Genomic DNA, 53624 nt, shown 5'->3' with positions numbered 1-53624 from the left:
TGTACCATGCGGTACCGTGGTCTTATGCGGTATTAGCAGCCATTTCTAACTGTTATCCCCCTGTATGAGGCAGGTTACCCACGCGTTACTCACCCGTCCGCCGCTCAGTCACAACACTCTTCAATCCGAAGAAATCAAAGTAAAGTGCTTCGCTCGACTTGCATGTGTTAAGCACGCCGCCAGCGTTCATCCTGAGCCAGGATCAAACTCTCGTTAAAAGTGTTTGTATCCAGTCAAGAATCGCTACTAGCTATTCTATCCTTTTTACTGTCTATCACCAAGATCAATCTCAGTGATGGGTGCATCATAAATGATGCTTGTTCTTAAAAATTTTCTCTATAAGAAATTTTCAAGGGTTTGTTGTCTATTGTTTAATTATCAAGGTCCTTTTGTCGTTCTCTGCTGTCGGTTATTGTCGTCAGCAGCAACTTTTATAGATTATCATATCGTTTGCTGTTTGTCAAGAACTTTTTTCATTTTCTTTTCCGCCGGGTCCCGGTCAATACCGTTCCCTCAAGCGACAGCTCTGATATATTATCACATTAACTCGAAATTTGTCAACAGTTTTTTCTATTTATTTTTTTTAATATGATTTATGTCAAAAAAGTATTTTCTTAGACATTATATTTTACGCTTTACAGTCATGCTAATACAAACAAGGTCACAGAGAAAATCATTTTCCCAACTGTGACCTTGTTCTTTCAGTATGTAGAAAAAAATAACCAACTGCGCCTAAGCCATTGATGCCTCAAATATTTCCCGTATGGATTCTGAAAGCATTTTATCAAACTCTTCCTGCGTCTGATGAAAACTCAGTCCCTGTGTCAATGCCCTCGAAAAACTCGCAATAACACCAGGATTCTTCGCAAGCAGCGCGTTCGCCTCTGATCTGGAATATCCTCCTGACAAGGCGACCACTCTTACTACTTTCGGATCCTCCAAAAGTTCTGAATAATATCCATTCTTTGTAGGAAGCGTCAGTTTGAACACCAGCCGCATATCAGCCGGCACCTTATCCAGATGCCGCAGCAGCTCCCTCTTTAGTATTTTCTCCGCCTTCTCTTTTTCAGGGCTGTGAATATCCACCTCCGGCTCCAGAATCGGAACAAGTCCACTCCTTGCTATTTGTATGCCGATACCAAACTGCTGATCTACAATCTCCCGGATTCCCTCTTCATTCGCAAGTTTTATCACAGAACGCATCTTTGTCCCAAAAATATGACGTTCCTTCGCCCGATCCAGAAGATGATTCAAATCTGGAATTGGTTTCATTACCTGCACGCCTTCCGCCTCGGGCGCAAGACCTTTGTCGACCTTTAGAATTGGAAGGATTCCTTTTTCCTCCAGAAGATAGTCTGCTGTAAACTTCCCCTCCATTTTCCTGTCCATTGTATTTTCAAATAAAATAGCTGCAAGTATGTGTTCAGATGTAAAGGCCGTGCTTGTAATAATTCTTGTCCGCATTTCATGTACCAATTCGAACATCTCATCGTCATTGTGATACTGCGACTCCTCAATTCCATATAACTTTAAAGCTTTCGGCGTACTGCCTCCACTTTGATCAAGCGCCGCAATGAATCCATTTCCTCCACGCATCCTATTCAGTTGTACTTCGTTCATGCAACATACCTCCTATCTGCCGAACCCCACGTCTGAAACATCTTTGCTTTTCTTTATTTTATCACTTTTTTACATAATTCACACTAAAAAAACTTATATTTCTGACAATATAATCTTGAATATCAACTTGCAATATCTTGTCAATCCAGATACTATAAAGTCAGATATATTCTACTATGAAGGAGGTATTATTTTGGAGTTCATACACAACAACAATCAAATTGCCGTATACACACCAGATTATCTTGTGGTCGCAGAAGTCACCTTCCCTGATCTTGATGAAAACACAGTGAATGTCAACCATACATTTGTCGACGACGTCCTGCGTGGGCAGGGAATCGCCGGGAAACTGATGGAAGAGCTTGTACAGAACCTGCGTCAGAGTGGAAAAAAAGCAGTACTGACCTGTACCTATGCTATAAAATGGTTTGAAAGCCATCCCGAGTACGCTGATGTTTTAGCGAAATAGCTCAAAGAGGTCAGGCACTTTTCCTCTCCATTTTCAGAACATTCTTAAAAGAGATGTCTGCCGCAGCAAACATCTCTTTCTCTATTCTTGTTGATTAATCTTTTTATTTTAAATGAAAAGCATCCTTTATCTCCTCGATCTGCTCTTCACTGATTGGTACCATATCGCCGAGATTTTTCGCGAATACCAGTGCTTTTGCACTATATTCGGCAACCTCCAGTCTGTCGAAAGCATTAAGCAGACTATCCCCCGTCACCGCGATGCAGTCGTTCTTTACCATAACAATTGGCGTGCTCTGGTCAAATATCTGAGCCGACTTCATCGGGTCCTGATAAAATTCAGAATATCCGACTTTTGGTATATCTCTCATCAATATATAGCTCTCAGGTATTGACTTGGAATCCAGGTCTTCCTCCGTAACTGCATACGACATGATGTATGGCGGATGAGCTATGATGATTGAATGAATCTCCGGGTGCTGCCTGTAGATTTCATCATGAATCTTAATAGAGCGGCTCGGAATCTTTCCTGCCTCACGCATATCCCTCTTAATGCAGACAATATCCTCAACATCCACATATTTTCTATCAATGTTATAGGGTGAGATCAGGAAACGTTCTTCGTCCAGTCTCACGGAAAAGGAACCCTGGATTGAATTTACAAGTCCCTGGTCATATGCGCGGTGGATAATATTGCACATATCTCTGCGGGCCGCTTTTTCTGCACTTGTAATCGTATTTCTTACAAATTCATCCATGCTAAGATGATTCTTTGTATACTTCAACTGAATCTCCTCTTCCTTCAAATATCTAGGTGTGCCGATGATTGCAGCATTGATCTGGAGTCTCGCACAGAAATCCAGGTTCTCAAATGCGTTAAATGCATTGAAGAGGCTGTCACTGCCGACAACAACACCATGATTTTCCAGAACTGCAATATCACAACCTTCTGCAAATTCTTTCGCTATTTTATTCCCCAGATCCTGGCTTCCCGGCAGTCCATATTCGGCTATGGCAATCTTTCCACAGCCGACAAAAGAATTCGGACTCAGCAGTGTATTCGGAATTTTTCTCACTATACTGAATGCTACCAATGCCGGTGGATGCGCATGAAGTACAGCCTTAATATCGCTCCTTGTCTTATAGATCTGTAAGTGGAATGGATATTCGCTGGACGGCTTATGATTTCCGACAATCGTACCATCCTTTTTAATACATACCATATCGCTGCGTGTAAGGTTCCCTTTGTCTACACTTCCCGGAGTGATCCATACATCACCGTTATCATCTAGTATGGAAAGATTTCCTCCTGATGTCGTTGTCATACCGTAGTGATAAATACGGTTCATCATCATGACGAGCTGATCTGCAGGATGAAGTAAATTTATATTCATATGTTTTGTATACCTCCTTATCGGTGTTTTATGTTGTTTTATGTTTGTTTCTATTTGTATAATAGTTGTTTTATGTGTGAATGTCAACATTTTTATGTGGTTTTTATTTGTTTTATGAGATTTATTAAAATCTTCGTTAAAAAATCAGATATCTTCCACAATATGCCGGGACCTATTTTGCATGATTACAGTCCTCTTTTGCTGGGGCCTTATTCTCCCAGTACTCTCCGTCTGAATACTTTCACTGAAATGAGATACACTACCGTAAATACCACCAGCACCGACACCGCACTATAGATATTCACACGGAACAGATCTTCCTTCATAACATTCCCCAGTGCTTTAATTGCAAACCATGAAGTCACTGCCATGAGAACGAAAGGACAATAATAGGTGAATCTGATTTCCTGTTTGATGGATTTTCCCAGTACATCCTTACCAATTCCAAGCTTCATCAATACTTGATACCGTTCTTTATCTTCATAAGAGTCATTTCCCAGTTTGATAAAGATAATACTGCTGCCTGCCAGAATCAGAGTCACGAACATGAATACGCATAGAGAATACATAACGCGGATCCAGGCTTCGGCCTTGCTTTCGGGACTTACGCAGCTTATTCCCACCTGATAATTTCCACTTTCGTCCTGCTCTGCCAGACTTTTCAGATAAGGCATGGAAGCATTCAGATTTGAAGGATCTTTCAGCTTATAATTATACAAATGAAATGTGAGTCCAAGTGGCTCCAGCTTCTTGTAAACTTCATCGTTTACCACATAGATGCTCATGGCCTCCTGCATGTTTCCAAGAAATGGGGTATCATCGTCGGCCATGACCGTAAATTGATCCTCCCCGATCTGAATCTTTTTATTTTCGTCATGCCCCACAAAACTCATCAGTATGACATGAGACAGCTCAATTACTTCATCCTGTTTCAATTCTGCATATTCAAAAGGTAGACCTGACTGATTGGCAGTATTTTTCACCTCTGAATAAGGAAGGATTGCATAACTCTGGTTGACAAATTTTGTATGGAAATAACTTGGGTCCAGCATCAGATAGGAAACCTTAGCACTATATTCTACCTTGTTCGTCTGTTCGATTCCCTCTTTGATTTCTGCAGGGTCCAGCTCATGCTGTGCTACTACCTGAATCGTAAATGTATCTTTAAAATGTACCATTTTATCATAGCGCTGCTTCATGGCGATGGACATTCCCAGCACCGTGACCGCACAGATCATTAGAATCGTTACCATGGCATATGTGCGGTAGTTGCGCTGGATTCTGTAGGACAGACTGTTTAACCACAGGGTACGCTGCTTTTGATAGAGAAAATGTTTCTTCCCGGTCAGTCTTCGCACAAAGTATGGAATCGCTCCCCCGAACAGAAGATAAGTTCCCACAATGACCAGAATCACCGCCATCAGAGCATATCCTAATGTATCGATTTCACCTGTTTGGACTGCACATACGTATCCTGCTGCCAAAACCCCAATCCCTGCAATCACCTTCAACAGAGTCAGCCATCCCTTTTCCGGCTTCATTTCTTCCTGCTTGGCACCGGAAAGCATATTCAGAACACTGCTCCTTAATATGGAAACGTACCCTTTTATGATCATGATCCCGAAGATCACCAGAAACAGTACTGATGTGGTCAGCACTGGTTTCCAAGTAAAGGAAAAACGGATATCCGCCTGAATATCTGAAAGCTTCAGAAGCAGCATCTGGAACAACTTCGAAAAGCCCGCTCCTGCAGCCAGCCCGGCAATCAGTGAAAACAGACCGATAAATGCTGCCTCCAGAGCATACATTTTGCCGATCCGCGCGTTGTCCAGTCCCATAAAGGTATAGATTCCAATTTCCTTTTTCCTCTGATTTAAGAACACATTTGTCGCATACCAGATAAAAAAGAACAAAAACACACCAAACACTACCGAAGCCGCCATTACCACCATATCGATATAATCCTTGTTCATACTTTGGAGCACATCCATCGAATCCGAATAAATGATATTTTGAAAGTTAAAAAAGATAAAGATGGAGAATGAGAGGGCCAGGATCAAGGCTCCATACTCATGAACGCTTCTTTTAAAATTAGAAAAAGAAAGTCTGATCAGTGTCATTCTCTGTCACCTCCCATGGAAGAGAGAAGATTCATGATCTCTTCATAGAATTCCTTCCTGCTGCCCTTGTTATACACCCGGCATTGAATCTGTCCGTCTGCAAGCATATAGACCTGCTTCGCATAACTGGCCGTATAAGCATCGTGAGTCACCATCAGGATCGTCGCACGGCCGGAGTCATTTGCTGACTTGAGACTCAACAGCAGATCCCTGCTCGACTTGGAATCCAGGGCCCCGGTAGGCTCATCTGCGAATATGATCTTCGGCTGTGTTATGAGCGCTCTGGCACTGGCGCCTCTCTGCTTCTGCCCTCCTGAAAGCTGATAGGGGTGCTTCGAAAGATGCTCTGTGAGTCCGAAAAGTTCTGCCATATTTTGCACACGCTTCTTCACATCACTGCTTTTTACTCCATTCAACGAGAGCGGAAGCGCAATATTATCTTCCAGACTCATATTATCAAGCAGATTATATTCCTGGAAAATGAATCCAATCTTATCCCGCCGGATGACTGACAAGCGCTTATTATTTACCTTCGTCACATCCTCCCCATCCAAAAAAATCTGCCCTCTGGTAGGTTTGTCAAGTGTAGAGAGCATGTTTAACAGTGTCGACTTTCCCGCTCCGCTCGGTCCCATAATTGCAATAAAATCATGTTCCTCGATATCCAGATTAATCCCTTTCAGAACCTGCGTTTCATACTCTTTTTTCCCATAACTCTTCACAAGATTTCTGATTTCAACTATTTTCTTCATTCATACTGCCTCCTTCATTTACTGCTGCCCTTTTCAATCAGGCCCATTAGCGGCTTTGGCTTCCTACTTTACAAAGCCTCATGATCCGCCGCTTTTACTGGTACAATAAAAGTGTAGCAAAAACGTCCTCAGAAATCCTTTCATTCGCGTAACAGTCCTCTTGCATTTCTAACACTTCTGCAACATTGCCTGCATCTATGGGTTCAGGTAGGACGCATTATCCCTAAAATAAAGTTCAAACCTTGTCCACGCTCCGGGCATTGAGTAGACCTCTATCTCAATTCCAAGTCTTTTCGCCGTCTCTCTGACGAAATAAAGCCCCATCCCAGTAGAACGATAATCTCCCGCCCGCATGTTGCTCCCGATGTATCCCCGCTCAAACAAATATGGAATCTCCCCTGGTTCAATTCCGATTCCATAATCCTGAACCTTGAGAACACTGAATCCGTCAGCAATCCTTTCTGCTGTAAACTCAAGCTTTGGCATCTCATCGCAATATTTCACGGCATTTCCAATCAGTTGATCTAAGATATAGACGAGCCACTTTTTATCACTGTATACAAAAAGCTCCACGCCTTCCTTCACAATCTGGAAATGTTCCTGTATCAGAAAGTAAGACTGATTGCGCAATGCCTGATTCACACATGCTTCCAGGCTCACCCGTTCGAACTTGATATCGTTTTCCATGTTTTTCAGCTTGTTTCCCATCATCATCGTATTCAGAAGAATCTGGATTCTTTCCATACAGTCCTGCATCTCCTTCTGGAGCCTTTGATCCTGATTCCTCTCATTCATCAACATCAAGGCTGATAGTGGAATCTTAACCTCATGGGACCATCTGGTAATATAATCCGTCATAATATCCGCTTCTTCTTTCAGAAAACGATTTTCCTGCCGATATTCTGTCTCAATCTGCTCTAAAACATCCGCTGCTTGTTTTCCCAAAAGCTGCTCCATTCGCTCCTTTTGGGACCTGACCTCTACATTCAGAAGAGTGGGAATTCTTTTCCACCTTCGATAATCCCAAGCCATATGCAAAACTACCACTGCCAGAAGAAGGAGATCCAGATAGATCAGATCCTGTGGAAACACACTGCTGGCACACAAGATTCCCAGATACAGGTTCACAAAACAAAGAAGAAGCACGATGACTAAAATGTGCTTTCCACGCTCTTTCCAATATTGTCTCATTCGATATAATACCCCATTCCCTTTTTCGTCACGATTACATCCTGTCCGCCTGTTATTCCATCGAGCTTTGCGCGCAGTCTGGAGACCAGCACAGTCAATGAGGCGTCCGTCACAAACTCATCCGTATTCCAAAGCTGCTGCATCAGCTTTTCACGGCTTACAATACATCCTCGCTTTGCCAGAAGCGTTGACATGATCTTACTTTCTGATCTCGTCAGCTCCACCGATTTCCCTTGACATACAAACATACCGTTTTCATAGTACATACCGTCTTTCAGATACTCTCGGTCATTGGCCTTATATTCGTAAGCTCTGCGAAGCATTGCCCGGATTTTCAACAGAAGCAGCTCTGGATCGAACGGTTTTTCCACATAATCATCCCCTCCGGCTGCCATTGCCATCACTTTATCCGCATTCTGTTCACGGCTGGAAAGAAATAGAACAGGCACGTTCGATACCTTACGTATCTGCTCACACCAATAAAATCCATCAAAATAAGGAAGATTGATATCCATCAACACAAAATCCGGCTGATATAAAGCGAACTCCTCCCTAATCTCCTGAAACTGTTTGGCACAGAAGGCCTCAAATCCCCACCGCCTGCATAAAAGAACCAGCTCATTTGCCAAAGTCTGGTCATCCTCCACAATCAAAATCCGCATCCTTGTCACCTCTATTTCATATACTCAAAGCAGAACGTCACAGTCCGCTTTATTACTTTCTTAAGGCCTCATAGAAGCATCACCGCTTTTCAAGTTTTGGCCCCTGACTTTATTGTAACATACCTTTCAGAAAAACAGAGTTACATTGCAAAATTGTAAGAATGGAAATCACAGGAATTGTCTCAAAAAGAAATGTTTGAAAAAAAGTTTACAGAGAGTATTGCCTTCCGCGCGTAGGCACGATATAATACCCCAGGAAAAACACATCAGAAAGGCTGGGCTTTTGATAGAGGAGGAAGATATATGGCAGATCATGTAATTCATATTTATGGCGGTTCTGGTTCCGGAACTACAACTTTGGCAAAATACATCAGTGAAAAGGCCGGGTATTTCCTTATGGATACAGATCATTATTACTGGCTGCCTGCAGATATCCCGTATACCCTAAAGAGAAGTATTCCAGAAAGACTTGAACTAATGAAAAAGGATATCGTGGAACATGATAAGGTGGTAATCTCTGGCTCACTTGTCGGCTGGGGAGATGAATTAATTCCTTTCTTTACCCTTGCCATAAGGCTTGTAACAGATACGGATGTACGAATTGCAAGGCTAAGGAAAAGAGAAAGAGAACACTTTGGTTCACGGATTGATCCCAGCGGAGATATGTATAAAAATTATCTTGAATTCATTGAATGGGCCTCTGCCTATGATACTGGAGGTGTAGAAATGAGAAGTAAGGCCATGCACGACGAATGGCAGAAACTTCTTAAATGTAGACAGATTACATTGGACGGAAACAATAGTAAGGAATATAATTTTAATGTCATAATAAAAGAATCTATAAGAATATAAAAAACCAGCCTGAATCAGACTGGTTTTCTCAGCTTTAATAAAGAACTTTTACCCTATTTTCTGAAAAACATTCCAGATATTCCGTCTCCAGCTTTCCGTCTGTGATAACAATATCCGGCATAGAAAGTTCCCCGATACTTATAAATGTAGGTTTTCCGAACTTGGACGTATCTGCAACAATGATTAGTTCTTGTGTAATATTCTTGATTCGGTCATATACCCTTAATTCCGCATCATTGCTCACTGTGAATCCACCTTTGAAATCTATACCGCTGACACCCATAAATGCCTTGGATATAAAAATATTTTCCAGAGAGCGCAGCAGCATATCTCCGGCTAAGAACATATGCTGATGAATCAGGCTTCCGCCAGTAACCACCACCTTGGATTTAGGATTCTGTGCCAGTACGGCAGCTACGCACAGATTGTTGGTCAGAACATTCAGATTGTCCTTTGCCACTAACTCCTTAGCCACAAAGTAGCAGGTGCTCCCCTGCCCAATGAATATCCATTCACCCTCCTGTACCAGTCCCGCTGCCAGCTTCCCGATACGCTCCTTATGTTCATCGTATTTAAGGTACTCTCCAAAGAGCATTTCCTGAATCTGATTCTGACCCTTATCTGATATTTCTTTTTTTGGAACTAATGAGGCTCCCCCATGGGTTCTGTACAACACGCCCTTGTTTTCTAACTGCTCCAAATCTATTCGGATGGTAACTTCCGATACTCCCAATGCCTTACTTAAGGCTTTTACTGATATCTTCTTTTCATCCTGAAGCATTTCTGTTATCTTATTCTGTCTCTCTGCTTTTATCATGAAACATGCCCTGCTATTCTATTTCTATTTTTATTATAATTTCTATGAGCAACAAGCCGGACAGGCATATCTGCATGTCCGTCTGGCTTGCGTTTATTATAGCACAGACTCCTAATAATGGGAAGACTTGCCATTATTTTGCCCCTTAGCTACTGTCTGTGTATCGTTCAACCAGAATAATGGTTTATGTATTCTCCTTACCATACTGATACAAATACCGATTCCGCTCGGAGCTGATGAAGGGTTCGGGGATTGGGCAAAACCTGTCCGGCCTGGAAACGGACAGATAAATCTGACACACTTTTTCTATAATCTCGGCAGTCAGTACCGCTTCTTCTATGTCCCGCCCACAGGACACCGGACCGTGGTTTTTCAAAAGTACGCCATTTTTATTACCGATAGCTGCTGCAGCTGCTTCACCAAGTCTTGCATGTTCCTTTGCAGGAACATAGACTTGTGTGACCGGAATACTACCGCCAAGAAGCTGGGACATCTCCTCCACAAGGCAGGGGACTGCCTCTATTTCCATGGCAGATGCAGCCATCGCGTATGGTGTATGTGCATGTACGATTGCATAGATGTCCTCACGATTCTGATAAATTTGCCTGTGAACCTCCTTTTCCGAGCTGGGGGGATGAATCCCCTCCGTTACTTTTCCATCAATGTCTATGATTGTCAGGTCTTCCGGCTTCATGATATTATAACAAATTCTGCTGGGAGTTATGATGATAACATCTCCACATCGAATACTGACATTTCCCCACGTACCAGGGAAATATCCCGCCTTTTGCAGCTTTAGACAGGTTTCAATAATTTTATTCCGTTCTTTTTCATATGTCATACAATCTCGACCTACCTTTCTTTGATCAGCTCTGCCCTGGTTTTCCAGGTCGGCATCACCCCCTGGCAAGTCTGCCGATATAATTCATAATACTTCTGATACTTATTATGGTTCTCCTGATTGGGGATATAGATTTTATCCGGTTCTACCGTCTTTTCCACGGCCTTTTCGTAGCTTTGATAAATGCCCTGCACTACCATATTGTGTATTATGACTCCTTTTGCCCCCAATTCATCCCCTTTTACAGTGATTATTTTTGTTCCCAGAACATCAGCAAACATCTGACACCATACGGCACTATTGGCACCACCTCCACAGACCGTCACCTGTGCGATTGTCTGCGGCATATGCCTGTAGCAGTCCAGCATGGCAAATGCGACGCCTTCATAGGTAGCTCTTACGATGTCCGCAAGGGTATGACGAACGCTGATTCCCGTATAGGATGCTCTTGCCTTTGCATCCGTGAAAGGCGCCCGTTCTCCACCTGCCAGCAGATACGGATGGTACATTAAGCCTCTTGATCCAATGGGAACCTCACTGATTAATTCTTCCATATAACTGTAGACATCCTGATTCCGGGCGGCCGCATCTTCCTTCACCTGCCTGCCCAGCGTATTGAGCATCCATTCCAGATTCGGTGTCCCCGCCAGGGATGCCATGAGGCGCAGCCAACGCCCCCTCGCAGCATGTGTTACCGTCATCCCTGCCCTGATATTGTCTTTTAAGGGTTCACCAATGACCATTTCATGAAGTGCCGCAGTACCGATAATCGAACAGCAGTGTCCCTCTTCTATCACACCACTTCCCAGTGCACAGGCACTGACATCCATCGGACCTGAGGTGATTAGCACATCAACAGGCATCCTAAGTTCTTCCGCCAGTCCTTTTTGTATAGGAAATGCATTTTCTTTTCCCTCTTTAATAGGGGGATACTTCTCCATATACTTTTCAATCCCACAGAGCCTAAATGCCTCAGGCAAATATTCCCCTGTCTTTTGGTCAATACAGATCAAAGACTGGTCTGTAGCATCTGTCGTTACCTGTCCGGTAAACTGATAAAAAAGATAATCTTTTAAATGTAGAAAATATTTACTCTTTGCTACACTTTCTGGTTCATATTTTTCCATCCAGCGCACAATCCCGTTTTGATTTCCAGTAAAAATCCGGGTTCCCGTCAGATCAAACAAACGGTCACAGGTTCCATCTAAAACCCACTGATCTACGAATTCAGCGGCTCTCCCATCACAGAAGCAGCAGCCGTTGCGCACAGGTTTTATTTCTTCATCCACCATCCAAAGTCCATCTCCCTGAGCGGTGATCCCGATGCCTGTCACCTTCTTGTCAGGAAAACGAACGGCAACTTCCCGGACACATTCCTTACATTTCTCCCATATCTCCCCCATATCTTCTTCGTACTGATCCTCTTCCGGAAAAATCCCCTGAAGCGCCCTTGCTGCTTTTCCTATCTCATTTCCTTCCGAGTCAAATAATACAGCCTTGATACTTGTTGTTCCTGAATCAATGCCAATAAAATATTGTTCCATTATGATTCCCCCTTCCCAGCCTGCTGTAAACGTTCTGGATTTCCTTTGCGGATTTTTTTCCTGCCGCGTATGATAGTAACTAAAGATGGTAATGCAATTGCGGCTACAATGACGATTCCGTTGACCGCCTCCTGCCAGTATACGTTTACCCCAAATAATACAATGACATTGGAAATTACACTGATGATCGCTGCGCCTAAAAGTGCTCCCAGCGGGCTTCCCACACCTCCTGTAAGAAGAATTCCTCCAATAACACAGGCAGCGATAGAATTCATCGGCCAGTTATTGCCGATTGATGCCTGGGCAGAACCAAGGCGCGCCACATATAGAATTCCGGCAAGTGCTGATATGAATCCTACGATTGCAAATAGCATAATTCGAATAAACTCCACTCGGATTCCCATGATCCGGCTTGCCTCCCGGCTGTTTCCAATTGCATAAATGTAACGCCCTGTCTTAGTTTTCTTCACAAGGAACAAAATGACAGCCAATATTACCAGCATAAAGAGAAAAGGCATGGGAATTCCGGCTATATTGCCTTTTCCCAGAAAACTGACGGACGGGGATATATCTGTAATTGCTTTTCCCTTTGTTAATACCAGTGTAATGCCGCCGTAAAGAGACTGCATTCCGATTGTTGCAACCATGGAATTTAAACGCAGCTTTGCCACTAACAGCCCGTTCATGATTCCAAGAATTGTCCCGGCCAAAAGCCCGATCAAAAATGCAAGAAAAGGATTGCACTTAAGTACAGACATCAATAATCCGCTGAGCACTCCTGACAAAGTTGCGATCTTCCCTACAGAAAGATCCAGTTCCCCGATCAGTAACAAAAGCGACTGTGCAACTGCAATCATTCCAATGAATGCCAAGTCTCTCATGACCGACTGCAGATTGAATAAAGTCAGAAAATGCGGCGAAAAAATAGTGGCTGTGACCATCAGCAAAATCAAGACACCTGCAGTTAACGTAATATTATTTTTCAGTAATTTATTCATTCACTTCTTCCCCCTCTGTCTTAGAATCCAAGCCTAAAATGGAACTCAAAACGGCTTCTTTATCTGTGCCGGCCCAAAATTCTCCGGTCACACGTCCCTGATGCATACAGATAATACGGTTCGCACATTTTTTTATCTCATCCAGTTCACTGGATATCAGGATGATACCAATGCCCTGCTGTGCCAGCTTTTTCATCAGACGGTAGATTTCCGTTTTCGTACCAATATCAATTCCTTTTGTCGGTTCATCAAATATCAAAATCCTGGGCTTCGCACTCATGGAGCGTCCGATAATTGCCTTTTGCTGGTTGCCTCCACTTAAAAACTTAATTTCCTTTTCAATATCAGGTGTTTTTATGTCATAATCATCTATCACCTTGTCTGCCAGATTTTGTTCCTTCGTTTTTGAAAGACCGAACTTTCCACCGAGTTCTTTCAGGGCACTGACTGAAATGTTCTCCCTGACACTTAAATTCGCCAGAATCCCCTGTGCTCTGCGCTCCTCAGGAATATATAAAAGTCCTTTCCTAACAGAATAACTGGTGTCTCCCAGTTTCCAGGGACTGCCATAGTACGTGACACTTCCTTCATAAACAGGAAGATATCCTAAGATTCCCTGCATTACTTCACTGCGCCCGGCTCCTACCAAGCCGGCAAATCCTAATATCTCCCCTTTCCTGAGACAAAAGCTTACGTTCTGGAACATATCACCTGTCAGGTCCTTTACATCCAGAACCACTTCTTCACCCACATGATCGGGTGAGTATGATTCTGCTTCGTCCATTGATTTACCTGTCATCTGCTTTACGACCCAGGGAATATCCACCTGATTCAAGGGTGCGTGCGAAACTTTTTTCCCATTGCAGAAAACTGTAATCACATCTCCTATCTCAAATATCTCATCCAGTTTGTGTGAAATAAAGATAATTGCTTTGTTCTGATTTCTAAGTGTGTGAATAATATCGAAAAGTTTTTCTGTATCCTTCGTGGTCAGGCTTGTGGTGGGTTCATCCAGCATCAGAACATCACAGCCTTCCAACGCGGTAGCCCGGGCAATCTGTAAAAGCTGTTGCTTAGAAACAGGTATGTCCCTTACAAGAGATTCCGGCGATACTCCTATGTCCAGCTTTTCAAGAAGCGGACGTGCCCTTTCTTCCACCTTTGACTTATGTACAAGACCATGCGTTCCAGACCTTTCATATGGGATAAACAGATTCTCCGCTACGCTCATATCCATGAACAAATCAATTTCCTGCGGTACATACGCAATTTTCTGGAATAACTTTTTATTTTTTAATGCCGATTCTCCTCCGATGAATACCTCACCTTCCTCTGGTGTGTACACACCTGTCAGGCACTTGATCAATGTACTTTTCCCGGCTCCGTTCTCGCCCATGATACAATGGACTTCTCCCTGACGAAAAGTGACATCTACAGAATCCAACGCTTTTACACCTGGAAAAACTTTCGTAATATGCTTTGCTTCTAATATATCCATGTGTCCACCTTCCCCGCTTAGAATGCTGCTTACGATTCGGGCGGCATAACCCCCGTCATGCCGCCCTATAGCAGTATACTTTATTTCTTCGTTCCGTCTCCTACAATTTGAATCCATTCGTCTACGTTTTCTTTGTCAATGTATAGAATTCCAGTATCTACAAATTCCGGGATGTCCTGTCCCATCGTCATCTGCCACAGCATCAATATTGCCATAGAGCCTTGCATCTGAGGCATTGTAGAATAAGAACAAACCATTGTCCCATTTTTGATGTACTGCAAAATCTGTGCAAGATTTTCTGCTCCTACAAAAGTAATGTCTCCTTTTTTGCCCGCTTCCTCGATAGCTGCTGAGATGCCGATTGGTGCTGCCCCGTCCACACATAAATACCCATCCAGATCCGGGTTCGCTGCGATAACTGCTGCTGCCTGCTGTTGTGCCGTCTGAACATCATCACTGGATGCTCCACCATCTATAATTTCGATTCCAGGATATTTCTTGAGCACTTCCATATGGCCTTCATATCTTTCAATATGGGTCGGTGCAGTGGTAACACCGTGCATTACTGCTACCTTACCTTTTTCTCCCAGCAGTTCTACCAGCTTTTCTGCCTCCAGCATGGCCTGCTGTTTAAAATTATTACCTACTGAAGACAGCCCGGAACCTTCCACTACTGCATCGAATAGCATGACCGGAATGCCCATGGATTGTATCTCTTCAATAACGGTCTTGCTGCCCTCATAATCAATAGGATCGATTGCGATACCATCTGGTTTTGTAGCTGCAGCCTGCTCTAAAATCGTATTCTGTTCCGTGACATCAGCAGTAGACGGAGCACGGTAATCCGCATTTACCTTTACCCCCAATTGCTCACTCAGAACATCGGCCTGAGATACGGCACCTTGATTCACTGCATCAAACCATTCATGCACACATTTCGGAATAATGACATAGTTTAATTCTTTTTTTGAGGTGTCCTTTGTCTGGGTCTCACTTTGCTTCGCAGTCTTGTCAGACTCTGTGTTCTCTGTAGAGCAGGCCACAAGTCCAAATACCATTGCCGCTGTTAACAAAATAGCCGTTAATTTCTTTTTCATAAGAAATCCTCCTTTTTCTTTTGAATTGAAAGTTATATCCTTTCACTTCGCTTTTGTTTCCATAAATGTATCACATATATTTTCGTTTGTCAAGTATAATGGTTTCATATTATTTTATTTTAAAATAATATATATTTCGTTTCGAAACTTTTTTTTATGAATACTATAATGCTGAATCTCTTCATTCAAACCAAAATAACATACACTCACAAAAAATGAACGTTATCCAAATCTGATTATCCTGCTTATCCTCCCTTGAAGATAATTTTAAACTGTATAATAAAAACAGGACACATACCCTTTTATGGGCATATGTCCTGCTTCAATTATTGGAATTATTATTTAGTTGTATTCTTTTTTCATGAACCACTACACAAACAGATTCACATTGGATTCCTCTGCGTCGCCCAGATAGGAGGCCACCCCGGCAAATTCTACACCGTCGATCAGTTCCTCTTTTGTAATTCCCATGATGTCCATAGACATCGTACATGCCACCAGCCTGATGCCGCTTTTCCTGGCATACTGCATCAGAGATTCCAGGGAATCTACATTCTTATCTTTCATCACTTTCTTCATCATAGCAGTTCCCATTCCTGCCATATTCATCTTGGACAGTTTCAGCTTCCTGCTGCCCTTCGGCATCATCGCACCGAACATTTTTTCCATGAATGGCTTCTTGACAGATGGTCCGTCTGATTTTCGAAGAGCGTTCAAGCCCCAGAAAGTGAAGAACATCGTGACCGGACGCCCCATGGCTGCTGCACCATTGGCGATAATGAACGAAGCCAGCACTTTATCCAGGTCACCACTGAATACAATGATAGTCTTCCCTTGTGGAAGTTCCGTAGACATTTGGTTTCCCTGTGTGCCACAGACTTGTGTCCCCTTTTGGTTCATCTCTCCCACACCGCAGCATGATACATTTTCTGCATCATTCCTAACACCTCCTGCTGTGCAGCAGTCTGAACCTTTTCGGATATAAACGATATTCTCCTTGTCAACACGTTCTGTCCGTACTAATGTATTTCCCGTCCTACGGCACCAGGAGCCAATATCCGCGGCAAATCCCATATCCGTAGCACATACCTTCAAAACCTCATTTTCCTTCATCTCTGAGATAGCTTCATGAACCTTCATAATTGGTCCTGGACACTGCAGTCCGCAACAATCCAATACTCTCAGTTCTTTATCCGATATCGCTCCCTCTTTCCACATCTTTTCCTGACCGGCTTCTGACGGTTCTTCCTCTTTCTGCTTTTGAGCAGACTGTGCCCCGTCTTCCGGCTTGTCGCCGCTGTGAAATACATCCGCATCTTCCCAGTGCATAGATTTATAAAATGCGGTACCGCCTGCCAGTACTGCAACGTTCCCAAATCCATTCTGGCTCAAGATCCTTGCCGCATTATAAGAACGCACGCCGATTGCACAGTATGGGATGATCAGTTTTTCCCTGTCCAGCTCCTCCATACGTTCACGGAGCTTTCCAAGTGGAATATGGTAAGAGCCCGGGATGGAATATACCATTCGTTCCATTTCCTCTGTCACATCAAGTATGGTATATGTTTCCTTTTTCTCCGGGTCCGCAAGCATGGCCTCCAGCTCATCACATTCCATAAATCTGACCATCTGGCGCAGAATATTCTCTGCAGTAAAGCCCAGCATATTTACCGGGTCCTTAGCAGAAGAAAATGGCGGTGCATAGGCAAGTTCCAACTCCTCCAGATCATAGATCGTTCCATTCAGGCGCATAACTGTGGCTAGAGTATCGATCCGCTTATCCACGCCATCCTGCCCCACGACCTGACCGCCGAAAATCTTCCCGTCCTTGTCGAACAGCATTTTCAGAGTCAGCGGCACTGCCCCTGGATAATAACCTGCATGAGACTTCTGATTGATCAGAGCAATAAAATAATCCTGATTCTTCACCTTTCCCAATGTCTTTAGCTGCTTCTCATTGAGTCCCACACTTGCCGCATGAAGGTCAAATACCTTTGCCACAGACGTCCCCAGAGTTCCGTTATACGTCTTCTGGTCCCCTGCAAGGTGATCCGCCAAAATACGTGCCTGCTTATTGGCCGGCCCTGCAAGGGGAATCATCGTTTTCTCCTTCGTCACAAAATGATCGACTTCAATCACATCTCCCACTGCATAAACATCTGGAAGTGAGGTCCTGAAATACGCATCCACCTGGATGCCGCCCCTCTTGTTCAGCGTCGCCCCCGCCTGTGCGGCCAATTCACTGTTGGGACGCACACCAATGGAAAGAATCACCATATCTGTCTCAACAACAGCTCCACTGGTCAATTCCAGTCTGGTCTTTCCTTCTGCCTGATGAAATTCCTTTACACCATCTCCAAGAATAAGTTCAATTCCATTCATCCGCAGATTTTCATGGAGAAGATTGGCCATATCTGCATCTAATGGTGCCATGACCTGATTCTGCATCTCGATCACTGCCACATCAAGCCCCTGCTCATGAAGATTCTCTGCCATCTCAAGTCCGATAAAACCGCCCCCGATTACAGCCGCGCGTCTCGGCTTTTTCTCTGTAATATAAGACTTGATCCGATCCGTATCCGGCACAGACCACAGGGTAAAAATATTTTCCCCGTCAATCCCCGGAATTGGCGGTTTCACAGGAGAAGATCCGGTCGCCAGTACAAGGTTATCATAGGATTCTCTGTAGATTTCGCCTGTTTTTAGATTTTTCACCTCAACCGCCTTTTCCTCGGGCAAAATCCTCGTCACTTCACTCATGATCCTCACATCGATATCAAACTTTGCCTTCATCGCCTCCGGCGTCTGAAGTAAGAGCGCATCCCTGCTCTTGATCACGTCTCCTATATAATATGGAAGGCCGCAGTTCGCATAGGAAATATATCCACCTCTTTCCAGCATTACAATCTGCATATTTTCATCTCGTCTGCGCAGTCTCGCAGCAGTTGTTGCACCTCCTGCAACACCTCCGATAATTACCGTCTTCTTTGCCATATGTCCCTCTCCCTTTCTGTCCAGTTTCATAGATATAGGCTGGTATCTCAGGATCATCCTGACAATTCATACCAGCCTTATATCGCAATTTCTTTATGATTATATCGTTTATGGAAGAAGAGTTCTGTAACAAAGTCACTTAGAAGCAATTAAAGTACAATATAGGGGTCCAGTCCCTCTGGCAAATCTGGGTTACATCCTTTTACAATTGCTTTTTCATAGGCTAACATCTGAATGATGCCGATAAACACAATTCCCCATGTCTCGAACCTTACACTTTCGCCTGCAAAGATGTGCAAGTCAGAACCATAAATATTGTTTTTATCGCAGGAGACCGTGATGATTTTACCGCCTTTTGCTTTTAGATCTTCCAGGAACCCTTTCTGTAGTTCCTTATTTCCCGGTTTTATCAAGACAAGATTCATGGTCTTGCAATCATTCAGAACCATTGGGCCATGTCTATAATCCAAAACATTTGAGTAACGTCCGGGTATTCTGGCGATTTCTGTAAATGCCAGCGCCCCCTCTTCCGCGATACCACATGGTATCCCATCGGAAAGTGTGACCGCATTATTCCACTCCAGCTCTGCAAGAGCAGCAAGTTTTGGCCGATATGTCTTTTTCATCAGTTCATTTTCTTCTATCGTAATCCGCAAGTTATAAACAAGATCCATATCGCCGCCATAAAAGCCCGCCATCATCAAAACTGCTGCATATAAATTGGTTACTGTTCTTGTCTGACAGACACTCTTATCATAACACCAGTCCATGGTCAATTCCAAATCACTGAACTTCGACACATCATTTTCTTTTAGCATGGAAATACTCACAACCGGACATCCATAATTATCTTTGATAAACTCCACTGCCCTCACAATCTCTGTCGTCATTCCTGAACGTGACAATGTGATAACAATACTGTCCTTGACAAATGCAGCATAGAGATCTCTATTAATCAAAAAATCCCCGCCAGCCACTGCAATTGCAGATGTATCTTCATATCTGGAGAAAGCTCTTTGAGCCGATTTTGCTAACATGTAACTAGAGCCGCATCCTAAGATAGTGAACTTCCTTTTCGGATATTCAGAAAAAAATTGTTCAATCCTTGGCTTCTCCTGCATAAAATATGTAAATGTCTCTTTCAAAGCTTCATGCTGCGCCATAATTTCATTTTCTGTATAAAACATCCTTATCCTCCCTCTAATTATTCACCCTGACCGTCTAAATTGTCTATGATATCCTCCGCCGCAGAAAATGTTTTTCCCCAATGGCTGGCAGCCAGAAGCACAGCTCCCTGTACCGGTGAAAATCGTGGCTTTTGAAATCTGATTTTTTTCCCTGCAAGCTTTTCTTGAAACGGATGTAGAATCAAATCTCCCGCATGGAATAGACCTCCTGAATAGGAAACAGAAACAGTCCCTTCAAATGCCAGCTTATCATACACTGCACTTACAATCAGTGCCAGTTCACTAGCCGCCTCTTTATACAGATTCTTTGCGGCTTCATCACCTTCCATTGCTGCTTTTAGTAATATTTTCTGTAAATCGGCAACTTTTGTTCTATTATTTCTCAATGTATTTTCAAAAATATCAATCAGATCCATGTCACTCTCTAATAGAAAATATTCTCTGATAAGAGTGAAAAGGCTGCCCTTCTCTGCCCTGCCGTCGCTCTCCTTTGAAAACAGTTCCAATGTCTTTTTGCCAAGCCAAAAACAGGAACCTTCATCTGAGAACGCATCGCTCCATCCGCCAGACCGGGCCCACTTTCCATCTTCTTTTCTTCCATATGCAATCGATCCCGTCCCTGCGACCAGATTGATCCCCGGAGATAATGCAAGAGAACCTGCCCACCCTGCGGCACTGTCATTCACGACCCAGATCGGATGGGAGCTGATCTCGTCCAAATGTTTGGTAAAGAATGCATCATTCGCCCTTGACTCTCCCCAGTTCGGAAAAGCAAGACAAATCCCCACCTCATCCTCAAGCCCCTCTGTCATACTGTGAATGATATCCTTGAGCAGCCTGATACACGCCGTCATTCCTATCTGTCTATATGAAATCGTACCACTTCTTTTTTGAGACACCAGTCCTCCTTTTTCATCTACCAAAAGGAATTCTGTCTTTGTACCGCCGCCATCTATCCCTAAAAAGTACATTTTATTCCTCCAGCTCGTTAAATGCTTCCCAGACAAAAACTAATGCTCTTACAAGATGAAATGCACACTTCCAGGGTGTTCCTTTGTCACTGTTCTTCACACGTCCATCATATTCAAGACGCTCATACCATTCTCCATACTGGACATCGTAAAAATTCTTTCTGCAATAATCACTCTGCTCTAAAAATTCCTGCAGATAGAATTCATCCCCTGAACACTGATATGCAATTGCATATGCTGCGAGTGCCTCAGCATTCGGCCACCAGACCTTTTCATCCCACAAAGAGTTAGTCTCTTTAAACCAGTCGATTGGCGTTGGAATGTTGCCAAGGGCATCTGCGTAAGATATGATCCCGCCATGCACCTTATCCTTGCCTACCCGGTTCGCCCATCTGACCAGCTCGATTCCCCGTTCTACAATCGCTTCATCAGCCAGCATTTTACCAGCCTTCATACAGAACCATGCCGATTCATGCATATGACCTGGGTTCACAAATCTACCTTTGTCCGTTTCCAGATCGATTTTATTATCTCGTGTCACAGCCTCAAAAATCACCTGATACTCATCTCGTGCAAACCAATTTTCAATCTTATCCACGCACTCCCTTAATAACCTCTGCGTTCTTTCAATCCCCAATACTTCCGCGCACGTCTCTGTTGTAGCAAGACATGTAAGATACATATCATGCCAGATAAACTTAGGACTCCATGTGTTTTCGTATATCTCTTTGAACTCAGGATTGAACATATTTTGCTCCATTACATCAAAACATGTATTCAGCAGTTCCAGTCCTACACGGTCTCTCTCTCCTTCCATCTTCAAATACTCTGCAATTCCATGAAGAATATGAAAATCAGAGAAAATAGAAACCGTCCCGCTCAATACTCTGCCTTTTCTGTCCAGCATATAATTCCAGCGGCCATTACCGGCATAGACATGCTTTACCAAAAATTCATATCCATGCCTTGCATTGAAAAGCCACTCTTCTTTTTGCTCCACCTTATTATAAAGTAGTGAATACACATACAATTGTCGTCCCTGAAACCAACCATACTTATTATCATCCGTCAGATTTCCCTCCCTGTCAAAGCAGGTCAGATATCCACCGTATTCTTTATCTATACACCTTGCATCCCAGAAAGGCATTACTTCTTCCTGTATATGTTCTTTATAACAGGATGCAATCCCGCCCTTCACTTTATGTTCCATATCATCCTCCATTTTATGACTTCCATAGCATTACGATCTGCTCCTCTGCATAATCCAGTGCAACTTTAATTCCACCAATTACAGGTGCATTCACTCCCAGCTTAGAAACTACCACCTCAGGAACAAAAGGACATATTTTTTCCAGAATACCCTTTATTTCTAAAATATTATTTTGAGTAAATGCCTCCGACATTCCTCCTAAAATCACGACTTCCGAATTCAGCATCAGGACCGTATTCGCAATCACAATCGCAATCTTGCGAATGATCTGTTTCACAATTGCTTCCGCCTTTAAGTCACCCTCGGCAGCAAGTTTCTCAAGCATGATCAGATCCAGATTCTCTTGACTGTTATATTCCTTTAGGTTCTTATCACAAATGTCCCTCTCGAACCGTCCCGGACATACAAATCCTTCTGTCAAGTCATCCTCCGGTCCGATATAATATCCAAGCTCTCCCGCTGCCATATTATTTCCTTTTAACAGATATCCGTCTACAATTGCCCTGGCAGCAAATCCATCTCCATATTTGATATATATAATATTCTGCTGGTCCTTTCCGTCCCCTTTTTCTCTTTCTCCCATTAAGGCCAGTTCAACATCATTCACGATAATTGCTTTTACTTGATATTTGTTGTAAATATATTCCTCCAGATTTACATCCTTCCAGTCATCCAGATACGCAGAAAACAAATCATTCAGATCCTTTTGTCCTGTAAGAGCCGGAACACCAATAGCTATCGCAATGATTTCCACATCATTATACTTATCCTCTATCAATCGATCGATCACATACTCTAACTGGGTAAGAATCCCCTCTGCTCCATGATCCATTGAAATATCCTTTTCTTCCCAATAGAGCACATTTCCATATAAATCAGCGATTCCACCGCGTACCTTTTTGGGCATCAGCTCTACAGAGATCACATAATAAAGATCTCCTTTGTAACTCAATTGTCTTGGTTTACGTCCCAGACTTGTGTCATCACAGCCTGTTTCATAAATAATCCCATTTTCAATAAGTGCCGCTACATTATTACTCACAGCCGGTGCACTTAAGTGTAGCCGCTTGGATATCTCCTGCCTGGAAATTCCGTCATTATTCTTAATTGTATGTAAGATAGAGAGTTTATTCCTATCCCCTATATCTGTCGGATTATAAACCTTCAATGCACATCCTCCTTTACTCCTACTCTTTTACAGAACCTGCCAGCATTCCTTCTACCAGGTACTTCTGTGCGAAGATATATATAATTACAATTGGAACTGTCGCAATAACCAGCCCGGCCATAATAACCGGTATATTTAATGTGAAACGTCCTTTAAAGAGCGTAATTCCGACCATCAATGTCCGCAGGCTTTCCTTTTGCAGAAAAACCAGAGAAATCAGCAGTTCATTCCAGACCCAGACAATGTTGACCAGCGAAGAAGTAATCAGGGCCGGAACCGACAACGGAACCATAACGAATAACAATGCCTTTTTCGAATTACACCCGTCAATCTTAGCGGCATCCAGAAGGGAGTCAGGAACCGTTTTCATAAAATTCCTCATTAAATAAATCGTCATTGGCAGCATAATACCTACATATATTAATATAACAGATATGCGGGTATTTACTAACCCCATTATTTTTATAATTCTGAATTGCGGGATGATCATTGCTACCGGAGGCACCGACATCAACGGGACAATCATTCCAAATAGTAATTCCCTGCCCCTGAACTTCATCTTGGCAAATGCATACCCAGCCAGCAGTGCAACAATTCCCGTGAAAAATGCTGCCGCTGCTGTCAATATCAAACTATTCAAAAACCATTGACCAAAAGGCTTCCCCTGAAAAGCATCTATATAATTTTGCATTGTAAATGCCTTCGGAATCCCAATCATATTATTGACATACTCTTCATGCGTCTTAAATGAGTTTACAGTCATGAAATACAACGGAAATATGATCACGATCACCAAACTGATCATTAGCACCTGTGATGTAATTCCTCTGCCTCTTTTTCGCTTCATATTCATCAATCCTCTTTTCTCATCACAACTTGATGCACTGCAATCAAAATACTTGCCAGAATCAGCAATATGACACTAATTGCCATTGCAATGTTGAAATCACCGCCTCCAAATGACTTTTTATAAATCAGATATTCTAATACAAGTGTCTTGTTCCCAGGCCCGCCTGCAGTCATGACGTAAATGAAATTGAACACCCAGCTGAGCATTTCAATCAACGTAATAATGACATAAAATTCTATGATTGTTTTTGTCTGTGGAATCGTAATATGCATGAACTTCTGAAACCAGGTAGCGCCATCCACATCGGCCGACTCATATAAGGATCGGTCAATAGACATCATCCTAGCCAAAAATAAAACAACGCCAAAACCAATCTGCTTCCAGATAATTACTACAGCCACACTGGGGAACGCAAGCTTCGGGTCTCCTAACCAATCCAGTGCCATGTTTTCCAGTCCTGCTGCTCTTAATATGGAATTAAAAACCCCGTTATATTGCAGCAAATATGAAAACACGATTCCAACTACAGGGATTGCCAATATATATGGAATAAAAATAACACTACGATAAAACCTCCAGCCTCTGATTTTATTATATAATACAGAAGCGATTGCAAGGGAGATCACCGTAAGAATCGGAACACATAAAAATAACTTCAGGTTATTCTTTATGGCAATCCACAACAATTCATCTTTCACAGCCAATTTATAATTTCTAAGACCGACGAAGACATTCTCATCCGCTATTGTTGTATAAAAGCTCTGAACGATTACATATATAATAGGTACTACGATCACAAGCAGTAAAATAATAAATGTAGGCAGAATATATACATATGGACTGATATTTTTTACTTTTCTTTTTTTCATATTTATCCATTCCTTTTAATATCAAGGGAATGAGCTAATCATTCCCCTGATATCCAGAATCACTATTCTTCTACGCTCCAGTCCAAGAAAGCTTCATGCACTTCTGGATTCTGCTCAATACATTTATCCAGTGCATCTCCCAATTCCTTCGCAGCTTTTGCAGCCGGCAGGTCCTCTGAGAACATTTTTTGAACCGTAGGAATCAGTCCATCTGACTCGAACATTGGCGCAAAGTATAATTGATAACAGAAATTGGTATCTTCTTTCTGCCATTGAAGTACATTTTTATCAATCTCACTGGTTACCCATTCTTCTTTAAAATTAAGATTTGGCATCATAACATTTGCCATCTCATACAAACACTTAATGTTATCCTCCTCTTGAAGGAATAGCAGGAAATCCGCCGCCTCTTCTTTGTGGACAGCACTTTTTGGAATGACATACACCTGGCTCGGCGTTGCAACAGAAGCTGCCAGTTTTCCGGTTCCATATACAGGTGCCTTTGCAAATCCTATCTTGTCTGCTCCCATTGATTTCTCCAAAGATACGGCATATGCCTGTGTATGTAATGTCATTGCAGCCTTTCCACTCTCTATGAGCTGTTGCCCTTGATAGAGATCCAAGGATAAAATATCATCATTGATATAACCTGCATCCTTTAATTCCACGATTTTATCCAGCCACTCTGAATACTTTTGATCTGTAAAATCCTCTTCTCCGCTCATTAAATTAATCATGTCATTTACACTATCCAGATTCTGCTGTCCTAGAAAGATCCCGATCCACGCTGGAAGATATCCATCCTTCAATCCCATCCCCAGAGGTGTGATTCCTGCATCTTTCAATTTCTTACAGCAATCCATGAATTCATCCCAAGTCGTAAATGGATTTTCTGGATCTACTCCTGCCTTTTCCATCGCAGTCTTGTCATACGCAATTCCATATGTAAATCCATATGCCGGAATTCCCCACTGTTTCCCGTTCCAGTTCGTTTCTGCAAGAGATGCCTTCGGAATGACAGACAGCTCTTCCTCGGAAATATAGTCACTCAAGGGAGCAACATTCCCTTTCCATACATCTTCCATTGCCTGCGTCCCACCCCACATGTACTGAATGTCCGGGCCTTCTCCGGCTGCCTCTGCTGTGCGGAATGCAGAGTAAAGATTATCACTTTCCTGAAGCACAGCTTCCACTTTGACATCCTTATTCTTCTCTTCATAACGTTTGACCATCTCTTCCATATAAGCCTTGTACCCAGGAGCCTCCTGTTCCCCCCAGTACCAGACCGTCAGGGTCTTTTCTCCGTCCGAAGAACTCGAATCGTTACTTTTGTTACAGCCTGTTAACAACGATACCGATAAAACTAAAGCAAACACCACAGAAAACTTTTTCATAACCTTCTCCTTTCTATATTTAACGTTGTTAATTAATATAATTAAATAATATCATAAATTATATATTTGTCAATCAAATTCGTTTCTTTTTATGATATAGAAAATTTCAAAGAAGTTTTCTACTAAAAAACGGTATGGCAAAACTTACCACACCGTTTTATAGTCAGTCATGAAATATCTGTTTCCTATATTTTTCCCAAGAACTTTACATCCCCAACTCTTCCTCATAAGATCCCCGGTCAGATATCACATCGAACACATTGACTCTCCCCATCCAGAATTGATACCTCACAAGACATGCAGGGCTTTCCTTTATCAAACGTTTCATGTTCCCTTCCTGCGGAGCATGCAGTTGAAAGCTGTGATTGCTTTGTCTTGTCACCTTTACCATCATGATTCCCTGTGTTATCGTCACGGTCCCTGGTCCGTATTCTTTTATCCTGGCTCCATAATAAGTTCCCAACCGAAACTCCCGGCCTTTATAATGAATTGCACAGATACAGCCAGGCAGGTGCAGGCCCAGTACGGGTACATCCGCCGCAGATACCATAATACTATTTTTTTCCTCTATCCCAAAGACGCACTGGCTCCAGATATAAGTATCCGGAAAAGAACTTCCCCAATCCGTCTCTATATATCCCCGTCCGCCCGTAAAATTAATGTTTTCCTCTCGGATATTTTTACCGCTGACTTTAAGACTCCCACTTAGATCATGTGACATACTGATGATTCCATGATGACACTGCAGAAAAGGAATCCATCGGAAAAATCCCATGATGTCGCCCTTGATCTTGTGGAACTTCGTGTACCGGATGCGGCCTTGTACTGATATTTCCGCACTTTCTATCTGAACTTTCATTCCCTTTTCCGAAAAAACATTTTCGCCAATCTTCACGCAGAATTGTCTTCTGTTGATCCTGCACAGTTCGATCGGATATGTGAAATACCATGCCCCCTCATCTGTCACAACTTGAATGGAAGCGGACCAACTGCCTTTTTGGTCTGCATGTACCGCAGGAATGAAGGCAATCGTTTTCCCCTCATTCTGATGTTTTAAATACCAGCCTTCAAAATAAGGATACTTTTTTCCAATTCCATGAAAATATTGCTGCTGCATCTACTTGCCCTCCTTCTTGCGGCATAAAATGTCTTCCTGCGCCGGTTCATCCAGATGACGCCCCCGATAGTCGAAGCGCGAACCATGGCAGGGACAGTCCCAGCTTTTCTCATGTGCATTCCATTCCAATTGACATCCCAAATGCGGACAGTGCGCCGATACCGCGTAAGTCTCGCCCGTCTCAGATTTATAGACCCCGTATTTGTGCCCTTCATGCTCCACCACTGCGCCCTCACCTGCATGGACCTGTTCCAGTTTTTCCTGGGGAATCCACACGGCGCGTTTCAAAAGTCCTGCAGCAGCATGTCCGCTATCTTTGATAAAATTCCCAGCAGATGCCTGTACATTATATCGAAGCGGTGAAAAAACCTCTGCATAAGGATTTTCCCTTTTACAGATCAAGTCCGTTAAAATCATGGCAGACACCATGGAACTGGTCATTCCCCATTTTCCAAATCCAGTTGCTACATACCAATTCGGACGGGAATGGCTGAATTGCCCAATGTAAGGAATATGATCCAGTGTCATGCAGTCCTGTGCGGACCATCTCGCGGTCTCTACACAATCCGGCCAATAGGATTCCGCCATGTGCGCCAGATATTCATATGGATCTCCCGTCGGTGCTTTTCCGGTACGGTGCCCTCCGCCCCCGACCAGTAATACCTCTCCTGCGCTTCGGTAAGATAATGCATCCGAATCGATACCGTAATACATGCCTTCCATCATATCCGCATGTTTTACTGACACGACATAGCTGCGTTCCTGATGCATCCGCATAAAATAATATCCCGGAACATTTAAGAAGGGATAATGGCAGGCAAAAATAATCTGCTTTGCATGTACCTCCCCCTGATCCGTGATTACCACATTTTCTTTTACATCCTTCACTTTTGTGTTCTCGTAAATTTGCAGTCCTGCAGCCATTTTATATAAAAACTTTAATGGATGGAATCTGCCCTGGTCCTTGAACTTCAAAGCCAGCTTCACGGGACACGGAAGTTCTGTCTTTTCTGTCAACTCAGCCGGAATCCCCAGCCTTTTTACCGCTTCATACTCCTCTCTGATTTTTCTCGTATGTCTGGCAGTGTATAAATAAGCAGGACAGTCCTTCCAGTCACAATCTATCTGGTATTTGTCCACCAAGATTTTATATCTGCGAATAGCCTCCTGATTCGCCGCCGCATATTGTCCTGCCTTCTCTTTCCCTACGCTCTCAATCAGCTTTCCATAAATCAGCCCATGTTGGGAGGTCACCTTTGCAGTTGTATTTTTCGTCTGACCGCTCCCAATGCGGGCGGCTTCCAGAATCACACAGTTTCTTCCCGCCTGCTCCAGGAAATGGGCTGTCAGAACACCTGCAAGCCCTCCGCCGATAATAGCAGTATCTGTCGTAATCGTTCCCTTCAACGTCTCCCTTCGTTCGGTAGACGTTGACAAACTCCAAATCGATTTATTCACCATATATGTTCACCTCATAAATAGGATTGACCGAGTTGGGAAACTTATACATAAAGCAGAGGGGTCAGAACCTTTTGCGCTCCGTTTTCAGAATAATCTGAACACGGATAACAAAAGGGTCTGACCCCATTTAACGTTATGCCATCATACTATTTAATACCATTCCAACCACAATAATCCCGATACCTGCTAATGCCATTCCATCCGGCATACCATCCTTCAAGATCAACACGCCCATCACCACGGTAAATATAACTTCTCCCGACTGGGTAGCTTCTACGACCGCCAGCTTTTTCGGATCATGCCGCATCAAATCTGTGGCGGCAAAGAATAGAACTGTAGCCACAACTCCCGCCAGCAAAGCAATAAGAAAAGACTGGAAACATTGGGAAGCTGTCGGCAGCCCCGCCTGTCTATAAGACCACACCGCACAGATTCCCCAGAACGGCATGGAACACAGTGTCATTCCAAATACACGCTGCACCGTGGTCAAGCCATCCCCTTCTGTCACCTGCATCATCTTCCGGTTTCCCAAAGGGTAGGAAAAGGCGGCGATTCCCATGGTGAGAATGAGCATCGGCCAGTCTGCCTGCACTCCCATTCGTATCTTAGATACCTGCATGACGAGAATTCCCGCTACGATCACGCAGGAACAAAGTAAATTTTTCACAGGAATCCTTTTTCCGAACAATGGTGTCAGAAGAACTCCCGCCACAATTGTGAACTGCCAGACCGCCGCAGTAAACCAACTTTCCCCGTAAATCGCAGCAGCGGAAAGCGGGGCATAGAAGAGTCCAAATCCAACCGTGCTCCACACAAACCACTTCACGGGTTTCTTTGAAATACTCTGAAATACCTTTCGAAATCCATTGCCCTTTATCAACAGCAGAGCCATCAAGGGTAAGGTAAATAAATATCTCAGAACTGCTGTCCATAAATAGTAACCGCCTTCTAAATTCATGCTTCTTATCAGAATAAAGTTAAATGCAAAAAAGAAGGCTCCTGTAATTCCAAATAAAATTGCTTTTGCAAAATCTTTCATATCTCTAATCATCCTTATAGATATCTATTCCAGGTTCAACAATTATAATTCAGTGAAGGTCCCCCTCTCTTCTACTCTTAATTTCAGAATATACCGAATATGAAGGGGTAAAGGGTCAGACCCCTTTGCGGTAATCCGACAGCATCAATCCCACCTGGAGGGAAAAGCAGTCGTTCGGATTTTCAAAATCGATGTTTAAAATCTCTTCGCACTTTTTGATTCTGTACTTAATGGTATTCCTATGAAGGAACATCATCTCAGCGGTTTTACTTACACTGCACCGACAGTCCAAATAGGTGCTCAATGTCTTCTTGAGTTCCTCGGTCATCTCATCCTTGGGATATGCCAGTTCTTTTAGTGTATAGAGGCACAACTCCTGAATCTGGTTGCCAGATACAGATTTAAGAAGTTCCATGATGTTCTTGGGACGATAATAGGAAATATATCCCTCTGTTTTCTCTTCCGAGCCGCCCTGAAATATCTCAAGCGCTTCCATATAGGAGCGGCTGATTTCCTCCGGGCGCTCGGTGCTATTGCCAAATGAGAACCGAAGCAGAATCCCGAATCCCTTTTCAATCCTTTGGTAGATGTCTTTTAACACTTTTTCGATATCCTTTAATTCTTCCTGCATAATCATGACATACCGCCATCTGTCTGTTTCAGGAAGGAACATAATTTTATTCCCGTACTTTTTGCGAAGTTTTTCCTCAATCCATTGAAAAATTAGAAGATACCTCTCCTCTCTTTTCGTAAAATCTCCGATTTGGAAATTTTTCTGATCCGTCACTGGAATCTGCGCCACGATTACACGATAATAGCTGCCTGCTCGAAAACCATATCGTTCGCCCAGGGTAAGCATCTGACGCCTGGTCCAGGTCTCCTTCTCAAATCTATTTAAAAGAATCTGGAGAAATTCTTCTTTAAACCGCGCCTTATTACAAATCAAATACAAGTTCTTATAGAAATAGATTCCAAAGATCAGCAGGACTTCTTCAATCATCAGGGAGGACAACTCTGCTGGGACTTTCTCCGTATGCAGAACACATAAATAGTATGTATTACAGCTGATGCCGCGGATTGGGAAAATGCAGATCTTATCCGTGCGGCACTGTTCATCCATATAGTAAGGCTCATCCGGCTGCCCGGAAAACACTTCCTCCATCCGGGCAAAGGTCTCTCTGGAAAGCTTCCGGTCCTCCGGGCCGCATTTATATCCATACTCGTAGATTTCTCCGAACAAATCTAAAATCACCACCGGCTTGTCCAGAAGCATCCCAAGATTGTTCAGCATATTCTTCATGGGTGCCCCTGACAGAAGCAGGGTGGAAAACTTCTTCTGAATATTCAGGGCGTTTAAGAGATTATCATTTTCGTTGTTCCAAATATGGGACAGCATACCATGATACACTTCTCCCAGCGTGCACTCCAGAGGAATCCGAAGCAGGGGGAACTTAAGCTTATCGGCAAGAGCAATCACCTCGGGTGCCAGCTCGTCTAGGAAACGCCCCAGCTTTATGGCAAGACCAATGCAAGATATATCATTAAGGCTCTGAATAAACTTTAAGAATTCCTCCGGGCGGTCCTTAAAAGCCATACCCGTGGTAAGAAGCAGAGAATTCCCCGGAAGGTATGCTGCCACATCCGGGGTTTCTGTAGATTCGACCGTGAGAACTGTGCGTTCCAGGTCACCTTCTCTATTAATCAATGTCAGTCTGGAAAATTCTGGTTTCATAAGCAATTCTTTCAGTGTCATGACACATTCCCCCTTTTTGTCCATCATACAGATTCGGGGAAATAAAGTCAATCATTAGTATGGCTTACATTATCCGTGTATGACTGTGCCTGTCTTCCCAAGCAATCCGTCTTTTGCTTTATTCAAAAGTGTAATGAGCGCGTGCCTTCCCTGACCAGAGGCCGCGAACTGAAGTGCTGCCTCTACTTTCGGCAGCATGGAGCCTGGCGCGAACTGTCCCTGCCTGATATACTCATGTGCCTCCTCGATTGTCATCTCCGAGAGCCATTTCTGATTCTTCTTACCAAAATTAATTGCTACCTTCTCTACCGCTGTCAGGATTACCAGATAGTCTGCCTCGAGCTCCTTTGCCAACAAGGCACTTGCAAAATCTTTGTCAATGACAGCGCTTGCGCCTTCGATCCTGCCGTCGTTCTCAATGACTGGAATTCCTCCTCCGCCACAAGCGATCACGACTTCCCCTGCATCCAGCAGTGCACGGATTGTTCCCAGCTCCACGATTTCCACCGGCTTTGGTGAGGCAACTACCACACGGTAGCCTCTTCCGGCATCCTCCATAATCTTCTGATTCTTCCGCTCTTCCAGCATCGCCTCATCCTTAGTAAGAAATCTTCCAATCGGCTTGCTCGGATTTTTAAATGCCTCATCCTCGGGGTCTACCTTTACCTGGGTCACAAGAGAAGTCACATTTTTACAGATATGTCTTCTTCCCAATTCTGCCCGTATGGAGCTCTGCAGTTCATATCCGATATACCCCTGGCTCATCCCCACACAGGATGGCATCGGGACCGTTGAATACATTGGATAGTTGCTCTCCAGATCCGACATTGCCGTATGAATCATGCCGACCTGCGGTCCGTTCCCGTGGGTTACGACCACCTGAAACCCTTCCTCCACCAGATCCGCTATGATATGTGCCGTCCTCTCCACGGCCTTGGTCTGTTCCTCATAATTATAGCCAAGTGCATTGCCGCCCAGGGCAATAATCACCTTTTCCTTTTTCATAAAAATCATTCCCTTCTGTTAATGCGGCCTCATGTAAACGACCTTCTCTATGCAGTCTTATGTATTCTATCTGTTTAATATCTCCCGGTCCAACTCCCCTGCCTTCTTCGCAATGAGCATAGCCGCAAGCGCATCGATATCTACATTTAAAACGGTTCGGAACATTCCGGAAAACCAGTCGATTCCAGACAGCAGTGCAATGCTTTCCATCGGAAGTCCCAGCCCTGGTACGATAATGGTCAAGGCCATGATTCCTCCGCCGGGTACAACCACCGTTCCCAGACAGGCCAGTGAGGAAAGCGCCACCACCTTCACCAGCATATGCAGATCCAGTTGAATTCCATAAATTTGACTGATGGTCAGGCAGGCAAGTGCCAGGAACATAGACAGCCCGTTGCTGTTCAAAGTCATGCCCAGCGGATTCACCAGGCCGGATATCCTTTTACTGACCCCCAGCTTCTCCTCGCTGTCCTTCATCTTTACCGGAAGAGAGACTGCGGAGGAGGTCGTGGTAAACGCCACCAATGTCATCTTGGAAAGTTTCCTTGTCAGCTTCAGGACATTTGTCTTGCAGTAAACGGATGTAAACACAATGCACATGGTCAGATGAAGCAGCGCTCCCAGCCCAAACGCACCCAGGAACTTTGCCAGAGGCAGTAAGATAGATGCCCCCGCTGTCCCCGTGGTATAAGCCATCAGCGCACCGATGCCAAGGGGAGCCGCCTTCATCACGATCTGAATCATTTTCAGGACCACAGCGTTAAATTCCTTTACAATTCCCATAATGCTGGAAGTCCCCTGCTTCTCACGTACGATTCCCAACGCGATTCCAAACAGAATCGCGAATACAATGACCTGAATCATCTCCGCCTTTGCCATGGAGGAGATGATATTCTCAGGGAAGAACTCCAGGATGATTTCGGAAACACTGCTTTCGGCTGCCTTTGTCCCACTTCCTGAGATTTTGACCGTAAGCCCCGCACCGGGCGTCAACAGCTTGCCAAGTAGAATTCCAACTGCCGCCGCCAGTACCGTACTGATGGAGAACCAGAACAGAATTCCTGCCCCCAGCTTACCTAACTCCTGAGGCTTGAGATTCCCCACTGCCTCGATCACGGCTCCCATGATAAGCACCACTACGGACATCTGAATCAGCCGAAGGAAAATATCTCCCAGAAGCCTGATCTCCCTGATCTTCTCTCCGAAAAGAAGTCCGGCTCCCGCTCCTAACACCACAGCAATCATAATCTGTTTTGTCATCGATAATTTTATTTTTTTCATAGCTGCCTCCATTTATCCTCCGCATACTGGATTCCTGTCCAAAGCCCTGCTGCTATATCACGACCAGAGGTGTGTCCGAACAGAAGAATTCTCTTAAGGCTCTCTGCCATCTGATTTACCTGCCTCTCCTTCCACGCATTCGCAAACTCAAGGAACGATTTGCTAAACAGATGCTGCAGTGCACAAAAGTACTGGTTGACGCTGACATCCGTCGTATACCTCGAATCTGCCAGTTTCACCAATTCTGCCTTAAAGCTGTCTCCCAGGAAGGAAAACATCTCGTCCGCGAACAGGATTCCCAGAAGGAAATCATCCCCCGAAGGCGTCAGCCCTGGTCCATACCCCACCCACTTTTTCAGGATATGGCAGATTACCTCTTTATCCCTGCTTCGAAAACAGTTTCTGATAACCTCTATGTTCCCGCATTTTCCTGATACGATCTGTCCTATGGTGTCCCCAAATCCGGTTTTCTCGTCTTTTATAAATCCAAAAATTCTATCCAAACTCATCTGTGGCCTCATCCGGTGGTCTTTCTGATACCGACTGGAAAATACTTGTGCACCGCTAAAATCAATCACCAACCCAGATGATACTAACCGCTGTCTCTCCTGATCCATACAGAACGATGTCTCTCCCTGTGAAACCACATCCCGGATCTTTTTTACATCCTCTTTCTTGAGAAGAATCCCATACGGAAGCAGTTCATCGTGCTTGTTGCCAATAAAGCAAAGCCGTCCCTCTGCCGCCAGATTAAATCCATGCTCAAAACAGCTATGTACAGGATAATCCTCTTCCTTCGACATATTCAGAAATTCTGACGAAACCTGCTTTGCTTTCACTTCCATATGGGATCCTCCCTCTTAAAACTGAACTTTATTATTCATATCCAAGCTTCTTTGCATAAGCCAGAACTGCCTTTTCAAAGCATTCTACAGGTGGATGCACAGTTCCTGCCCCAATCTGTCCGACTCCAGCCTCTTTGTGCGCAATTCCCGTATTGATCACAGGTGTGATTCCTTTCTCCACTACTTTTCTTGCATCGATTCCAAGACAGATGCCCTGGAAATTCCATGTCGGGATCGCAAAGTTCGGATTTCGGTCCAATACGATCTCCATCATCTCATTGCTTGTATTCAACGCGTCCTCATATCCGCCTGCTCCAACAAAACGTGTAACTGCCGGGGCTGCGATCATTGCCATTCCGCCGACTCCAAAGGTCTCTGTGATCGCACTGTCTCCCATATCCGGGCTTGCGTCCTCCTGATCATAGCCTGTAAAATACAGCCCCTGCGGGGTATTGACAGGTGCGGTAAACCATTCGTCACCCATTCCGCTGATGCGGATACCGAAATTTTCTCCATTTCTGCACATTGCGGTAACTACGGTTCCCTCCTGAATGGTACGCGCACCGTCCATCACAGCCTTTGCAGTCGCCATCATAATGTTCAGGAAGAACTGGTCCGTATCAGATAGGAACTTGATCACGTCATAACGTTCCTTTTCATCCATCTCAAGCCTTGTGATTACTGGTGCCAGTTCCTTTAAGAACACCAAGGAAGCTGCAATATTTCTCTGATGGAACTCATCTCCCATTGCAATTGCCTTCGCGATCAGCGGTGAGAGACTGATTCCGTCTTCAAACGTACGGATTGCCTTTCCAAGTACCGGACCTAAGACATCCCTCATCCAGTTCAGCCGGTCTACGACTTCCTGGGAGTATGCCCCGAAACGAAGTACCTTGCCGATTCCTTCATTCATGGTACAGTAAGCACGGTTGCCATCAGTGATATTCTCTACCACAAATACCGGCATATTTGCGGATGTGATACCGCCCATCGGTCCTACTGCATTGACATGGTGGCACGGAATAAATGTGATTTCTCCTGCCTCCAGCATTTCTCTTGCCTCCGCCTCGCTTGATGCCCATTTTTCAAACAGGACAGCGCCTACACAAGATCCCTGCATCGGGCTGGTCATATTCTCCCATCTGATTGGCGGTCCTGCATGGAGCAGTACCTTTCTGCCCTCGAACTCTTTGATTACGCTCTTAGCTGGAACCACATCCAGAAGAACTGGAGAAGCTGCCACGATTTTGGCGATTACGGCCTCATTGGCCTCTGCGATTTGATCCGTATACTGGCTTCTCAAGTAACCCAATACCTTAATCAGTTCCATGTTGCCCCCTGCTGGCGGTGCCCAGTCAAACTGCACGACCTCACAGTCAAATTTTTTTAACACTTCACTAAAGCTCTTCAGTCCAATATTGATAATGCTCGGCTTCTCGGAAATCAGCCTTTTGACAGTCTCAGATACCTCATATTCTTTTGCTTTCGTCTGACCCAGTGGGACAATCTCTTTTTCCGCTTCCTCATACTCACAGCCAATCAGAGCCAGTGCGGTCTGAACTGCCTGCTTGTTGCTCTCACATACAAGGACTCCCGCATCTTCCATCAGCTTTTTCTGGTAATCATATCCTTGATAGTCTTTCCCCGTTCCACATACCGTTGTCACGAAATACACTCTGCGCTTTTCCTTCTCTGCCTTTTCCTTTAATTCCTGGATACAGGGAAGCAGTGCCTTCGCCATATCCTCGTGGGAACCATATCCAAGTACGATGTCGAATAAAATCACTGCAGTGGAAGGATCATCCACGGCATCTCTCATACATTCGCAGCGTTTTGCCGGATCAATCATCGGATGCGGTTTCCCCTGTGTATAGACATCGTCTCCTAAGTCCACTACAATATGCCCATCCACATTCAACATGAAACCTTCCTTTTTGCCGAGCCCCACACCCATGGAAAGGGTGTCACGAATCATCATGGCTGCCTCTCCCGCCAACGTTCCACCGGAGTAATATGCCTTAATCGTCTTCATCTCTTCCTTTTTATATGCCCCTTCCACTGCGGGGACAAAGGTATCCTTTATGACCTTTTCACCGCGGACCAGCTTCACTGCGATTCGTGCTGCCTCATCCAGTGTATAGGCATGGTAAAAATTCTCTTCATGAATCTCCGGCTTTTCTCCTAAGAACAGCGTGACTACCGGTTTCTTATAATTGCGCAGACGTTCTACAATTACATCTCTGACTTCCTTTGCAGGAGGCTTGGAGATGACGATCACGACCTCTGTGCTCTTCTCATCCTCCATCGCATTGATGGCATCCAGCATGGTGATTCCACCGACTGCCTGAGACAGGTCCCTTCCGCCAGTACCGATGGCATTGGTCACCCCTTCACCCAAACGGTCAATGATGGTAGTCAGTTCCTGAATTCCGGTGCCGGATGCACCGACGATGCCAATCCGCCCCGGAGCTACATGGTTGGTAAATGCAACTGGTACGCTCTGGATGATTCCAGTCCCACAGTCTGGCCCCATCACCAGAAGTCCCTTTTCATGTGCCTTCTTTTTCAAGGCCATCTCATCTTCTATCGTTACATTATCACTAAACATGAACACATTCAATCCCTCATCCAATGCTCTGTCGGCTTCTGCCGCTGCATACACGCCCGGGATGGAGATGACTGCAAGGTTTGCTCCTGGAAGCTTGTTTATTGCCTGCTCCCAGTTATGTACAGAGCTGTCCGCCTCCTTGCTGCCGCCTTTGGAAGCCTGGTTTTTCAAAAACTCCTCAGTTTCAGCCAAAATCTGATCTGCCAGCGCTTCCTCTTCCACATCAGCCACGATTGCCATGTCATTGGCGCCTGCTGCCAGGAGCTCCGGCGTATCCAGTCCGCTTGCCTTGAAAATATCTTTGTTGGCAGGTGTCGCCATCATGATAGAAACCTTACTCACACCTTCCATAGCTGATATTTTATTGGTCAGAAGCATCAATACTACGGAATCCTGATAGCTTCCTTTTTTGATGATTGTCTTAATCATGATGCGCCTCCTATTCTGCGAATCTGTTCTTGTGGTCGTATCTGTCGTAATGCAGATCATCACTGATCAGATACTGGTAAATATCGTCTACAATCTCAATACCGCCATTCTCCTCATAATTTGCCTTCCGAAGCAGCCCTCTCTCGCCTGGATAGTATACCTTATCGTATCCTTTGGCAGGCTTAGATTCTGACAGTTCATTCAGAACCTGCGACATATTTGCCTTGAACTGCTCCATCGGAACGAATCTGGACGGATCGATCACAATGTGAAGCTGTCCTAATTCTCTTCCTTTGGAAAGGTCATCATACATAGAGCTGACATGTTTTCCGAACGGTACGCCTGTCATCACACCAGACAGCACATCCACCAGCATCATCAGGCCGTATCCCTTTGCGCCTGCAATCGGAACGAGTGCGTTAACTTTCATGGAATCTGTGGTCGGATTGCCATCCTCATCTACTGCCCATGTATCTGGGATCGGAGCCTTTCTGGAACGTGCGTAGAGCACTTTGCCCCAAGCCTGAACCGTAGTTGCCATATCAAAGATGACTCTTCTCTCATCTGCTGTCGGTGCGCCGAATGCAATCGGGTTTGTTCCGTAATATGGCTCTGCACCGCCGAACGGGATGACCATCGGATCTGACTGGCACATGGAGATGGACACTAAATCCTCCTTGGCTGCCATTTCCACATAATATCCAAGGCTTCCGCTGTGTGACATGTTCTTCATGCCGACCACTGCAATTCCGTTTTCCTTTGCCATACGAATAGCTTCCTTCATTCCCTCAGATGCAACTACATATCCGCATCCGTTGTCACCGTCAAATAAACCGCTGCACGGTCCGGTCTGTTCGAATGTCATCTTCGGATCTGCTGTCATTCCGCCCTTTGCAATACGTTCTGTATAATATTCCACTCTCACAGCACCGTGTGAATGGATGCCTCTCTCATCTGACCAGGTCAACACCTCTGCCATGGTATCCGCATGCTCGTCTTTTAAACCTGCACGTACAAACTTCGTTTTCATCAATCCCTTTAATTCTTCTCTATTTAATTTCATCTCTTTTTCCTCCTGTCTTCCCTGATTTTTACAGTCTCACGTCTCTATTACAGTCTTTCGAATAAATGTAAGCGAAATCTTCCCCACGTCCGACTCCGTATGCAGCCTGCAGACAGTAAGCGCCCATAAACAAATAATCTCCCTTCTTTACCGGTACCCAGTCATTCTCCAGATTATAGACACCCTGGCCGGAGTAAACATAAGCGCCGTGCTCCTGGAAATGTGTCTCGATATAGCCGTGGCATGCTCCCTGTTTGAAAGCAAGGATATGGAAGTTCATGTCAAATCCAAGATCTGTTGCAGCCGGCAGGAAGTCTTTCACAAGCACATCCTCCATTCCCTCATAATAGGACCACGGTACATCGTTGATATTTCCAATCACTGTATAAGCCTCATAGCCTTCCACTCTGTCATAGAGTCTTTTGTATAAAAACGCTCTCGCATCTGTATCACCAATGTTCTCAAAGTACAGCTTCTTGCCCTCTGGACAATAGATATAACCGCCGTCTGTCACTTCTGCTTCTTTGTCTTCATTCCAGACTTTTACTTTTCCTTCAAACACATAGAAGAAAATCTCTTCCCCCGGGTTTCCAAAGCCTTTTGTATTGCCCCCGCCCGGCTCTGCCGTTACGAGGTAATCTACGAAGGATGCACCAAGCTTCGGTGAAGCCATGATTGTCACTGCACATTTTTCAAATCCCGGAATCATATTCTTGACCAGTCCATCCGGCTCCAGAATTGCATAGCTGCCTCTCTTCATTACGGACCTGGTTGTAAGGATGTCCTCTCTTGTTCCTGTCACATTGTTTAAATAACTCATAATCTTCTCCTCCTGAATCTGTTTGATTTTCTTAATTTCAATGTTTGATATCTGTTATTTTGGTACTTTGCCGTTATCTTGTTACTTTGGTGTTTCTCTATACACAGGTCGCCTGTGCCTTTTTTACTGCGAGATTTCTCGCATTAAAGCAGAAGAATAAAGCGGTTCCACACAAAAGCAGTGCTGCTCCGATATAGAATCCAAGTTCTCCTGAACCTGTCTTGTCGATAATAAATCCTGTCAGTGCCGGTGCCACGATGGAGGATGACATGCCAAAGAAGTTGAATACTCCAAGTGTTGTCGCGGTATTCCTTGGGTCAGCCTTGTCTGATACATAAGAGATCAGGACCGGGTCGACTGCCATTTTACCGAGGAAACCGTACAGTAAAAGGATCGCTGAGAGCATTGCCGCGTTCGGCATCAGCATGGACAGCGCCACAAGTGCGAAGGCCGCCAGCTCTAGTCCGATGATGATGAGTGCCTTTTTGTTGCGCTTTTTATCGGACAGCCTTGCGAAATATAATGCTCCGGGTACTGCCGTCACGGAGATCATGGACACAATCAGTCCAATGAGTCCGCCTGTAATTCCTCTTTCATCCTCCAGGAATTTCGGAAGCCAGGTCACGATCAGGTAATATGCGTAGCATGTGGTAAAGTAGAGAATATAGCATGATACCATTCCCAGGCTGAACATGGACTTTTTCCCTGGTGCTGCTGTCTGATCCGCTGACTTTTTCACTTCCGCCCGTTTGTTGTTTCTCTTTTCATGCATGTTGTCCTTGATGGCAACCGCGAACCAGATAACAAGCAGGATAATCAGTGTCGTGGATACTCCCGCCATGACCTGCCATGGCAGACGCAGTGTCTTTACAAGGAAACTGGAGCCTGTCATTCCAAGAATCATACCGACTGCTGAGCCGCTGTTTACAATCGCTGTTCCAATGCCTTTCTTTTCCGGCTTTACATGTTCCGCTGTCAGTGAAAATGCTGCTCCATAGTAGGTTCCGCAACCCACACCAGCCAGAACGCTCCCAAGATAAAGCATGGTCAGATTCTGTGCAAAACCAACACTTGCTGCTCCTGCTGCGAATACGAGGAATCCGGGAATCAGAACCCGCTTCTGTCCGAACCGGTCTACCAAGAAACCGGATGGAATCTGCAGTGCAGTATATCCGAAGAAGTAACAGCTCGCGATCAATCCCATTGCCGCGTTTGACTGTGCTCCGATGGTTCCCTGGATCTCTGTGTACACCGGTGAGAGCATGGAACGGTAGATCCAGATGACTACCCAGCCGACACAGAATGTAAACACAATAGTTTTCCAATAATTTTCAGGCAATGCTTTTGTTTTCTCTTTCATATTCCTCCTGTCCTTTCTCTTTTAATAAGCCAGTTTATATAACGTAAGCTCCAGCGCTTCGATTCCCTGCAGGATGTCTTTGAGCTTCGTGTCCTCCGCAGGGTTGTGGCTGATTCCCCGAATGCTTGGTACGAAGATCATTCCGGTCGGAATTCTCGGAGCGATGATCTGGGAGTCATGTCCTGCACCGCTATGCATAATCCGGTAATTCAATCCCTTTTCCTTACATGCTTCTTCGATTACTGCAATCATCTTATCATTCATCGGTACTGGTTTCTCATCCATCCAGCAGTCGATCTCGATCTCAACACCTTCCTCTTTCGCCTTTTCTTTCATTAGTTCTTCGACTTTCCTGGTGAAGCTGTTCAGAATCTCCCCGTCTGTATGTCTTACGTCCATTGTGAAAATAGCTTCTCCTGGAACGACATTGACTACATTTGGTTTGACATTGATCTTTCCAAAAGTCAGTACCAGCGGATCTCCCACTTCTTTTGCCGCAGCTACCGCTTCGGTTACGATCTTGGCATAGACTTGAATGACATCGTGCCTGTACTTCATGAGGGTCGTTCCTGCGTGGTTCGCTTCCCCTTTTAGAAAAATATTGTAGCGCTTCTGTCCAACGATTCCGTTGATGATTCCCACAGACTTCTGTTCCATTTCCAGGGTGTTGCCCTGCTCAATATGTAACTCTACGAACTGCTTCGTGTCTGCCAGGAGGGATGGATTTCCATCCGCGAAGTCAAATCCACATTGATGCATTGCGTCTGTAAAACGTACTCCGTCGATATCCTCGATGTTCATGACCTCTTCTTCACTGGCGATTCCGAATAAGTTCTTGCTTCCCCAGAACACTGACGGGAAACGGCTTCCCTCCTCTTCTGCGATGGAAAGGACGGCCAGATTCTTCTTGGGTCTTCCGTATGTTTCAAACAGATGCTTAATTGCGATGTATCCGCCGATGATTCCTAACTGTCCGTCAAGCTTACCGCCATTCACAACGGTATCCACATGGGAGCCTGTGGCAACTGTGCCTGCGCCGTCCTCTGTACCTGTAAGTGTGCCCTTTAGATTACCGACCGCATCAAAGCAAGTCTCCATACCGAGTTCCTCAAATTTTCCCTTCAATGCCTGCTGCGCATTCATCCAACTTTCTGTATAAAGTAATCTTGTCATTCCGCCGGTCTCATCTTTGCCAAATTCAGAAATCCAATCCAGGACATTTTTTATCTCTTCTACCGTGATACTCATGTTGTGTACGCCTCCTTTGTTTTTGTGATTTCATCATATCGAATTTGAGATAGTAATACATTGGTAGGTGTGGACAAGAAGGTTTTTATTTTTTGTCTGAATTGCACAAAGACTTTGTTTTCAGAAATATATATTATACAAACTAGATAATAGAATTTTATAATGTGTAGAATAGTCCGTTCATTTTCTATAAGATATACTATAAAATATGTATCCATTTCGGGCATAATATTGTTCAACTGTTGGATCATGTCAGCACATTAGCGGTAAGTTATAAAAGAAATCAGGAGAAAGGAGATTGTTATCATGGATACTTACAAAACGACTTCCGTCACTCTGAACCACCCCGGTGTTCCTCTGGAGGCTACAGTCTATCGAAAGGGAGAGGAATCTTTTCTATATAAAGGCGTGCTGCTGTACTTTCATGGAGGCGGACTTGTCTTCGGACACAGACATGACCTGCCGGATACACACATCTGTACTTTTTTAAACCAGGGCTATGCAGTCATCGCCTTTGATTACCGGCTGGGGCCAGCCTCCAAAATCTGCGATATCATGGAAGACGTTTGTTTCTCGGTGAACTGGTACTTAAAAAAACAGACACAGCTCTTCGGACAGATTCTTCCATACTATTTATTCGGACGGTCGGCCGGAGCCTATCTCTGCCTTCTTGCCGGAAAGAAAGAATTCGCACAGAAACCCGCAGGAATCCTCTCCTATTATGGATACACCTTCCTCGAGGACGGCTGGTACCAGTACCCGGCACCACATTATCAGAAGCTTGCCTCAGCGCTGAACGTTCTGGATACAACGTCCATGTACCATACAGCAGAAAAAGAAGTCTGTACACAGGCACCGCGAAAACAGCGCTACGCCCTCTATGCAGATGCGAGAAGGAGTGGCACATGGCTGTCCTGTTTTCATAAAGGAAGAGAAAAAGACTTTTACCTAAATTATTCCTTCCGGGGACAGACAGACTTTTCCCAGTATCCCCCTACCTTCCTCGCACACAGCCTGCGAGACTTGGATGTCCCCTATATGGAGTCCAAGCGGCTGGCTGAACTCCTGCCCAGGGCACAACTGCACACGGCTGGCGGCAGCGTACACGAATTTGATGAACAGAAAGGCTTCGCAGCAAAAGAAGTACTGGCGAAAACCTGCGCATTTCTTGAAAAGTGCAGAACGTAAGCAAAGAGGTCGGCCCCCTTTGATGTTCTTCTTTCCTTTTCATTGATTTTCAGGTAATATAATTACATACATAAAAGAAACTAATGGAGGTGACGTACTTTATGATAAAAACGATTATTTTTGATATCGGTAATGTATTGGCAGAATATAACTGGAAGGCTTACCTGGACACCTTCCCATACCCAGCAGAGACGAAGAAGCTTCTGGCCGACGTCCTGTTTTTAAGCCCTGAGTGGAATGAATTCGATAGAGGGGCGCTCTCTCATGAACAGCTGGTTGAAATGTTTGTCCAGAAAGCACCTGAATATGAGCAAGAACTTAAAGAAGTGCTAAAGGACGTAGGCGGATGCATCCACCAGTTTCCATATGCCATTTCCTGGATCAAATCATTGAAAGAGGCGGGCTTTCATGTCTATGTCCTTTCTAATTATGGGGAATATATGTATGAGCATACACAGAAAGAATTGAGTTTCTTAGAATTTACGGACGGCGGCATCCTCTCCTACCGTGAAAAGTTAATTAAGCCCGAACCGATGATCTATAAAACACTACTTGAACGTTATCAGATCCATCCTGAAGAAGCTGTATTTTTGGATGACAGCCTTCCTAATGTCGAGGCTGCAAAGGCTCTGGGGATACATGGCATTCATTTTACATCTTATGAGAAAGCAGTGGCAGAACTGGAAACCCTTGGGGTCGTAACCGGATAAAGACTATTTCTAAAGCAGGCTGCATCTATCAATCTTCTCAAAATCCGATATATAAATGTTAACTTCAATATTTTTACGGACAGCAAAGGGGTCAAGCCCCTTTGCAAATGATCCGGTCTTTTCCTTCCGACTTCCCACAATACAGCCGCCTATCAGCCCTTGATACGATATCATCCAGATTATCTACCTTTCTGCACTCTGTAACCCCAAGGGTCATCCTGACCGGAATGACCTGCCCATGGTAGTGAATTCGCTGAGCCCGGATGGACTGCATCAATTCGTCCAGATATCTGATAGCTCCATCTTTATCCACATTCTCGTACAAAAAGAGAAATTCCTCCCCGCCCCAGCGTGCAACAAAACCTTTCTTCTCCATATGGCTCTTGAACAGCCACGCCAATTCCCGTAGAACCTGATCTCCTGCCATATGCCCAAAGGTATCGTTGATCTTCTTGAAACCGTCTATGTCGCCAATTGCAACTGTAAAAATCCTGTCATGTTTCCTACACTCTTCCAACGCATTGGCCAATACCTCATTAAAACTGCGACGATTATACAATCCAGTCAGGGAATCTGTCCCGACCATCTCTGTTACTTCCTCCTGAAGAATCAGCGCAAATCTCCCCATCTCCCCCAGTTCGTCTTCACGTGCTAAGAGTTCGTCATTCAATGTCTCCCCGATCTCACCTCGTGCCGCCCTTTCCAGAAATTCCTTGGTTTGATTCAAGGCCGCAGTGACACTTCCTGCATAGTGCAGCGATTTTTTCAACATAATTGCACTGACCAGCAGCACCACCAGACATATGGTAATACTCAGACTAAATAACGTCTTCATCAAAGTACTTCTGGCTTTTCCCACAAATACCATTCCGACAATTTCCCCGTCTGGATTTTGAAGCGGTGTATAATATCCATAATAAGACTCTCCATTTACAAGTACATGGGAGGAAAAATAATCCTCCCCTTCTATAAGGACTTTCTTCTGCACTTTTTTCGCGGCCTCTGTTCCAACCGCACGGCTTCCGTCCTCATTTCTGATTGTCGTAAGTCTTCTTTTGCCTTCAAAAAAAATAGTTGCATCAATTCCTGAAATCTCATGGACCTGGTCTACAATCTTATTATCCTTACCAAAGGGGACACCTCCCTTTAATAGAACACCATCCTCTAAAGAGTATTCACCTTCCCCCATAATGTTACAATATTCTTTTAATTGATGGGAGAGATTCAAAAGACCATCCCGTGTCTCGTCGGTCATAGATTTATAGAGAGCGGAGACAGAGATAAACAAAACTACCAGGCCCACACAAAGTACAGGACCGACGACCATACGCTTCAATTGGGTCTTCAAACTTTTTTTCTGCTTGGCTCTTCTCATTTTATGTACCCTGTCTACCTTTTCTCAATCACACGTAAGTAACTTTTTTCCTACCATTATAGTAACATTTTCATTATCTTTAAGCAATCAAAAAGGATGGTAAACTTCACCATCCTTTTTCATAAAATAAATTCATTCTCAGTAATTTTAATAACTGCAATTCTCTTGCAAATCATTAACGATTCATAAAATCGGGTCTCTTCTTTAGAACTGATATTGCAGTGCCTCCTGCACCCAACATTAGTATCATCCAGACTGTCATCTGAGATTCATCACCAGTCTGCGGAGACTTTGCAGCTTTTTTTACTGACTGGACCTTTGCTGGCTTAACCACTGGTTTTATTTCTAGTGTAGGTTCTGTTTTCGGCGGTGTTCCTGGATTTGGTTTTATACCAGGTGTTGGCTTTGAATCCGGTGTCGGAACCGGCTGCTGTGCCAAAACTTTACAATTCAGAACAGACATATCTTGTGCTACAGGATCACCTTCCAGGTTCTCGGCTTCAAATGCTCCTGCTGCAAGGAATAAATTCACTTGCTCATGCGCATAGTCTTTCGGAATCTTACACTCAAATGTCAGCTCCTTTGAAGCTCCCACTTCTAATTGTGAAAGATACCCGCTTCCATCATCTAAGATTGTAAAATCCCCTTTGGAAACAATGGAACCTAATTTCAGAAAATCTTTCTCTTCCATAAAGTCCGGTGTTTTGTCTGAATATGCCGTATCTACCTGGATATTATGAAGTACGATATTGCCCGAATTTGTAAGCTTAACTGTAATCTTAAAGGGCACATCCTTCGTAACTCCCTTACTGAAATCAACATCTGACACTGCTTCTAAAGTAAGTACAGGCTCTAAAGCCACATCTGCCTCCTCCATGACCGTAAAAGCTGTCTGTGCAAAATTAGATACGGTCGGTTTCTCAGGTTCTCCATTGTCCACACTTAAGAAGGCATTCACTTCAACCGGTTTTCCCGCCATATCCTCTGCCACTTTAACAGACACAACCGCATCACTAATGTTGGTACTTGGACGAAAATCTATTACAACAGCTGATGTAATGCCTTTCATATTGCCATTCGCCCTATCTCCAAGATTCGCTGAATTCCCTTCTTCTGGAATCACAACATCACCTGCTGGTTGCCCATCTGTGCTTTTTGCTGTCACCACAAGTCTGGCTCCCGACAAATCATCCTCCGTCGTGTTGCTCATGCTGATATGGAACTTCACCGTGTCTCCTGCCTTTACCTGATTCAGATCCGTTCCCTCAAATGCAGTCATACTGATCTGCGCTTCCTCTTTCGGTTCCTCTGCCTGGACCTGCATTCCAACCATCATACTAAGTACCAATGACAGAGCCATCCATGCTCTACATTTCTTTTTCATATGCCCTCCCGAACTAAAAACGTTAAAATGCTCCTAATGTATATTTTAATATTTCTATCTGTCATATACAAGCTTCATTTCATACGCATTTCACGATTTGTTCACAATTACTATATGTGCATATAATTTCTTTATAATCTAAGCACCGGTTCTCTCATTTTTGTTCACATGTAACAATTTCTCTGCATTCTCTATCCGTTCCTTACTCGGCGGCTCCACGCCTTCGAGCGGATATTTGAGGCCGAGTTCCTTCCATTTAAAGGTTCCCAGCGTATGATACGGCAGTACTTCCACCTTCTCGACATCGTCTAATGTCTGAATAAACTCATTCAGTTTCATCAAATATTCATCGTTGTCACTTCTTCCCGGCACCAGGACATGCCTGATCCAGACAGCTTTGTGAATCTCGGAGAGATAGGACGCCAGATCCAATATATTCTGGTTCGTACATCCTGTCAAAATCTGATGCTGCTCATCATCAATATGCTTGATGTCCAGCATGACCAGATCTGTATACTTCATTAATTTCTGAAACTTTCCGAAAAACGGCTCTTCTCTCGTAAATGGATTCCCGCTTGTATCCAGTGTCGTATGGATGCCCTCTGCTTTGGCTTTTCTGAAAAACTCTGTCACAAAATCAATCTGCAGAAGGGGTTCTCCCCCACTTACTGTAATACCGCCCTTACTTCCCCAGTAAGAGCGGTATTTCTTAGCTTGTTTCAGCAGCTCGTCCGCCGTATAAGGCGTACCGGTCTGCATATTCCATGTATCCGGGTTGTGACAGAACTGGCAGCGCATCGCACAGCCGCTCATAAAGACCACATACCGGACACCGGGTCCATCTACAGAGCCAAAACTTTCCAGGGAATGAATATATCCCTTAAGTTCTTTCTGCTCTGTCATAATAACACCTCGTTGTGAAACGTTTCTTTGTTAACTTTATAATTTCTTTTTCTTAATATCTTTTATTACATACTTCCGTGGCATGTTCTGGAGATAACATCCATCTGCTGCTCACGTGTCAGGTCGATGAATTTAACAGCATATCCAGATACACGGATCGTGAAGTTTGCATACTCTTCCTTCTCTGGATGCTCCATAGCATCGATCAGTTTTTCCTTACCGAATACATTCACATTCAGGTGATGTGCTCCCTGATCAAAGTATCCGTCCAGAACGTGTGTCAGGTTGTCGATTCTCTCCTGATCATCATGTCCCAATGCTCCCGGATTGATGGTCTGTGTATTAGAAATACCATCCAGCGCTTCTTCATATGGAAGCTTCGCAACGGAGTTCAGTGATGCGAGAAGTCCATTCTGCTCTGCACCGTAGGATGGGTTTGCACCCGGTGCAAGAGGCTCTCCTGCTTTTCTTCCATCTGGAAGTGATCCTGTAGCCTTACCATATACAACGTTAGATGTAATTGTAAGGATAGAGGTCGTAGGCTCTGAATTTCTGTAAGTGTGGCATTTTTTCAGTTTGCCCATGAAGGTCTTTAACAGCCATACTGCAATCTCATCTGCTCGGTCATCATCATTTCCGTATCTTGGGAAATCTCCCTCTGTCTCATAATCTACAGCGATTCCTGTCTCGTCACGGATTACTTTTACTTTTGCATACTTGATTGCACTTAAGGAGTCTACCACGTGTGAAAATCCTGCGATACCTGTTGCAAATGTACGTCTCACATCTGTATCGATCAGAGCCATTTCTGCTGCTTCATAATAATACTTATCATGCATGTAGTGAATCATGTTCAGTGTATCTACATACAGTTTGGACAACCAGTCCATCATCTTGTCATATTTGTCCATGACTTCGTCGAAGTCAAGATACTCGGAAGTTACCGGCTTGTAAGCTGGTGCTACCTGTTCTCTTGTCTTCACATCTACACCGCCGTTGATTGCGTACAGAAGGCATTTTGCAAGGTTCGCACGAGCTCCGAAGAACTGAATTTCCTTACCTGTCTGTGTTGCAGATACACAGCAGCAGATGGAATAATCATCGCCCCATACCGGACGCATCACATCGTCGTTCTCATACTGGATGGAACTTGTTGTGATAGAGATGTGGGATGCATATTTCTTAAATGTCTCCGGCAGACGTGAGGAATATAATACGGTCAGGTTCGGTTCCGGTGACGGTCCCATGTTCTCCAGTGTGTGCAGGAAACGGTAGTCATTCTTTGTTACCATAGAACGTCCGTCCTGTCCAAGTCCGCCTACTTCCAGAGTTGCCCATACCGGGTCACCTGAGAACAGTTCGTTATAGGAAGGAACTCTCGCGAATTTCACCATTCTGAATTTCATGACCATGTGGTCGATTAATTCCTGTGCCTCATCCTCAGTCAGAATTCCTTTTTCCAGATCTCTCTGAATATAGATGTCAAGGAATGTAGAAATTCTTCCGACACTCATTGCCGCACCGTTCTGTGTCTTGATTGCAGCAAGGTATCCGAAATACAGCCACTGTACTGCTTCTTTCGCATCCTTTGCCGGCTTGGAAATGTCATATCCGTAAACTGCTGCCATCTCCTTCATTTCTTTCAGGGCCTTGAGCTGATCCGCAACTTCCTCTCTGAGACGGAAGTCTGTTCCCTTCATTCCATGTCTCTCTGTCTCATCAAAATCTACCATTTTCTTCTCAATCAGGTGGTCGATTCCGTACAGAGCAACACGACGGTAATCACCAACAATACGTCCTCTTCCGTATGTGTCCGGAAGTCCTGTGATGATCTTATTGTGACGGGCTTTCTTCATTTCCGGTGTGTAGATATCAAAAACGCCCTGGTTGTGTGTCTTATGATACTTTGTAAAAATCTCATGCAGCTTTTCGCTTGGCTGATATCCATAAGTCGTGCATGCCTGCTCTGCCATCTTGATACCGCCGTATGGCATGAAAGCTCTCTTTAACGGCTTGTCAGTCTGGAGACCTACCACCTTCTCCAGTTCCTTCATCTCTTCATCAATATATCCCGGGCCATAAGCTGTCAGACCGGAAACAACCTCTGTCTCCATATCCAGGACTCCGCCCTTGGCACGCTCTTCCTTCTGAAGCTCTTTTAATTTTCCCCAAAGTTTGTTAGTAGCTTCTGTCGGATCTGCCAGGAAACTTTCATCTCCATCATAAGGTGTATAGTTGTGCTGAATAAAATCACGTACATTAATGTCATCTTTCCAGAGTCTTCCCTGGAAGCCTTCCCACTGCTCGTACTGTGCCATATTTAAAAATCCTCCTTTAGTAAATAGGGTTATCCTTTTTTCCTCGCATAGTATAGCACTACGTCAAAAAAAAGACAAGAGTTTAAATGATAATTCATCTCATTTAAGCCCTTGTATCTAATTTTATACAATATCTAGTGGCAAAACTGGAAAACATATACTAATACAGCTTTTGTAATCCAGATGTAAGCTTGTTTTAAAGAATGTATAAATACAAAATATGATACTCGACAATCATTTGTGAAACATTCATAATGATAGAAAAACTAAGGAGTAATTACTTATGAAAAATTTAGAAACATTACTGAAAGATTACTTAAAATATTGTGAAAACATAAAAAAACTAGATTCGAAAACACTAAAAGCATATCGTATTGATCTGATGCAATTTCATGAATTCATGTTGACTGTTCCTAATTTTGCAGACAAAACAGCAATCAACGAATTTATTTCCTCCTTACACAAAAAGTACCAGCCCAAAACAACTAAACGTAAGATTGCTGCACTCAAAGCCTTTTTTCACTATTTAGTATATGAAGAGATAATCTATTCGAATCCATTTGATAAAATCAATGTAAAGTTCCGGGAACCACTCATATTACCACGTACCATTCCTGAACCTATCATTGAAGATTTTCTTTCCACTATGTATTACTATCATTCACATTCTAGAACTGAATATCAGCAAAATGCCATTCTACGGGATATTACTATAATAGAACTGTTGTTTGCTACTGGCGTCAGGATTTCTGAATTATGCACATTGAAAATTCAGCAGGTCGATCTGGCGTCATTTAAAATAACAATCTATGGGAAAGGTTCCAAGGAAAGGATGATTCAAGTCACAAATAATGATGTAAAGAAAATATTACTAGAATACTATACTGTTTTCCAAGACGATATTATAGCCACTGGCTGGTTTTTTATAAACCGGCTCCACCAGAGATTCACCGAACAGTCCGTACGGTCAATGATTGTGAAATATCTCAATCTGGCCGGAGTTGATATGCATATCACCCCTCATATGTTCCGTCATTCCTTTGCGACCTTATTACTCGAAGCTGATGTTGATATACGTTATATCCAAAAGCTGCTGGGGCATAGTTCTATTAAAACAACAGAGATCTATACCAATGTATCAATGACAAAGCAGAATAATATATTGATGACAAAACATCCTCGTAATACTATGAAATGTGGCTTTTGACTTTATTGATAGTAACAAAATTTTATTAACGACAAAATTCTGCATTTCAACGATTGAAAGAAGAGATGCAGAATTGTTCTTACCAGAGCAAAGTCGGATTCCATAGACTAAAGATAATATATAGTTATCTTTTTTTAATGGATAACATAAAGACCCTAAAGGAGAATTTTACAATGGTAGATACATGTTTAGATAGAGACAATGAATCGAACGAAATATTGGAGAGAATATATAATGCTGATTCGACTATTGTACAATTTTTGTATGCCACTACAGCAGTGGGGAAATCTACCTTAACTGATAAAATAATATCACTTATAGATACCAATGAAATTGTACCAATATGTATTCGAACTGTTCCTGAAAATAATGGAAATAAATATAATGAGTGGGAAGTGTTCAATCAACTTTTTGATGAAATCAATGCAGAATCAAAGGAAATAAATAATAGCTTTATTAATTATGAGACGTATATTTCTCACGATGAAATAATGAATGATTACATAACTAAACAATACATTGAAGATTGTATAAACAAGCCCAAATCCATATTAAAGCATACCATAAAAATGTCTATTGGAAAAATTGGTAAATTAGGACCATATGAGATGATACAATATGATAGTGGACTTAGAGGAATGCATGTCAAAAAAAACTATTTAAAGAATGTATTTTCTACACAGAGAATTCTTCTGGTAATCGATAATATACAAAATATAGATAACTCATCTTTGAAAAGTATCTTAGATGTAATTTATGCTACTAGATACAAAAAGCATTTTTTATTATTTGAATATACTATAACCAAAAATATTACAGAAGAGCAACTAATAGATTTACAAAACTATATCCGAAGAAATGATTTAAAAACTGAAAGATTAGAATTGAAACAAATTCCAAAAGAATACATTATAGATGTTGTTTCTCATGCACTAAACATTATTCCGTCTTCATATGAATATAGTAATAAAATATTAGATTTTTATGATAAACATCCAAATGGAAATATATTACAGATTATAGCCCATGCCTCAAATCTTAATATCGGGAATGAATGCGTGGCTGGTGAGGTCGATGACGAAATATTAAAAAAGTTATTACTCTTATCAGAAACAAGTCTTTTAATCCTAGGTATAATAATCCACAATAATGGAAAGCTCAAAAAAAGTATCTTGGAAAAAATCATTCCTAAAGATATTACAGAATCAGATATAAAACAATCTTTCTGCGAATTAACTAATGAAGGCTTTTTAGATAAAAAGGTGACAGATACTGTTACTATATATCACGCATCTATTATTGATTCCTGGAAAAATAGTTCTGCTCGTAAAATAATTAATTCAAATATTATTGCTTTACAAAGATATGAAAGTTATTATATGAACTTAATAAAATATAAAGGCATTGCTGTGACTGAACAAGAAGTAGCTGAAATACCATGGTTAGCCCTATTAGAAATATATAAGGTTAAATATCCGCAAAAAATCGGAACTCTTATTTCACATTTAAGAAATGGAATTTTGACTAATATTTCGCCCGATACAGCCTGGATTTTTTTAGATGCATTTATAGTAAAAACTAAAACAGAAGTAAAAGCATATAAATGTAGTTACTATGAAATTTTAGATTTATGCTATGAATTCGAGTTGTATCAAGAGGGATATGAGTGTTTAAAAATAATGGAGGATTTTTTCTCTTTAATTTCTGAACCTAGATTATTATTTTATAAAATGTTATATCTATCAGCCTTAGACTGTCACGAAGAAAATATACATATTTTTGAAACTTACTGTGATAAATTCTCTTGTGGATCACAGGAAAAATTGAATCTACTGATTATTGTTCAGGCAAGCTATAAATCTTTGAACAAAACAGAGGAATGCATCTCTATTTATAATCATATGATTATTCCGGGCCTGCGGCCCACCTAGGCCGCAGTTTAGCGCAGTTAGACCGCGCATCAGCTCATTTGATACAATCCGCGTTTCGGCACATGCCGATCGCAGATCAGCC

42 protein-coding genes and 1 rRNA gene are annotated in these 53624 nt (G+C 43.5%); 6 read left to right on the top strand and 37 right to left on the bottom strand.

Translation table 11 applies throughout. The annotated features are described in order from the left end of the window. Both HGO97_RS21355 and HGO97_RS21350 read right to left on the bottom strand, forming a co-directional pair. A 16S ribosomal RNA gene (locus tag HGO97_RS21355) occupies nt 1-218 on the bottom strand; the annotation flags it as partial. 514 nt (nt 219-732) lie between these two features. Continuing rightward, nucleotides 733-1620: a fructose bisphosphate aldolase gene (locus tag HGO97_RS21350; protein ID WP_216245059.1), complete on the bottom strand. Its 888-nt coding sequence runs from the start codon at nt 1618-1620 to the stop codon at nt 733-735. A 193-nt stretch (nt 1621-1813) separates the two neighbouring features. Between HGO97_RS21350 and HGO97_RS21345 the strand changes: the two genes are divergently transcribed. Next, nucleotides 1814-2089 (top strand): GNAT family N-acetyltransferase, encoded by a 276-nt coding sequence (locus HGO97_RS21345; RefSeq protein WP_216245057.1) that lies wholly within the window; start codon nt 1814-1816, stop codon nt 2087-2089. A 103-nt stretch (nt 2090-2192) separates the two neighbouring features. On the opposite strand, the gene HGO97_RS21340 is transcribed toward HGO97_RS21345, so the two are convergent. The 5 genes from HGO97_RS21340 to HGO97_RS21320 form a co-directional block, all read right to left on the bottom strand. After that, a complete protein-coding gene (locus HGO97_RS21340) occupies nt 2193-3482 on the bottom strand; it encodes a class II aldolase/adducin family protein (protein ID WP_216245055.1) in 1290 nt (429 codons plus the stop codon). Between the two features lie 209 nt (nt 3483-3691). Continuing rightward, nucleotides 3692-5602 (bottom strand): FtsX-like permease family protein, encoded by a 1911-nt coding sequence (locus HGO97_RS21335; RefSeq protein WP_216245053.1) that lies wholly within the window; start codon nt 5600-5602, stop codon nt 3692-3694. Next, nucleotides 5599-6354: an ABC transporter ATP-binding protein gene (locus HGO97_RS21330; protein WP_216245051.1), complete on the bottom strand. Its 756-nt coding sequence runs from the start codon at nt 6352-6354 to the stop codon at nt 5599-5601. The genes HGO97_RS21335 and HGO97_RS21330 overlap by 4 nt, the downstream gene beginning before the upstream one ends. 195 nt (nt 6355-6549) lie before the next feature. Beyond that, on the bottom strand, nt 6550-7545 hold the full coding sequence (locus tag HGO97_RS21325) for a sensor histidine kinase (RefSeq protein WP_216245049.1): 996 nt from the start codon (nt 7543-7545) through the stop codon (nt 6550-6552). Further along, on the bottom strand, nt 7542-8207 hold the full coding sequence (locus HGO97_RS21320) for a response regulator transcription factor (protein WP_216245047.1): 666 nt from the start codon (nt 8205-8207) through the stop codon (nt 7542-7544). The genes HGO97_RS21325 and HGO97_RS21320 overlap by 4 nt, the downstream gene beginning before the upstream one ends. A gap of 303 nt (nt 8208-8510) precedes the next feature. On the opposite strand from HGO97_RS21320, the gene HGO97_RS21315 reads away from it, so the two are divergent. After that, complete coding sequence (locus HGO97_RS21315; RefSeq protein ID WP_216245045.1) at nt 8511-9059, top strand: P-loop NTPase family protein; 549 nt, start codon at nt 8511-8513, stop codon at nt 9057-9059. Nucleotides 9060-9093: 34 nt separating this feature from the next. On the opposite strand, the gene HGO97_RS21310 is transcribed toward HGO97_RS21315, so the two are convergent. From HGO97_RS21310 to allC, 26 genes are all read right to left on the bottom strand, one after another. Then, nucleotides 9094-9876 (bottom strand): DeoR/GlpR family DNA-binding transcription regulator, encoded by a 783-nt coding sequence (locus HGO97_RS21310; protein WP_216245043.1) that lies wholly within the window; start codon nt 9874-9876, stop codon nt 9094-9096. 184 nt (nt 9877-10060) lie between these two features. Further along, nucleotides 10061-10717: a class II aldolase/adducin family protein gene (locus HGO97_RS21305; protein ID WP_216245042.1), complete on the bottom strand. Its 657-nt coding sequence runs from the start codon at nt 10715-10717 to the stop codon at nt 10061-10063. 11 nt (nt 10718-10728) lie between these two features. Further along, the gene (locus HGO97_RS21300) at nt 10729-12261 is read right to left on the bottom strand and encodes an FGGY-family carbohydrate kinase (protein ID WP_216245041.1); all 1533 of its coding nucleotides are present in this window, start codon (nt 12259-12261) and stop codon (nt 10729-10731) included. After that, nucleotides 12261-13259, bottom strand: a complete 999-nt coding sequence (locus HGO97_RS21295; protein WP_216245040.1) for an ABC transporter permease — start codon at nt 13257-13259, stop codon at nt 12261-12263. The genes HGO97_RS21300 and HGO97_RS21295 overlap by 1 nt, the downstream gene beginning before the upstream one ends. Beyond that, a complete protein-coding gene (locus HGO97_RS21290; RefSeq protein WP_216245039.1) occupies nt 13252-14757 on the bottom strand; it encodes a sugar ABC transporter ATP-binding protein in 1506 nt (501 codons plus the stop codon). Before HGO97_RS21290 ends, HGO97_RS21295 begins: the two co-directional genes overlap by 8 nt. A gap of 80 nt (nt 14758-14837) precedes the next feature. Further along, nucleotides 14838-15854, bottom strand: coding sequence for a substrate-binding domain-containing protein (locus HGO97_RS21285; protein WP_216245038.1), 1017 nt, complete (start codon nt 15852-15854; stop codon nt 14838-14840). 369 nt (nt 15855-16223) lie between these two features. Continuing rightward, nucleotides 16224-18848 (bottom strand): DsrE/DsrF/DrsH-like family protein, encoded by a 2625-nt coding sequence (locus HGO97_RS21280; RefSeq protein WP_216245037.1) that lies wholly within the window; start codon nt 18846-18848, stop codon nt 16224-16226. A gap of 149 nt (nt 18849-18997) precedes the next feature. Continuing rightward, nucleotides 18998-20035 (bottom strand): SIS domain-containing protein, encoded by a 1038-nt coding sequence (locus HGO97_RS21275; RefSeq protein ID WP_216245036.1) that lies wholly within the window; start codon nt 20033-20035, stop codon nt 18998-19000. A 17-nt stretch (nt 20036-20052) separates the two neighbouring features. Then, nucleotides 20053-21006, bottom strand: coding sequence for an N-acetylglucosamine kinase (locus tag HGO97_RS21270; protein ID WP_216245034.1), 954 nt, complete (start codon nt 21004-21006; stop codon nt 20053-20055). 1 nt (nt 21007) lies between these two features. After that, complete coding sequence (locus HGO97_RS21265) at nt 21008-22216, bottom strand: AGE family epimerase/isomerase (RefSeq protein ID WP_246597667.1); 1209 nt, start codon at nt 22214-22216, stop codon at nt 21008-21010. Nucleotides 22217-22229: 13 nt separating this feature from the next. Continuing rightward, complete coding sequence (locus HGO97_RS21260; RefSeq protein WP_216245031.1) at nt 22230-23384, bottom strand: ROK family transcriptional regulator; 1155 nt, start codon at nt 23382-23384, stop codon at nt 22230-22232. Between the two features lie 19 nt (nt 23385-23403). Further along, on the bottom strand, nt 23404-24231 hold the full coding sequence (locus HGO97_RS21255; protein ID WP_216245030.1) for a carbohydrate ABC transporter permease: 828 nt from the start codon (nt 24229-24231) through the stop codon (nt 23404-23406). 5 nt (nt 24232-24236) lie between these two features. Next, nucleotides 24237-25103 carry a carbohydrate ABC transporter permease gene (locus HGO97_RS21250; RefSeq protein WP_216245029.1) on the bottom strand — a complete coding sequence of 289 codons (867 nt, stop codon included), beginning with the start codon at nt 25101-25103 and terminating at the stop codon, nt 24237-24239. 62 nt (nt 25104-25165) lie between these two features. Next, on the bottom strand, nt 25166-26497 hold the full coding sequence (locus HGO97_RS21245; RefSeq protein ID WP_216245028.1) for an ABC transporter substrate-binding protein: 1332 nt from the start codon (nt 26495-26497) through the stop codon (nt 25166-25168). A 205-nt stretch (nt 26498-26702) separates the two neighbouring features. Then, nucleotides 26703-27614: a tocopherol cyclase family protein gene (locus HGO97_RS21240; protein WP_216245026.1), complete on the bottom strand. Its 912-nt coding sequence runs from the start codon at nt 27612-27614 to the stop codon at nt 26703-26705. Beyond that, complete coding sequence (locus HGO97_RS21235; RefSeq protein WP_216245024.1) at nt 27615-29075, bottom strand: FAD-dependent oxidoreductase; 1461 nt, start codon at nt 29073-29075, stop codon at nt 27615-27617. It abuts the gene before it with no gap. 133 nt (nt 29076-29208) lie between these two features. Next, the gene (locus HGO97_RS21230) at nt 29209-30114 is read right to left on the bottom strand and encodes a DMT family transporter (protein ID WP_216245022.1); all 906 of its coding nucleotides are present in this window, start codon (nt 30112-30114) and stop codon (nt 29209-29211) included. A gap of 115 nt (nt 30115-30229) precedes the next feature. Then, nucleotides 30230-31867 carry a PucR family transcriptional regulator gene (locus HGO97_RS21225; protein WP_216245020.1) on the bottom strand — a complete coding sequence of 546 codons (1638 nt, stop codon included), beginning with the start codon at nt 31865-31867 and terminating at the stop codon, nt 30230-30232. 69 nt (nt 31868-31936) lie between these two features. Beyond that, nucleotides 31937-32872, bottom strand: a complete 936-nt coding sequence (gene arcC / locus HGO97_RS21220) for a carbamate kinase (RefSeq protein ID WP_216245018.1) — start codon at nt 32870-32872, stop codon at nt 31937-31939. Between the two features lie 66 nt (nt 32873-32938). Further along, on the bottom strand, nt 32939-34153 hold the full coding sequence (locus HGO97_RS21215) for a dicarboxylate/amino acid:cation symporter (RefSeq protein ID WP_216245016.1): 1215 nt from the start codon (nt 34151-34153) through the stop codon (nt 32939-32941). Next, nucleotides 34150-34998 carry a DUF2877 domain-containing protein gene (locus HGO97_RS21210; protein WP_216245014.1) on the bottom strand — a complete coding sequence of 283 codons (849 nt, stop codon included), beginning with the start codon at nt 34996-34998 and terminating at the stop codon, nt 34150-34152. The genes HGO97_RS21215 and HGO97_RS21210 overlap by 4 nt, the downstream gene beginning before the upstream one ends. A 31-nt stretch (nt 34999-35029) precedes the next feature. After that, nucleotides 35030-38035, bottom strand: coding sequence for a bifunctional FdrA/YlbE family protein (fdrA, locus tag HGO97_RS21205; protein WP_216245011.1), 3006 nt, complete (start codon nt 38033-38035; stop codon nt 35030-35032). A 10-nt stretch (nt 38036-38045) separates the two neighbouring features. Next, nucleotides 38046-39098 carry an ureidoglycolate dehydrogenase gene (gene allD / locus HGO97_RS21200; protein WP_216245010.1) on the bottom strand — a complete coding sequence of 351 codons (1053 nt, stop codon included), beginning with the start codon at nt 39096-39098 and terminating at the stop codon, nt 38046-38048. Between the two features lie 28 nt (nt 39099-39126). After that, on the bottom strand, nt 39127-39918 hold the full coding sequence (gene allE, locus HGO97_RS21195; protein WP_216245008.1) for a (S)-ureidoglycine aminohydrolase: 792 nt from the start codon (nt 39916-39918) through the stop codon (nt 39127-39129). A gap of 97 nt (nt 39919-40015) precedes the next feature. Further along, nucleotides 40016-41278: an MFS transporter gene (locus HGO97_RS21190; RefSeq protein WP_216245006.1), complete on the bottom strand. Its 1263-nt coding sequence runs from the start codon at nt 41276-41278 to the stop codon at nt 40016-40018. A 21-nt stretch (nt 41279-41299) separates the two neighbouring features. Beyond that, entirely contained in the window at nt 41300-42526 is a 1227-nt protein-coding gene (gene allC / locus HGO97_RS21185) for an allantoate deiminase (protein WP_216245004.1), read from the bottom strand. Between the two features lie 306 nt (nt 42527-42832). On the opposite strand from allC, the gene HGO97_RS21180 reads away from it, so the two are divergent. Both HGO97_RS21180 and HGO97_RS21175 read left to right on the top strand, forming a co-directional pair. Further along, nucleotides 42833-43714 (top strand): alpha/beta hydrolase, encoded by an 882-nt coding sequence (locus HGO97_RS21180; RefSeq protein ID WP_216245002.1) that lies wholly within the window; start codon nt 42833-42835, stop codon nt 43712-43714. Between the two features lie 101 nt (nt 43715-43815). Next, complete coding sequence (locus tag HGO97_RS21175) at nt 43816-44424, top strand: HAD family hydrolase (protein ID WP_216245001.1); 609 nt, start codon at nt 43816-43818, stop codon at nt 44422-44424. Nucleotides 44425-44515: 91 nt separating this feature from the next. Here the strand turns inward: HGO97_RS21175 and HGO97_RS21170 are convergent, their stop codons facing one another. The 4 genes from HGO97_RS21170 to pflB form a co-directional block, all read right to left on the bottom strand. Beyond that, complete coding sequence (locus HGO97_RS21170) at nt 44516-45799, bottom strand: diguanylate cyclase (protein WP_216245000.1); 1284 nt, start codon at nt 45797-45799, stop codon at nt 44516-44518. Nucleotides 45800-45974: 175 nt separating this feature from the next. Beyond that, complete coding sequence (locus HGO97_RS21165) at nt 45975-47183, bottom strand: hypothetical protein (protein WP_216244999.1); 1209 nt, start codon at nt 47181-47183, stop codon at nt 45975-45977. A 138-nt stretch (nt 47184-47321) separates the two neighbouring features. Continuing rightward, a complete protein-coding gene (gene pflA / locus HGO97_RS21160) occupies nt 47322-48086 on the bottom strand; it encodes a pyruvate formate-lyase-activating protein (protein WP_216244998.1) in 765 nt (254 codons plus the stop codon). Nucleotides 48087-48151: 65 nt separating this feature from the next. Continuing rightward, nucleotides 48152-50404, bottom strand: a complete 2253-nt coding sequence (gene pflB, locus HGO97_RS21155; protein ID WP_216244997.1) for a formate C-acetyltransferase — start codon at nt 50402-50404, stop codon at nt 48152-48154. 283 nt (nt 50405-50687) lie between these two features. Here pflB and HGO97_RS21150 point away from each other — a divergent pair, with 283 nt between their 5' ends. Then, the gene (locus HGO97_RS21150; RefSeq protein WP_216244996.1) at nt 50688-51611 is read left to right on the top strand and encodes a tyrosine-type recombinase/integrase; all 924 of its coding nucleotides are present in this window, start codon (nt 50688-50690) and stop codon (nt 51609-51611) included. 173 nt (nt 51612-51784) lie between these two features. Beyond that, nucleotides 51785-53542, top strand: a complete 1758-nt coding sequence (locus HGO97_RS21145; protein ID WP_216244995.1) for a hypothetical protein — start codon at nt 51785-51787, stop codon at nt 53540-53542. Nucleotides 53543-53624: the final 82 nt, after the last annotated feature.

Origin of the sequence: Faecalicatena faecalis (genome assembly GCF_012524165.2) — a bacterium.
Classification (GTDB): Bacteria; Bacillota; Clostridia; order Lachnospirales; family Lachnospiraceae; genus Faecalicatena_A; species Faecalicatena_A faecalis.
This window is presented reverse-complemented; position numbering and strand designations above follow the sequence as displayed.

Coding starts and splice junctions, on each gene's coding strand:
- HGO97_RS21350 (WP_216245059.1), bottom strand. CDS start 1,620: ATGAACGAAGTACAACTGAATAGGATGCGTGGAGGAAATGGATTCATT.
- HGO97_RS21340 (WP_216245055.1), bottom strand. CDS start 3,482: ATGAATATAAATTTACTTCATCCTGCAGATCAGCTCGTCATGATGATG.
- HGO97_RS21335 (WP_216245053.1), bottom strand. CDS start 5,602: ATGACACTGATCAGACTTTCTTTTTCTAATTTTAAAAGAAGCGTTCAT.
- HGO97_RS21330 (WP_216245051.1), bottom strand. CDS start 6,354: ATGAAGAAAATAGTTGAAATCAGAAATCTTGTGAAGAGTTATGGGAAA.
- HGO97_RS21325 (WP_216245049.1), bottom strand. CDS start 7,545: ATGAGACAATATTGGAAAGAGCGTGGAAAGCACATTTTAGTCATCGTG.
- HGO97_RS21320 (WP_216245047.1), bottom strand. CDS start 8,207: ATGCGGATTTTGATTGTGGAGGATGACCAGACTTTGGCAAATGAGCTG.
- HGO97_RS21315 (WP_216245045.1), top strand. CDS start 8,511: ATGGCAGATCATGTAATTCATATTTATGGCGGTTCTGGTTCCGGAACT.
- HGO97_RS21310 (WP_216245043.1), bottom strand. CDS start 9,876: ATGATAAAAGCAGAGAGACAGAATAAGATAACAGAAATGCTTCAGGAT.
- HGO97_RS21305 (WP_216245042.1), bottom strand. CDS start 10,717: ATGACATATGAAAAAGAACGGAATAAAATTATTGAAACCTGTCTAAAG.
- HGO97_RS21300 (WP_216245041.1), bottom strand. CDS start 12,261: ATGGAACAATATTTTATTGGCATTGATTCAGGAACAACAAGTATCAAG.
- HGO97_RS21295 (WP_216245040.1), bottom strand. CDS start 13,259: ATGAATAAATTACTGAAAAATAATATTACGTTAACTGCAGGTGTCTTG.
- HGO97_RS21290 (WP_216245039.1), bottom strand. CDS start 14,757: ATGGATATATTAGAAGCAAAGCATATTACGAAAGTTTTTCCAGGTGTA.
- HGO97_RS21285 (WP_216245038.1), bottom strand. CDS start 15,854: ATGAAAAAGAAATTAACGGCTATTTTGTTAACAGCGGCAATGGTATTT.
- HGO97_RS21280 (WP_216245037.1), bottom strand. CDS start 18,848: ATGGCAAAGAAGACGGTAATTATCGGAGGTGTTGCAGGAGGTGCAACA.
- HGO97_RS21275 (WP_216245036.1), bottom strand. CDS start 20,035: ATGTTTTATACAGAAAATGAAATTATGGCGCAGCATGAAGCTTTGAAA.
- HGO97_RS21270 (WP_216245034.1), bottom strand. CDS start 21,006: ATGTACTTTTTAGGGATAGATGGCGGCGGTACAAAGACAGAATTCCTT.
- HGO97_RS21265 (WP_246597667.1), bottom strand. CDS start 22,216: ATGGAACATAAAGTGAAGGGCGGGATTGCATCCTGTTATAAAGAACAT.
- HGO97_RS21255 (WP_216245030.1), bottom strand. CDS start 24,231: ATGAAGCGAAAAAGAGGCAGAGGAATTACATCACAGGTGCTAATGATC.
- HGO97_RS21250 (WP_216245029.1), bottom strand. CDS start 25,103: ATGAAAAAAAGAAAAGTAAAAAATATCAGTCCATATGTATATATTCTG.
- HGO97_RS21245 (WP_216245028.1), bottom strand. CDS start 26,497: ATGAAAAAGTTTTCTGTGGTGTTTGCTTTAGTTTTATCGGTATCGTTG.
- HGO97_RS21240 (WP_216245026.1), bottom strand. CDS start 27,614: ATGCAGCAGCAATATTTTCATGGAATTGGAAAAAAGTATCCTTATTTT.
- HGO97_RS21235 (WP_216245024.1), bottom strand. CDS start 29,075: ATGGTGAATAAATCGATTTGGAGTTTGTCAACGTCTACCGAACGAAGG.
- HGO97_RS21230 (WP_216245022.1), bottom strand. CDS start 30,114: ATGAAAGATTTTGCAAAAGCAATTTTATTTGGAATTACAGGAGCCTTC.
- HGO97_RS21225 (WP_216245020.1), bottom strand. CDS start 31,867: ATGACACTGAAAGAATTGCTTATGAAACCAGAATTTTCCAGACTGACA.
- arcC (WP_216245018.1), bottom strand. CDS start 32,872: ATGAAAAAGGAAAAGGTGATTATTGCCCTGGGCGGCAATGCACTTGGC.
- HGO97_RS21215 (WP_216245016.1), bottom strand. CDS start 34,153: ATGAAAAAAATAAAATTATCGATGACAAAACAGATTATGATTGCTGTG.
- HGO97_RS21210 (WP_216245014.1), bottom strand. CDS start 34,998: ATGGAAGTGAAAGCAAAGCAGGTTTCGTCAGAATTTCTGAATATGTCG.
- fdrA (WP_216245011.1), bottom strand. CDS start 38,035: ATGATTAAGACAATCATCAAAAAAGGAAGCTATCAGGATTCCGTAGTA.
- allD (WP_216245010.1), bottom strand. CDS start 39,098: ATGAAATTAAATAGAGAAGAATTAAAGGGATTGATGAAAACGAAGTTT.
- allE (WP_216245008.1), bottom strand. CDS start 39,918: ATGAGTTATTTAAACAATGTGACAGGAACAAGAGAGGACATCCTTACA.
- HGO97_RS21190 (WP_216245006.1), bottom strand. CDS start 41,278: ATGAAAGAGAAAACAAAAGCATTGCCTGAAAATTATTGGAAAACTATT.
- allC (WP_216245004.1), bottom strand. CDS start 42,526: ATGAGTATCACGGTAGAAGAGATAAAAAATGTCCTGGATTGGATTTCT.
- HGO97_RS21180 (WP_216245002.1), top strand. CDS start 42,833: ATGGATACTTACAAAACGACTTCCGTCACTCTGAACCACCCCGGTGTT.
- HGO97_RS21175 (WP_216245001.1), top strand. CDS start 43,816: ATGATAAAAACGATTATTTTTGATATCGGTAATGTATTGGCAGAATAT.
- HGO97_RS21170 (WP_216245000.1), bottom strand. CDS start 45,799: ATGAGAAGAGCCAAGCAGAAAAAAAGTTTGAAGACCCAATTGAAGCGT.
- HGO97_RS21165 (WP_216244999.1), bottom strand. CDS start 47,183: ATGAAAAAGAAATGTAGAGCATGGATGGCTCTGTCATTGGTACTTAGT.
- pflA (WP_216244998.1), bottom strand. CDS start 48,086: ATGACAGAGCAGAAAGAACTTAAGGGATATATTCATTCCCTGGAAAGT.
- pflB (WP_216244997.1), bottom strand. CDS start 50,404: ATGGCACAGTACGAGCAGTGGGAAGGCTTCCAGGGAAGACTCTGGAAA.
- HGO97_RS21150 (WP_216244996.1), top strand. CDS start 50,688: ATGAAAAATTTAGAAACATTACTGAAAGATTACTTAAAATATTGTGAA.
- HGO97_RS21145 (WP_216244995.1), top strand. CDS start 51,785: ATGGTAGATACATGTTTAGATAGAGACAATGAATCGAACGAAATATTG.